Genomic DNA, 57,671 nt, shown 5'->3' on the forward strand with positions numbered 1-57,671 from the left:
TTGATCGGGTGCTACGGGACGAGATCCTCGGGGTGCTGCCCGGCGTGGAGCTCGTCCGGGGAGTCGAGGACGACGTCGTACTCCGGCCGCGGGATGCGGTGGTGGTGGAGGGGGCGGACGATGCCTTCAACGAGGTCCTCGCACCGATCGTGCCAGGCCTGATCCGGTCGCGCCGGGAGGACCGACTGGCCCTGGATGCCTTGCAGGTAAGGCGTCTCGAGCTGTCCGAGGTCATCGACCAGCTCGGGGGAGAGGAGTCGCCAGAGTGGTGGGGCAACCTCTACACGTCCCTCACGACCATGGTCACCGACCCGTTGATCAGAGAATCGCTAGGCACCCTTCCCGTACCGCTCGCCGACGGCCGACTCGTTCGTGGCGCCCGCGGTCTGCTGCTGCCCGGACCGGAGATCCCGCTCGACACCCTCGCCGCCTTCGGTGAGTACGGCGTACGCGTAGTCCACCCCGACGCCGTCCACCCGGTCCTCGAACGACTCGGCGCGATCGCAGCCACCCCGCGATCACTCCTCGAGGACAGCGCGGTCCGCTCCGCTGTCGAGCACTCCGCCGACGCCACCGACCCGGACGCGATCGCCCACGCCGTACTCAGTCTGGTCGCCGCCGACCCCTCCCAGGCCGACGGCCTGTGGTGGCTCTCCGACCTGGTACTCCGCGATGCCGACGGCGACCTCGTGCCTGCAAACGCCTTGGTGGTCGAGGGTTCCGCAGCCCAGACCATCCTCGACGCCGACGAAGTCGCACCGATCGCCAGCGACCTCCTCGACCGCTACGGCCAGCCCGCCCTCGAAGCGGTCGGCGTCCTTGCCTCCCTCGGGGTCGTCACCGCGTCCGACGTCGCCCTGGATCAACTCCCCGAGTCGGTTCAGGACCTCGACGGCATCGAGGACTGGGCGTACGACGTCGCACCCGACGGATCCCGGTACGGCGCCGGCGTCGGAGAACTCGAAGCGATCCGCGACCTCGACTGGATCACCGACGACAGCTGGCCGAAAGCCCTGCACATCATGGGTTCTGAGCCAGATCTACGGCGCGCGCTCGTTACCCAGGTCCGCGTCGTCGGCCCGGACGACCGGCCGCTCGGCGTACCGTCGTACGCCGCCTGGTGGATCCGTGAGCACGTGATGCTCGAGGACGGCGAACCGCTCGCCGGACGCGCGGATCCCGATGCCGAACCGGTGCTCGCGAGCTTCCTCGACGATGCACCCGACTGGACGGCCGGCCTCGATCCCGAGGTCCGGACCGCGGTCGGTCTGGTCCGCGAGGTCGGCGACCTCGATGCCGACGGCATCAGCCTGGTACTCGATCGGCTGGCCGACCCGGAGCGCGAGGTCGATGAGGCAACGATCCTCCGGCTGTGGGCGCGGCTCGGCACGCTCGCGCTGTTCCCCGGTGAAGCGCCGGAACAGGTCCGAGTGCTCGGCACGGACGGCGTGACCCGGGTGACGGACGTGGATCACGCGGTCGTGATCGACGGCCCGATGTGGGTGCAGCGGGAGGACCTCGGCGGGTTCGTGATCGGGTCCGGTGCCGCGGCGGACGGGCTCAGCGACCTGCTCGACGTACCGCTCGCGCAGGATGTTGCCGAAGGCAAGATCGACGGCGAGGGTACGGCGGCCGACGTGCCGCCGATCGTCCGTGAGCTGGTGCCCGAGGTGCCGGCGACGTGGTGGGAGCACGAGGAGCTCACCGTCGACGGGGTCGAGGTGTTCTGGTGGGTGGACGCCGACGGTGCACCCCACGCGGCGACGTTCGACGGGCTCGCGAAGGCGCTCGCCTGGGCCGCGGGCCGCTGGGACCAACGCCATGTGATCCGCGCGGTTCTCAACGAACCGGACCGATCCGTCGAACTTCTGGTCGACGCCGTCTACGACTGACCGGAATCGGCCGCGGGGCCGAATCTGCACGCGGCGTGACCGCCGTTGGAAGCGTTTCCGCCTCCGGGCGTCACGCAGAGCGAGCCAACGTTGTCAAAGGTTGGTATATCGACTGATCAGCGGATATGACATCGCAGTTCCAACGTGGCAGCGAACTCTTGCCAACGTTGTCAACGCTACTTATAGTCCGTCACACCTCTCGGTCGGTGATAAGCCTGTCCGCGCAACGGAAACGGAGGTGACTTTCGTCATGAACGAGGTGTCATCCAATGGGCCGCGCCCCCAGTTCGAAGACGTCCAAGACGTCGTCCGGTATCAGCTGAGTCGGCGAAGCATGCTCGGAGGAGGTGCCGCTGCGGCGATGACGGCCTTCCTGGCGGCCTGCTCCGGTGGCGGCTCGTACTCCGACAAGCCAGCCAACAACAACAAGCCTGCCGCCACCAAGTCGATCCAGATCGGCAAGGCCAACATCCCGGTCCCACGGGACCAGTCGGTGATCGTCGGCCAGGTCGAGTACACGGTCTTCGACAGCTTCAACGGGATGATCCCGAACGGATCGCCGTCCGGCGCCGGCGTGGAGCTGAGCACCGAACCGCTGTTCTACCTGAGCTTCGCCACCGGCGAGATGCGCCCGTGGCTGGCCACCGAGTACAAGTACAACGACGACCACACCGAGGTCACCTTCAAGTTCGACCCGAAGGCGCACTGGAACGACGGACAGCCGCTGGGGGCGGCCGACTTCAAGTTCACCGTCATGCTCCTCAAGGACCGGCCGGACCTGTTCGGCGGCGGCGGCGAGCTGAAGGAGTTCGTCAAGAGCATCGACGTACCGGACGCGCAGACCGCGGTGGTCAAGATGACCAAGCCGGCGCCCCGGTTCCACTACAACTTCATCTCCGCGATCGCCGGACCGCCGCTCGGGATCATGCCCGAGCACATCTGGAAGTCGCAGGACCCGACGAAGTTCAAGGACAACCCGCCGGTGCACAGCGGTCCGTACAAGCTGAAGCAGGCGATCCGGAACCAGAAGATGTTCATCTGGGAGAAGGACCCGAACTACTGGAACAAGGACAAGCTCGACGTCAAGCCGCAGTACGTCGTCTACCAGAGCACGTCGAAGCAGCTCGACCAGGCGTCGCTGGCGTTCGAGCGGGCCGAGTTCGACGTCGGCTCGGTCGACGAGCAGCACGCCAAGCAGCTGCGCAACACCGGCTACCCGGCGCTGCAGACGACCCAGTTCCACGACCCGAACCCACGGGTGATGTGGCTGAACTGCGACCCGTCCCGCGGTGTCATCTCGGAGCCGAAGATGCGCTGGGCGATCAACTACTGCCTGGACCGGGAGAAGATCGGCAAGTCGATCTGGCCGGTCCCGGTGCCGGCGGCGCAGTACCCGTGGGCGGACTACAAGTCCAACGACAAGTGGAAGAACGACGAGCTCGCGAACAAGTACAAGTTCGAGTTCAACCCGGACAAGGCGACCCAGCTGCTCGACGAGATCGCCCCGAAGAACGCCGCCGGCAAGCGGATGTACAAGGGCAAGGAGATCAACCTCGAGATCATCACGCCCTCGCCGGTCGACGGCGGTGAGTACGCGATCGCCAACGTGCTGAAGACCGACCTGGCCAAGGTCGGCGTCCCGGCCACCCTGCGCAGCCTGGCCGGCAACGTGCACGACGAGAAGTTCCAGCGCGGCGAGTACGACATCGACTCCAGCTGGGCCGGGATCGCGATCGACCCCGAGCAGCTGTACTCGGACTGGACCAGCGACAAGTACCAGCCGATCGGCAAGAACGCGGCCGGCAAGAACAAGCTGCGGTACCGGAACCCGAAGTTCGACGCGATCTCGGAGAAGCTCGCCCAGCTCGACCCGGAGAGCGAGGAAGCCAAGCCGCTGCTGAACCAGGCGCTGGAGATCTACTTCCAGGACCTGCCGATGCTGTCGGTGATCCAGACCGGCTACCCGTCGTACTTCAACACCACGTTCTGGAAGGGCTGGCCGACCGACGACGACCTGTACGAGGTGCCGCTGAACTGGTGGCAGCACTTCATCTTCGTCCTCGGCAAGATCGAGCCCACTGGGCAGAAGGGACCGGCGTGACGGCGGACGCCCCGCCCGCTGTAGCCGTCGACAAGAGCCAGGACTCCGCACCCATCTCGGGGGTGCGGGCCTGGCTGTCGCGGCATCCGCTGGCGGCGTACGCGCTCCGCAGGTTCGGGCTCTACCTGATCGAGCTCTGGGGTGCGCTGACCATCGCGTTCTTCTTCTTCCGGCTGATGCCGGGTGACCCGATCCAGACGCTGATCCAGACCCTGCAGCAGAACTACATCTACAACGCGCAGGCGAGCGCGGAGATCATCGCCCGCTACAAGCACGAGTTCGGGCTCGACGGGAACCTGCTGACGCAGTACGTCGTGTACATGCAGAAGCTGGTCCTGCACGGCGATCTCGGGCCGAGCCTGATCAACTACCCGACGCCGGCCCAGACGGTGATCCTGCGAGCGCTGCCGTGGACGATCGGTCTGCTCGGCATCGCGTCCGTACTCTCCTGGGTCCTGGGCGTCGTCATCGGCGCGATCGCCGGCTGGCGGCGCGGCAAGCTCGGCTCCTCGATCGCTACCAACCTGTCGATCGCGCTCTCGCACGTGCCGTACTTCTTCGTCGCGCTGATCCTGGTCTACATCTTCGCGTACTCGATGGGTGTGTTGCCTGCGAGATCGGCGTACGACTCCAACATCAATCCAGGGATCTCGCTGGCGTTCATCGGCAGCGTGCTCAAGTACGGATTGCTGCCTGGTCTGTCGATCGTGATCATCGGCACGTTCAGCTGGATCCTGTCGACCCGAATGCTGATGGTCCCGATTCTCGGCGAGGACTACCTGGTGTACGCCGAGGCGAAGGGACTGAAGAGCTGGCGGATCCTGACCCGGTACGCGCTGCGGAACTGCTACCTGCCGCAGATCACCGCGTTCGGGATCTCGCTGGGGTTCATCTTCAACGGCAACGTGCTCGTCGAGCAGCTGTTCAACTATCCGGGTCTCGGGACCACGCTGGTGACCGCGATCCAGCAGCTCGACTTCAACACGATCCTCGGGGTCACCGACATGGCGATCTTCTCGGTGCTGACCGCCGTACTCCTGCTCGACCTCCTCCTGCCGTTGCTTGACCCGCGCGTCAAGTACTGGAAGTGATGCCGATGAGAATCCTCAGAGCTGTACTGCGGACGATCCGGAACAGTCGGCGGCTGGCGATGGGCCTGGTCATCCTCGGAGTGCTGGTGCTGGTCGCGCTGTTCAGCCCGTTGATCGCGAAGGCCATCGGCGGCGGTCAGGATCCGATCGAGCTGGCGGCGTACGACAAGTGGCAAGTGCCTGGACCCAGCCATCTGCTCGGGACCGACCAGTTCGGCCGGGACGTGTTCGCGATGGTGGTGAAGGCGCTTGCGGTCTCGCTGCAGATCGGCGCGATCGCCGGTGTCATCTCGACGGTCGTCGGCGTGATTGTGGCCTTCGTCGCCGGGTACAAGGGCGGCTGGATCGACAACGTTCTCTCGACGTTCACCGGGATCTTGCTGGTGATCCCGACGTTCCCGTTGCTGATCGCGCTGTCGGCGTACGCGAAGAACGTCAGCCTGTTCCAGGTCGGCGTGATGATCTCGATCTTCGCCTGGCCGTTCGCGGCGAAGACGATCCGCTCGCAAGTGCTGAGTCTGCGGACCCGGCCGTACGTCGATCTGGCCCGGGTGAGCAAGGCCCGCGACCTGGAGATCATCACCACCGAACTGCTGCCGAACCTGCTGCCGTTCATCGGGGTCGGGTTCGCGTCCTCGGCCCTCGGCGCGATCTTCGGCCTGGTCGGCCTGGAGATCATCGGGCTCGGGCCTGGTGGCGTGATCGACCTCGGTCAGATCATCTACAGCGCGATCAGCACCGGTGCGCTGACGCTGGGCGCCTGGCCGATGTTCGTCGTACCGGTCGGGTTGCTGACGCTGCTGTTCGCGGCCTTGAACATGGTGAACATCGGGTTGGAAGAGGTCTACAACCCACGGCTGAGGGGAGTGGCCGGTGAATGACGTTCCTGCCAATGTCCTGGAAATCAAGGGCCTTGACGTCGTCTACTCGACCAACCGCGGCGACGTACAGGCGGTCCGCGGGATCAACCTGGACGTCCGCCGCGGCGAGATCCTCGGGATCGCTGGGGAGTCGGGCAGCGGCAAGAGCACGCTCGCGGTCGCTCTGCTCCGGTTGCTCAAGGCACCGGGCAAGGTGACCGGCGGCTCGGTCATCTTCAACCCGGCCGGCCGTTCGCCGGTGGACCTGCTCAAGGTGCACGGCGAGGAGCTGCGGGTACTGCGGTGGAGCGCGCTCTCGTATCTCCCGCAGGGCTCGATGAGTTCGCTCAACCCGGTCATGCGCGTGCACGACCAGTTCAAGGACGTGATCGTCGAGCACGCGCCGGATCGCAAGGAAGCGGTCGGCGACATGATCCCGCGGCTGCTCACCCAGGTCGGCCTGGAGCCCCGAGTCGCCCGGATGTATCCGCACGAGCTGTCCGGCGGGATGAAGCAGCGGGTGCTGATGGCGATCGCGGTCGCGCTCGAGCCCGACCTGGTGATCGCGGACGAGCCGACCACCGCGATGGACGTGACGATCCAGCGGGTGATCCTGCAGTCGCTGGCCGATCTGCGGACCGACTTCGGCGTCACGCTGATGGTGATCTCGCACGACATGGGCGTCCACGCGCAGCTGGTCGACCGGGTCGCCGTGATGTACGAAGGCCAGCTGGTCGAGGTCGGCGACGTACGCCAGGTGTTCAAGGATCCGCAGGATCCCTACACCCGGCAGCTGATCGAGTCGATCCCGCAGGTAGGACGGAGGGCCTCATGAAGTCGGAGCTCGAACTTCGTGGCGTACAGCAACGATTCCACGCCCGTGGGGTCGCCGACGGGTACATTACCGCGGTCGACGACGTGAGCTTCAAGCTGCTCGCGTCGCCGCCGCAGATCGTCAGCCTGGTCGGCCAGAGCGGTAGCGGGAAGAGCACGATCGCCCGGAACGTGCTCGGCCTGCAGAAGCCGACGGCCGGGTCCGTGCTGTACGGCGGCAAGGACATCTTCAAGCTGAATCGCGCCGAGTACGACGCGTACCGTCGCGACGTACAGCCCGTCTTCCAGGACCCGTACGCGATCTTCAACCCGTTCTACCGGGTGGATCGCGTGCTCTGGAAAGCGGTGAAGAAGTTCAAGTTGGCGTCAACGCGAGCGGCCGGTCTGCAACTGATCGAAGAGTCGCTGAAAGCAGTCCGGCTGGAGCCGGAGAACGTTCTCGGGCGTTACCCGCACCAGCTTTCCGGTGGCCAACGGCAACGAATCATGCTGGCCCGGGTGCACATGCTGCGGCCGTCGTTCATCATCGCGGACGAGCCGGTGTCGATGCTGGACGCCCAGGTCCGCAAGCACTTCCTGGACATCCTGCTCGACTTCCAGCGCGAACACGGGATGACGACACTGTTCATCACCCACGACCTGTCGACGGTGTACTACCTGGGCGGCGAGGTCATGGTCATCACCAAGGGCGAGATCGTCGAACGCGGCTCGGTCGCCACGGTCATGCACGAGCCGTCCCATCCATACACGAAGCTGCTGCTCGACTCGATCCCGCAACCCGACCCGGACAAGCGCTGGACCACCCGCATCCAGGTTGACGAACTCGAGCACCTGGACGACAACACCCTCGGCGACGCGACCAAGCCAGAGGCGCCGATCATCTGACCAGCAGCGGGACCTCCTGTCCGAGGAGGTCCCGCTGCTTGGTGTCAGGCGGTCTTGATCGCCGGGTCGCTGACGCCGGGGGTGCCGGTTTCGACGTGGCCGGCGAAGCGGCGGAGGTACGTCGTGTCCGCGGTGGTCGTGACCGAGACGTCGTACCAGCGGCTGCTGGTGGTGACGGTGTAGTTGGTCTTGCCCTTGCGGACGTCGAGGTTCTTGGTCTTGCCGGTGTAGGCGTTCGTGATCGTCACGCGGCGGGCGGTGTCGGAGGTGAAGGTGAGGACGACGTCGCCGGTGCGGGTGTCGCGAGCCGTGATCTCCAGGCCGGTCGCAGGCTTGCCCTTGAAGGTGCGGAGGAAGCCGTTCGGGCCGTGGACGGTCAGGTCGGTGACGCCGCCCGAGTAGATCGGGTTCCAGCTGTCGGCGACGGTCTTGCCGGCCTCGGCGGTGTACGTCCACGGTCCGTCGGTGCGGTTCGCGGACGTGATCAGGAACTGTGCACCGGTGTGCGGTCCGGAGCTGAAGGTCAGCTTGTACTTGCTGTCGGCAACGATGCCGTCGACAACAGGTGCGTAGGGCAACGGCCGGGTACGACGGCAGCCGTGCTCCTGCACGGGGACCTTGCCGACCGCGGGCGGCGTCGGCACGTAGTCCGGGTGCCGCTTGTTGTCCGGCGGCTGGTACGCGGTCGTGTCCGGCAGCTTGGCCGGCCGGGTGGCCGTCGTACCGAAGTCGAAGGCGGAGCTCAGGTCGCCGCAGATCGCGCGGCGCCACGGCGAGATGTTCGGCTCGTGCACGCCGAACCGGGACTCCATGAACCGGATGATCGACGTGTGGTCGAAGGTCTCCGAGCAGGTGTAGCCGCCGGTGCTCCACGGCGACACGACCAGCATCGGCACCCGCTGGCCGAGACCGTACGCACCGTGCGCGGCCTTGGTGCCGGTGTAGAGATCCGGCCCGGCGTCGACGGTCGACAGACCCTGGTTCGCGTCCAGCGGCGGGAACGGCGGTACGACGTGATCGAAGAAGCCGTCGTTCTCGTCGTACGTGATGAACAGCGCGGTCTTGCTCCACACCTCGGGGTTCGAGGTGAGTGCGTCGAGGACCTGGGAGATGTACCAGGCGCCGTAGTTGGCCGGCCAGTTCGGGTGCTCGGTGAACGCCTCCGGCGCAGCGATCCAGGAGATCTTCGGCAGCCGGTTGTTCTTCACGTCAGCGGCGAGCTGGCCGAACAGGCTCTCGCCGGCCTTCGCGTTCGTACCGGTGCGAGCCTTGTCGTACAAGGGGTTTCCGGCAGCGGCGTTGCGGTAGTTGTTGAAGTACAGCAGCGAGTTGTCGCCGTAGTTCCCGCGGTACGCGTCGTCGATCCAGCCCCAGCCGCCGGCCGCGTCCAGACCGTCGCCGATGTCCTGGTAGATCTTCCAGGACACGCCGGCCTTCTCGAGCCGCTCGGGGTACGTCGACCAGCCGTAGCCGGCCTCGTCGTTGCCGAGGACAGGCCCGCCGCCGGTGCCGTCGTTCCCGGTGTAGCCGGTCCACATGTAGTACCGGTTCGGGTCGGTCGAGCCCATGAACGAGCAGTGGTACGCGTCGCAGAGCGTGAACTTGTCCGCGAGCGCGTAGTGGAACGGGATGTCCTCGCGGGTCAGGTACGCCATCGTGGTCGACGTCTTGGCCGGGATCCACTGGTCGTACTTGCCGCCGTTCACCGCCTGGTGCGCGTCGCCCCAGCTGTGCGCGAGGTCCTGGATGAACTGCAGGCCGAGGTTGTCCGCCTCCGGCCGGAACGGCAGGATCTCCTTGCCGAGGGCATTCTTCTGGTGCCACACCGGCTGACCGCTGGGCATCGTCACCGGCCGCGGGTCACCGAACCCGCGGACACCGTTGAGGGTGCCGAAGTAGTGGTCGAACGACCGGTTCTCCTGCATGAGCACGACGATGTGCTCGACGTCCTCGATGCTGCCGAACCGGCGATGCGCCGGGATCGCGGCGGCCTGCTCGATACTGTTCGTCATCGCGGCAAGCGCGGCCGACGCTCCGGCAAGCTGCAGGAACCGTCGGCGATTGATATCTGGCATGCGAGTCTCCTGTCGGGCGGTGGGGCGGATGGAGTCTGAAACACCAGGAATGCATCGCAGGCACCCTAATCTGAACGATTAACTGACGGAAGATGAACTCTGCTGTCCACCCCAGGTGACTTTCAAACCATTCCGAGCAACCACTTGGTGGCTGACTGCCGAGGTGAAGTGCGCTGGGCGGGTCCGAGCGCCGATCACCTGGCGCAGGCGGACAAGCTCGCGCGCTCGATCTGAACCTCTACAGGCGGAGCTGGTCCCTTCGGGCACGGTCTTGTTCCCGGCGCGTTTGGAGCTGAGGTGGGGTCTGATGGGCAGATGAGCGGTATCTGCTGGGGGCTCGGGCCGGCGGGTGGCCCGGCAGGGGCGGGCGCCGTGGACGACGCCGTTGCTGAGGTGGATGGTCCAGCTACCGGCGTGCAGGTCGCGGTGGCAGCGTTTACAGAGGAGGACGAGGTTGCTGGAACCTTGCAAGCCGGCCGCGTCTAGGCAGCGGTAGTGGTGCGAGGCTCCGCGGAGTCAGGCCACCCGTCGGCAGTACAGGGGTTGAGTTTAGAACCGTCGCCAGGGCTGCACTCGTTGTCGCCGGAGACCGCGGCAAGGTCATCCCACGGGTCGAATGCGACGGTGGTGCTCGGCCTGAGGTCGCTGTGAGGATCGACCTGCGCGATCGAGCTGCCGTCGTCGCCCCAGGGATCGAAGTCAGCGGCAGGTGGGCGCGTTCGAGTACGGGCAGGCAGTTCGTCAGGCGCGTCGCCCCAGGGGTTGAGGCGGGCGGCGTCATCTGCGCTGATCCAGGGTGGGTCGGTGTCACGCGGCCAGACGCGCGAGGGTACGCCGGGCATGCCTGCGCCGGGCGTGGTTGCAGCGGGGGTGGCTGAGCTGGGCGTGGCGGTAGACGTGGTTGCGGCGGTTGGTGGGCGGTATTTGTGGAGGTGAGCCGGATCCGGGGTCGCCCAGGTGGGGCGGGCGACGTGAACGATGCCGTCGGTGATGTGAATGTCCCAGCTGCCGGCGTGCAGGTCGCGGTGGCAGCGTTTACAGAGGAGGACGAGGTTGTCGATCTTGGTCTCGCCGCCGTCGATCCAGCTGATGACGTGGTGGGCGTCGCAGTAGATGGGTGGAGCTCCGCAGCAGACGCAGCCTTTGTCACGGGTGATGAGAGCCTTGCGCATGGGGCCGGTGGCAAGCCGCAGGGTGGTGCCGACGTCCAAGGGCTGGGAATCCGAGCCGAGGACGATCGGCAGGATGTGGGCGTCGCAGGCGAGTCGGCGGATGGTGGCCGCGGACAGGTTGCCGCCGTAGATCAGCTGACCTGTCGCGGTCGCGCTGGCGGCCTTGAGGTCGTTGAAGTCGATGGTGACGGTGATGTGCGGCTTCGCGCCATGCCCGGCACGGGCCGGGCTAGCGCTGCCGGCACGAGTTGCACCGTTGGCACTCGTCGCGCTGTCGTCCGCCGAACCCGTCGCGCTCTCGGCCGTTCCCGCGCCGCCGGCGCCGTCACCTGCGAGGATGCCGGCACTGGCACTGGCACTGGTGCAGGCGACGCCGCCGATGTTGTAGGCATTGGCGCCGCCGAGGACGGTGGTGAGGGCGTCGGCCTGGCGCTTGTCGCGGCTGCGGGGGTCCAGGGCGCCGTCGACGGTTTTGTGGGGTTTCGCGTGAGTGTGGATCAGGGTGCGGAACAGTTCGGCGTTCTCGTTCGCCAGAAACCCGCTGAAGGCGACGCCGTTGTCGGCCGTCTTCAACCGCAGCGTCTCGCGGTCGTAGGCCTTCTGCTCAGCGGGCTCGGGACCATCGGTGTCGAGACGATCGCGGATCTGGGTGGCGGCTTTGCGGAGGTCGAGCGGACCGTGCGTGCGGCCGAGCTCGACCATTTCCCGCTCGGCGACCGCCAGGTCCTCGACCGGCACCGTCGTCGGCAACTTATCCAGCGCGGACACGATCGCCTCAGCCTGCGCCGGATGCAACAGCACCCCACCACCTGCATCGCCCTCGCCACCTGCATCGCCCTCACCACCTGCATCGCCCTCACCACCTGCATCGCCCTCGCTGGTGTCGTTGGCGGTGTCGTTGCCAACGTCGCTGGGAGTGGTCCCGGGAGCATGGTTGGGATTGGGATCGGGGAGCGCGTCCGCGACCGCGGGGTACTTCGGTAGCGCATTGGCCAGGTGGACATCCCGGCGCGCCTTGGCGGCGTCGATGCGGTAGCGGAAGGTCAGGAACCGCGCCGTGGTGCCGGCACCGACATCCTTGGCGTAGCCGATGGTCTCGAGGCCCGCGGTCAGGTGCAGGGCGAGGGTTTCGAGGCGGGCGATCTCGGCGTACGTGGCGTCCAGGTTCGACACCATCTCGCCGCCACTCATCGACCACACCGGTCGCTCCCCGAGAATCTCCATACACACACCGTAGACAGCCCCTCCGACACTTTTCAAACCCAAAAGCCCTTATTTTCAAGGGATTTCGGCAATCGAAGTTATCCACAGCGCCGCAAGTCTGTGCATAAGATGCGAGGATAGCTCGTAGATGTGGTAGCAATTGTTGCTACCAGCAACTAGTACGGTGGCTCGGCGGAGGAGCAAGGAGATCTGTGGAAAGCATTTGGTACGTCGCCTATGGATCGAACCTCGCTCTCGAACGCTTCACGTGCTACATCTCAGGCGGCCGTCCACTCGGTGGCGCGCGGGTGTACCCGGGGTGCCGCAACCAGGACCCACCGCAGAAGACCACCGCCGTCACGGTCTCCGGCGGCCTGGTCTTCGCCGGCGCCTCCAAGGTCTGGGGCGGCGGCTCGGCCTTCTACAACCCGGACGCGCCCACGCAGCTGGCCGGCCGCGCGTACCTCCTCACCCCGGACCAGCTGGGCGATGTCGCAGCCCAAGAGATGTGGCGCGACCCCGGCGGCCCCTTCGCCCTTGAGGTGACCGCCCTCCTCCCGAACCTGGACGCGATCCACACCATCGGCCCGGGCCGCTACGAGACCCTGATCCGACTAGGCGAACTCCACGGCCTCCCGATGTTCACAGTCACCCACGGAACGGTCGCCGACCTAGATCCAGTCGCTCCAACCGCGGCGTACCTGCACTGGATAGCTACGGGTCTAGCCGAGTCCCACGGCTGGGGGATCGAGCAGATCGTGGAGTACCTGTACGCGGCGCCGGGCGTCCGGTCCGGTTGGACGCCCGGCGCGTTGCGGTCAGTGCTTGACGGCGATGCAGGTGGCGGTGGATGACTTGGTGGGGTCGCTTTCGGAGGTGGCGGTGAGGGTGATCTTGGCGAGGGGGCCGGTGCCGGGCTTGGTGTAGACGGGGACGGTGGTTTGCTGGCCGGCGTTCGCGGTGGCGAGGGCGTTGGGGAGGGCGATGGGCCAGCCGTTGGACTTCGCGGACAGGCGGTAGACGTCGCCCTTCAGGTACGGCCCAGTACCGGCCTTGCCTGTGTTAGTCAGGCGGAAGTTGCAGGTCTGGACGCCGCTGCGGTCCGGCTTCGCGACCGTCGGCAGGAGGCGTACTCCGCGTTTCTGCGGACCCGAGCCGTCGAGGGAGCGGACCGCGACCGTGTAGGACAGCTGACCCTTGGCGTCGCGGTGCACATTGGTGATGTAGAAGTGCAGCCGGTTCGCGGTGTCGGTGTACTCGTACTCGCTGCCCGAATTCGTCCCCGCGTGGAATAGAGCGTCGGACAACTGACGGTAGTCGCCGATCGTGATCGGAACCTTCGTCCCGTCGGGCAGGACGTAGTCGGTCAGGTTGATGTCCTGCGGGTTGGCGTCGATGACCCACTCGAACGGCGCCCGGTCCTCGTTCTTCGTCTTCGCCAGCAGTACGCCGGAATCGGGCGTGAACGAGTCGGTGCCCATCCGGTCCACCACCTCGACCGTGTAGTTCTGGTACCCACGGCCGTCGCAGAGCGGATCCTTGTTCACGTCGCAGGGCGCATCGAGATCACCGGCGCTGCCGAGTTCGATGTTGATGCCGGAGAGGTCCTTAGCGCCCGGGTTCACGCTGCGCGCGGTGACGTTCGCGATCACGACACCCGACGACGCGAGCGCTTCGCGGGACAACCGCAGTACGTTCTGGTCGTCGACCATCTGCAGCTTGATCTTGTTGCGCAGCATGTGTTGCGCGCCCATCGACGCGCCACCGGTCGCGGGGATCATCCACCGGCTGTGTGGTCCACCCGGACCGTTGAAGCTGCCTCGGGACAGCATCTCCCAGATGCCCGTGTACGCACGTCTTGCTGGGACGCCGTACGGGTTGTTGTAGTTGTCGCCGATCCCGAGGATGTGGCTGAACTCGTGCGCGAAGACCGCCATCCCCGAGCTCTCCGCCTGGGTCGACGAGCCGCCGCCCGCGTTCGGCCAGATCGACGATCCGGCCGCCCATGACGTCCAGTCGACGTACCGGGTGTCCGACCAGTTCTTTTGCGCGGGATCCGGCGGGCCGAAGGCCTCGGACACGTCCTCCTTGGTCGGGAACTTCATCATCCCGAACTCCTGCCAGGTGGACGATTCGTCCTGCCCGGCGCTGAGGAAGAACACGAAGTCGAAGCCGGCGGGTACTTCGGGACCCTGGTCGGCGACCCAGGCCGCTTTGCCGTCGGTGCGGATGTCGCGCGAGCAGTCGTCGCCGGCCGGGCAGTCCGCGTCGCTCTGGAACTCCATGCCGTACTCGTGCGACTTGCCCGGCATCCGGTACGGGCCGAACGCGGTGAGGTCGACACCGTACCGGCCGCCGGAGTCCTCCATCCAGTACTCGTGCAGCGTGTGACCGTGGTTCAGCGGTTCAGGTGTGTTGAGGAAGTTCTTGTAGAACTGCGCCGTCTGGTCCCGCGGTACGCCGTTCGCCGCGGCACTCGGGTTGCCGAAGACGGTCGAGCCCTTGGGCTTGGTGATGACGAAGTCCTGGTTCGGGTAGTCGAGCAGCACGAGCGCACCCTTGAAGGTCCGCTGCGATCCCTTCACAGCCGGGTCGGCCCAGTTCGTCCCCGGCGGCTTGACGTAGTCGTCCCACGTCATGTGGTCCGGGTTCTCCCAGTTCTGCGGATCGATCGGCCCGGGCAGACCTTTGGAGACGGTGGTCGCGACCCGCTTGTCCTGACCCGACTCCTGCCACGGCTGCTTCTGCGGCCAGTGCGGGTACTGCCAGGCGTTGACCGGGTCCGGGGGAGCACCTGGCGATGCGAGTGCCATCGAAGGCACGGAGATGGCGGCGAGCACGGCAACCAGCCGCAACACACGACGAACTTTCCGTTGCTCAGACACGGGCGGGCATCCGATCGACGAAGGGGCGGGACATCGAAGTCATGAGCATGCCTGGTGACACGCCTGACCACAACCGACCAGGCTCGGGGGGATGGAATCTGCGCGGGGGAGGCGCACAATCTCACCATCGGGAAGAGGGGACCGGAGATGGCCGACGACGTGATCATCGTGGGAGTCGACGCCGCGTGGCAACGCAGCCATGCACTCGCCTGGGGGGTGAACGAGGCACTGCTCCGGGAGCGACCACTGCGCGCGATCCACGTCGTCGAGGAGCCGAAGCGCTACAGCGACACCTACGCTCCGGTCCGGGCCGACGGGGTCTCGATCGTCCCGGTGCGGATCGAGAAGGCCGCTACACGGGTGGTCGACGAGGTGCGTCCGTACCTGGCCGGAATCGACACCAAACTGGACTTCGGCGTCGACCTGCGCGTCGGCAAGCCGGACGACGTGCTGGTCGAGCTCACCGAGACCGCGACGATGCTGGTGCTCGGCCGGCGCGGGCACGGCGTCTTCTCCGAGCTGCTGATCGGCTCCACCTCTGACGCGCTCGGCAACCGCGGCCGCGGCCCGGTCGTCGTCGTACCGAGCGGCTGGCAGGAGCAGGATCAGGAGCATCGCGCCGGCCCGGTCCTGGTCGGCGTCGACTGGCTCGAGCCCGAGTCCAGCGAACCGGCCGTCGAGTTCGCCGCGGACCACGCCGGCGCGCACGGCGTACAGCTCACTTTCGTCCTGGTCTGGGACTTCCCGTGGGCCGTCGCCAGCGACCAGCCGGTCTCCACCGAAGAGATCGACCAGTGGCACGACATGGCCGATGCCCGCGGCGCCGAACTCGTCGAGGACTGGCGTAGCAAACGCCCCGGCGTCGAGATCGACCACCTCGTCCGCCAGGGCCAGGCCGTCGAAGGTCTCCTCGCCGCCGCCGAAGACCTGAACCCCCAACTGCTCGCGGTCGGCGGCCGACTCCGCTCCCGGGTCGGTGAGCTCCTCCTGGGCTCTGTCGCCCGAGGCGTCCTGCACCACACCACCCACCCGATCGCGATCGTCCACCAACACCCGTAGTCCTCGTCGCCGACCGATCGGTGAGAGATGGCTGTATACAGTATGTCAGCGCGCAGCTAGTCTGTCTCCCATGTACTCAGTCACCAACCCGGCAAGTGGGCAGCTGATCGAGGAAGTAGCCAACTCGACCGAGGAGGAGGTGCGGGCCGCGATCGGGCAGGTGTACGACGCCTATCCGGAATGGCGGCAGCGGTCGGTAGGGGAGCGGGCCGCGATCGTGGCGCGGGCCGCGGACCTGTTCGACCAGCGGGCGCACGAGCTGGCGCAGATCATGACGCTGGAGATGGGGAAGCGGGTCAACGAAGGCCTCGGCGAGGTCGGCATCGTGGTCGACATCTTCCGGTACTACGCGGAGCACGGGCCGGCGTTGCTGGCGGACGAGCCGCTGGACATCAAGGGCGGCCAGGCCGTCATCACCAAGGGTCCGATCGGTGCGCTGCTCGGGATCATGCCGTGGAACTTCCCGTGCTACCAGGTGGCCCGATTCGTCGCGCCCAATCTCGTGCTCGGGAACACGATCCTGCTCAAGCACGCCTCGATCTGCCCGCGATCGGCCCGTGCGATCGAGGAGATCCTGCACACGGCCGGCGTACCCGAAGACGTCTACGTGAACACGTTCGCGTCGAGCCGGCAGATCCCGGGGATCCTCGCCGACCCGCGGATCGCAGGCGTCTCGCTGACCGGCAGTGAGCAGGCCGGGATCTCGGTCGCCGCCGAGGCTGGCAAGAACCTCAAGAAGACCGTGCTCGAGCTCGGCGGTTCCGACCCGCTGGTCATCCTCGACACCGACGACCTGGACGAGACCGTCAACGCCACCGCGACCGCACGGATGCGGAACTGCGGCCAGTCCTGCAACGCCCCGAAACGGATGATCGTCCTCGCCGACCTCTACGACGAGTACGTCGACCGCCTCACCAAACGCATCACGGAGTACTACGTCCCCGGCGATCCCGCCGATCCCGCGACGAAGCTCCCGCCGCTCGCCTCGACCGCCGCGGCAGACGAGGTCGCGGGCCAGGTCGCGAAGGCGATCGAGCAAGGAGCGACCCTCCGTGCGGGCGGCCGCCGGATCACGCCCGGCGCGTACCTCGAGGCGACCGTCCTCACCGACGTCACCCCCGAGATGGACGCGTACTACGAGGAGATCTTCGGACCGGTCGTGATCGTCTTCAAAGCCTCGGGCGAGGACGACGCGATCCGGCTGGCCAACGACACCCCGTTCGGCCTCGGCGCGTCGGTCTGGGGCACCGACCCCGACCGCAACCGTCGCGTCGCCGATCGCATCGACGCCGGGATGGTCTATCTCAACCGCGCCGGCGGCTCGCAGGCCGACCTTCCGTTCGGCGGCATCAAACGCTCCGGCCTCGGCCGCGAACTCGGCCCGGCCGGCATCGAGGAATTCATGAACAAGAAGTCCATCCGGCTCAGCTGACAGGAACCGGTCACGGAGGTCCGGGCGCGGGCGGATCACGGCACGCTGGGGGCGATGATCCGTGATCGAAAGCGATGCCGATGACCTATCAGCAGATGCCCCCGCCGCAAGGTACGCCGTACCCCGGACCGACACCGAAGCGGCTCAGGCAGTACGACCCGCTGGCCGTTGCCGTGGGCAACGCTTCGTTGCTCGGCCTGGGCTACTTCCTGATCCGCCGCTCGCTCTTCGGGATCGTCGGCCTCGCGGGTACGGCGGTGCTCGTCGTGCTCCTGTATCGGCACAAGAGCGTCTGGTGCGAGCTCGGCCTGCTCGCCTGGTGGATCCTGCAGATCGCCCACGGCTGGTTCCTCGCCCGTCGGCAGCCGAATCGGACCGCGAGCCTCCCCAAGCGACTGGTTGCCCTGGGCATCACGATCCCGGTGCTGGCTGCGGTCGGCTTCGTCCGGTACGACGCCAGCCGCGTCGCCGGCCAGGTCGCGGACGCACGCGAGGCAGGCGACTGCGCCAAGGTAAGGACGGCGCAGGACCAGGTCTGGCTCGGTGACCGGGTGGTCGCCGGCCGGCAGATGGACCGCGGCGACGGTGACGTAGCGACCTGCGCCACGCTGGAGGTGGCAAAGGGGAATCTGACCGCGGCCGTGGGACTGGGTGACGTGGTGTCTCTCAAACTGGGTTACGGCGTCCTCGGCCCGATCGCGGCCGACGCGCGGCAGCAGGCGACCGCGGGCGTCGTCATGGATCGGTTCGTCAAGGACCTGCAGGCGATGGAGCCGTGCGAGCTGACCACGCTGACCACCTGGCTGCAGGCCCGCAAGCTGTCCGGCGACTTGCTCGATCGCGCCAATGCCGTCGTACCCCGGATCGAGCCGAACGCCTTGCTGGCTTGCGCTGACGACCACGCGTCCCGCGAGGAATGGCCGACCGCGCGGGCGGCGTACCAGCGGCTCGTCACGACGTACCCCAAGGCCAAGCAGGCGGTGCGGGCGCGCGCCGGACTCGTGCGGGCGACGCTGGCGATCGAGCTGGACAACGTCCGGAGCCTGCTGCTGGACGCGGAGTACTGCTCGAGGCCCGCGAAGTACAGCGGCGCGAAGCCGTACCACCGCGGCTTCAACCCGGCGATCTTCCTCGGCGACGGCTCCCAGTACGCCGACCAGTTGCCGGCCGCGTGGTCGATCGACGACCCGTACCGGGCGAATATCGTCGTGTGCACCGAGACGCCGGGAATGGGCGCGGCAGTGCGGACCTGCCCGTACGTGCCGGAGTCGGATCCGTACGGGGGCGCGATCACGCAGGTGACGTTCCACAAGGTCACAGTCCCGACCAAGGTGTACGAGCTGCGAACCGGCCGGCTGGTGGCGAGCGCCACCGTGCAGATCGCGGGCGATGCCTGCCCGTACCACCTGGACCCCGGCAGCACGGAGGACGAGAGCGTGACCCCGAGCGACGCGCAGGTCCAGGCGGCGTTCCGACCCCTCGTCGTCCGGCCGTGAACCGCGCATACTGCGAGTAGTCGAGTTCGCGGCGAGGGGGCCGAGGATGACCGTTCCCGGTGAATACTCCATCAAGACCTATCGGTACCTGCGGATGGCGATGGTGGCGATGATCGTGCTGCTCGGCGCCGCGGTGGTGATCGAGTGGACCAAGACCGATCCGCGCTGCCTGCAGACCTCGATCAGCGCGTACTACTACACGCCGGTCCGCGCGATCTTCGTTGGTGCGCTGATCACCATCGGCGTGTGCATGGTGGTGCTGAAGGGCAACACCGAGCCGGAGGACATCCTGCTCAACGTGTCCGGCATCCTCGCGCCGGCAGTCGCGCTCGTGCCGACACCGGGGCAGGGCACGTGCCACTCGGTGCAGGTCGGGCTCGGCGACGCGGCCGCGAACGTCTCGAACAACATGCTCGCGCTGTTCGTGGTCGGCGTACCGTGCCTGCTGCTGACCGCGGTCTTCATCATCCGGGACCGGATCAGGCAGCCGGCCGGCTGGACGCCGATGTACGTGGTGGGTCTGGTGGTCGCGGTGCTGATCTTCGGCGGCGGACTGGCCTGGTTCCTCGTCGACCGGACCGGGTTCATCGGGCACGCGCACTACGCGGCGGCGATCGTGATGTTCCTGTGCATCGTCGCGGTGGTGGTGGTGAACGCGGTGGAGTTCCAGCGCAAGCAACGCAAGCACGCGGTCCCGCATTCACCCGCGAACCGGTACTCCGTGATTGCGGTGGCGATGGTGGTCGTGCCGTTGGTGATGTTCGTGTGCAAGAAGATCTTCGGCTGGGATCACGCGGTGCTCTGGATCGAGGGGTCGCTGATCGTGCTGTTCGCGGCCTTCTGGATCAGCCAGACGCAGGAGCTGTGGTACGACGGGATCCGTCAGGAGTTGCCGCGTTCGCAGGCCACGCCGTCGCCGTTGGGATCCAACGCGCGGGAGTAGCCGGGGTGGCCCCGGTGCAGCGGAGCCTTGCCGGCGGCGCGGACTTCCGCGCAGTTCCGATAGACCACGATTGTGGGTGCTGGTGTCGGTGCGGTTGGCGGGTACGGCGTACCGCTCGTGCTACTGAACGGGTTCAGCAGCACCAATACCATCAACGCCGCCGGTATGACCACCATCGCCACGGCCGCCAGTCGGCGCGGTCCGCCATACCTCCCGATCGGTCCACGAACCGGTCGGCCGTACGAATCCACCCAGAACGCCCACCTCGCCGGCGCGGCCGGCCAAGACCCGGGCGGTTGCCACCGCCGGGGCGGTCGCCAGTCCGGAGTCGGCGGCGCGGGCCACTCCGGCGGCGTGTTGAACTGCCTCACTTCCATCCTCCCGGCAGCAGCCTAGCCACCACACCGCGAGAAGAAACCTCCGGCCGCCGAATCCCTTTATTTCATGCGTTTGTACGACGCCGAGCAAGCTGCTGTCAGCCCACTGAGCCCTAAGTCTCATTGACAGACTCAGGGCCACATGTGAGGCTCACCCCATGACGGACACTCAGCAAACGCCTGCGACCAACGTTCGGAGCCGGACGTTTACCTGGACCGACCCGGCGGCGACGGCGGCGTGGGTCGGGACCTCGTCGGGGCTGGAGATGCTGCAGGCGATGCGGGACGGGCGGCTCCCGGCGCCGCCGATCCTGCAGCTGGTCGGGGCGACCGGGTTCGATGCCGAGGAGGGCAAGGTCACGGTGTACTTGCCCGCGGCCGAGTTCCACTACAACCCGCTCGGCTCGGTACACGGCGGCGTCATCGCCACCCTGCTCGACACCGCGGCCGGCTGCACCGTCCACTCGACCCTGCCCGCGGGCGTCGGCTACACCTCGCTGGACCTGATGACCCGCTTCATCAAACCGGTCACAGTCAACTCAGGCACCCTCCGCTGCGAGGGCGCCATCATCAGCCGAGGTCGTCGTACGGCGGTCGCCGAGTCCCGCCTGTACGACGAACGCGGCAAACTCCTCGCCCACGCAACGTCGACCTGCCTGCTCTTCGAGCTACCGCCTCAGGCTCAGGCCTGATCAGCGAGGAGCTTCTCGCCGGCGACCAGACGGACGCAGGTGGCCAGGCCGGTGATGGCGGCTTCCACCTCGGGGAGTTCGGGGTACGTCGGGGCGATCCGGATGATCTGGTCCGTCGGGTCGTCGCCGTACGGGTGGGTGGCGCCGGCCGGAGTGATGGCGATCCCGGCTGCCTTGGCCTTGGCGACCACCTCGCGGGCGCAACCTTCGGGGACCTGGAGGCTGACGAAGTAGCCGCCGGCCGGAGCAGTCCAGGAGGCTAGACCGGTGCCGCCGAGTTCGGCGGTGAGGATCTTGTCGACGGCGTCGAACTTCGGTCGGATCAGCGCGGCCAGCGTCCGCATGTGCTCCCGCAGCCCGTCGGCGTCGCGGAGGAACTGGACGTGCCGGAGCTGGTTGATCTTGTCCGGTCCGATGCTGCGCTTGACCGTGTGGCTCAGCCACCACTCGACGTTCGCCGGCGACGACCCGAAGAACGCCACGCCGGCCCCGGCGAAGGTGATCTTCGAGCTCGAGCCGAACACGAACGCCCGGTCCGGGTGCCCGTTCTCCGCGCACAGCGCCAGTACGTCCGCGAGCGACGCGGGGGAGTCGGTCAGGTGGTGTACGGCGTACGCGTTGTCCCAGAAGATCCGGAAGTCCGGCGCAGCGGTGTCCATCGCGGCCAGTCGCCGTACCGTCTCGTCGGAGTACACCGTGCCGTCGGGGTTGCTGTACTTCGGCACGCACCAGATGCCCTTGATCGCGGCATCCTCGGCGACCAGCCGCTCGACGACGTCCATGTCCGGACCCTCAGGCGTCATCGGCACCGGGATCATCTTGATCCCGTACCGCTCGCAGATCCCGAAGTGCCGGTCGTACCCCGGGACCGGGCACAGGAACGCCAGTCCCTCCACGTCGGCCCAGCGCTGCTCGGCGCCCGGCACCTTCCCGAGCAGCGCGAACACGACCGCGTCGTGCATCAGCTCGAGGCTCGAGTTGCCCGCGGCGAGGAGCTGGTCCACCGGCACCTGCAGGTCCTCGGCGAAGATCGCCCGTACCTCCGGCAGCCCGTGCAGGCCGCCGTAGTTCCGCAGGTCCGACCCGTCCGCGGCGACCGGCTCGCCGCTCAGCTCGAGCACTCCGTTGGCGGCGTCCAACTGCTTCGGCGACGGCTTGCCCCGGGTCAGATCCAGCTTGAGCCCCTTGGCTACCAGCGCCTCGTAATCCTGGCGCGCACGCTCAGCCTGGGCAGTCAGCTCATCGACACTCACGGGGGGAGTCCTTTCACAAGTACTAGGTGTTGGACCCCAGCCTAGTGATCACCCGACGGCGCGCAGAAACAGGGATCGCCCCGGGTCGGTTCGGGAGGCGTCGACGCCGTTGGACTGGGTGAAGTTGTCTTGTTCGTGGCCGGCCCAGTCGGAGATCGGTTTGCCGTTCTGGGACAGGGGTTGGTACGTCGTACCGTTCCAGCCGAACTGGTAGACGGTGTGGGTATTGGGCAGGTACGGCTGGTACGGCCCGGCGGGCTTGAGTTGTTTCGTCAGGGTGTTGTTGAAGAAGACGTTCTGCGGGCCGGTCGCGCCGGACCACTTGACCGCTTTCTGGCCGGCGCCCCACCAGATCGGGAACCAGGTCGAGTCGTCCTTCTCCTCGCCGCCTTCGCCGCCGCAGTTGGACTTGCAGTTCGCCGAGCGGTGCTCGTACGGGACGTGGACGGTGTTCAGTTCGAACAGGTTGCGGCGTTCCCAGCCGCCGTGCAGGTTCAGGTCCGAGTCGAGGTCGTTGCCGATGACAACGTTGCCGGAGGAGGACCACTGCAGGGTGAAGTGGCGCAGGCCGCGGGAGATGTTGCCGGCGTAGACCGAGTCCCAGACCCGGGAGCCGCGCAGGTAGCCGTTGCCGCCCTTGCCCTTGTTCCAGGCGCCGTCGAAGACGTTGCCCTCGATCTGCAGGTTCTTGGCCTCTTCGGTGACGATCGCGTGCGAGCCGGTCATCGTGGTCCGGATGCCGCGGACCCACGAGTTCACCGCCCACTTCAGGACGATGCCGTTCATCGCCTCGGCGGGCGCGAGGTTGCCGTAATTGTGGACGGCATCCGAGGCCTTTGCGTCCACCGGCTGGGTGAGCGAGAAGTCCTCCAGCCCGACGCCGAGCACGGGATCGACCAGCGGCGACACCTTCGACGGGTAGACCTTCTTCAGGATCTTGTCCGACCCGTCCGACGTCGAGTCGACCGGTACGTCGTACTCCAGCGGCTTGTCGATCGTCACGGTGTGCTGCGCCGTGTCGACCGCCTTGACCGTGAAGATCTGCTCTCGCATGTGCAGGTTCTGCAGGTCGTAGTCGGTCGGCAGCGCCTGTTGCTGCTGGTAGAACTTCATCGTGTTCGCAGCCCGCACGTTCACGTACCCGCCCGGCTTGACGGAGTCCATCGAAGCCTTCGGATCCAGGTAGATCACCGTGTCACCGGTCTTCGCCGCGAACCCGGCGCCACCGGGCTTCTCACGCAGCTTCAGGCCGGCCTTCCAGTGCACGTTGACGGTGCCCTCGAAGATGTCCTTGCGGTTCGCCGGCGCTTTCTCGTACGCCGCCTGGTAGTCCGGATGTACTGCGCGACTCTGGACCCGGAACAGCCCGCGACCAGGCCATAGCCAGCCGCCGTTGCCGTCCTCGAACTTCATCCCGTCCTCGTCCCAGTCGCCGCCGTCCTTGGTCAGCGCGTCGTACCGGGTGTTCTCGTCCGGCCGGAACACGAACCGGGTCTTGTCCGCGCCGGCGCCCCGGATGACCAGGTAGTCGGCGTCGACCGCGATCTGCTTGGAGACGTCGAGCTCGCCCACGGGCAGCTGGATGATCGAGAGATTGTCGTACGACGACCGCAAGGAGCAGTCGGCCTTGATGGTGTCGATCGCCTTCTGCAGACCGTCCGAGTCGTCCTTCGAGTCGTCCGGCCGTACGCCGAAGTCGTCGGCCAGATCGCCCGCGTCGAGCGAGCACTTGGGGTACGAGTCGAACTTCAGGCTGTCGGGCAGCCTGGCGCCTTCGCGGTACCCGGCCTTGCTCCAGTCCGGCAACCCGGGGATCGGCTTACGGCGGTTGGCCGCGGTCAGGTCCAGTTTCGGCACCTTCGCCGTGATCGGAGTCGCGACCGGCACCGGCGCCGTACTCGAAGGCTTGTCGGCCTTCCGCGCGGTGGCGTCCGCGGGGGAGTCGTCCCGGGTCACCAGGACGACGATGACGGTGGCGATCAGCGCCCCGAGCACGAACCCGATCAGACCAGTGACCGCGAGCTTGCGACGCCGCACACCTTCACCCCGTTCGCCTGTGAGTTCCGACAGGCTAGGTGCGGGCTGGGGTCAGCCGCCTCGTCGGGGGTGGCACTTGGGGTCCCAGGGCATGCAGCTCGGGATCCCGGGAGGCGGCTTGATCGTCCCCGGCGGCACCGGTGGCGTGACCGGCGGTGTCGGTGGCTGCGCCTTGCTGCCGTTCGAGATGTACAGCAGGATCGTCGCGCCGGCCGGAGCGCCGTCCTCCTGCCGCGGGTTCGTCCAGGCGACCGTCCCGGCAGGGGCATCCGAGTCGACCTGGGGACCGTGGTCCATCTGGACCTTGAAGCCCATCGACAGCAGCTTCACGGCTGCGGCCGCGGGAGTCATGCCCTTCAGGTACGGCAGGTCCTTCACGTTACCGCGAATGATCTTGTCGTCAGCCTTGACGAACTTGCTCGTCGGCAAGCCCTCCAACGCCGCCTGCATCGCGGTCTCCCAGATCGGACCGGCGGTCCCGGAGCCAGAAGCGTCCTTCAGCTTCTTGCCGTTGAAGACCTGCTTGATCAGGTTCGAAGCCGGCGGATCGGCATCCCCGACCACGGCCGCGGCGGCGAGCTTGGACGAGTAGCCGGAGAACCAGACCGCTTGGTTCTCGTCGATCGTTCCGGTCTTGCCGGCCAGATCGCTGTTGCCGAACCTCAGCTTGGCGCCGGTGCCGCCGCTCTGCATCACCTGGTTCAGGACGTAGTTGACGCCGTCCGCCACCCCCGGCGAGAGCACCCGGTGACAGTTCGGGCCTGGGGTGGGGATCGTTTTCTTGGACTTGATCGAAGTGATCGAGGTGATGATCTGCGGGCTGCAGTACATCCCACGCGCCGCGAAGGTCGCGTACGCGTTGGACAGCATCAGCGGCGTGATCAGACCGGCCGAACCGAGAGTGAACGACACCACCTGCTTCAGTGGCTTCAGGGTCTGGGCGTCGTACATGCCGAGGTTCGTTGCGATCGTGGCGATCGGACACAGGCCGATCTGCTCGGACAGCTGCAGGAAGTACGTGTTGGTGGACGCGCGGGCCGCGTCGACCATCGACGGGTCAGGGATCGTCTTCGTCGAGTTCTTCGGGTTGTAGCTGTCGACCGAGGTCGGGCCGTTGCAGGTGCTGAACTCCTTGCCGCCCAGGCTGATCACCTGCGGGGAGTTGATCCGGTACGTCGTCGGCACGCCCTTGCCGATCGCGGCGGCGATCGTGAAGGCCTTCATCGTCGACCCGTTCTGGAACCCGCCGAACCCGCCGGCGTACGACTTCTCGACGTTGTAGTTGTAGGCGGTCTGGCCCTTCTTGCTGCCGTACGAACGGCTCTGCGCCATCGCCTTCACCAGGCCGGTGCCCGGCTCGACCATCGTGATCGCGGCGACCGCTTGGTCACCGGCCTTGGAGTGCTGATTGATCGAGGTCTGGGCGGCCGCCTGGATCTTCTGGTCGAGCGAGGTCTTGATCACCAGGCCGGCGGTCTCGATGTAGTTCTCCCGCTCCTCCGGAGTCTTGCCGAACGCGTTGTTCGCCTTGAGCTTGGAGACGACGTACTCGCAGAAGAAGGGGTACTTCGAGTTCGCGCAGCCGCTCGGTACGACGCGGACCTTGGCGGGGTTGATCACCGGGGTCTTGAGCGCGTCGTTCGCCTGCTTCGCGCTGATCACGTTCAGCTCCAGCATCCGGCGCAGTACGACGTCGCGGCGCTCCTTGGCGCGGACCGGGTTGTCGATCGGGTCGTAGCCGGTGGGGTTCTTCACCAGGCCGGCCAGCATCGCGGCCTGCGGCAGCGTGAGCTTGGCGGCGTGTACGCCGAAGTAGTGCATGGAGGCGGCCTCGACGCCGTACGAGCGGTCGCCGAAGAAGGCCAGGTTGAGGTAGCCGTTGAGGATCTGGTCCTTGGTCAGTTCCTTCTCGACCGCGATCGCGTAGCGCAGTTCGGCGATCTTCCGCTCGTACGTCTCGGCGGTGGCTTCCTTGACCTCTTCCGGCGTGCGGGCCTTGTTGATCAGGTTCAGCTTCACGTACTGCTGGGTGATGCTCGAGCCGCCCTGCTGGACCCCGCCGGACGACTGGTTGCGGAGCAGCGCGCGCAGAGTGCCCTTGGCGTCGATCGCGCCGTGCACGTAGAACCGGTCGTCCTCGATCGCGACGATCGCCTTGAGCATCAGCGGGCTGATCTGCTTCAGCGTGACCGGGGTCCGGTTCTGCTGGTACAGCGTCGCGATGGTCCGGCCGTCCGCGTCCTGGATGATCGTCTTCTCGGCCAGTGGCGCCGTCTTCAGGTCCTGGGGCAGGTACTGCACCGTGTCGTGTGCCGTCGCGGTGGTCACCCCGGCCAGACCGGCGAAGGGGAGGGCCAATCCGGCGCTCAGCGCTCCGGCGAGAACACTGACCAGCAGGAACACGAACACCGACATCACGACGTTGGGCCGCTTGGCCCGCCGCTCGCCTCTGTGCATGGTTGGGCAGATTACGTCAGGACGAGGACCTCCGGCACGTTCCCCGTTACAGAATTTACACATTTGCCCACCGATCTCACCACCAGTGACCAAAACATCACTGCCAGCCGATCACCGCGACCCCGGCGCCCCGCCCGGCTGACCCGGTCAGCGGTAGCCACGGCCCTGGAGTTCGTACAGGTTGGCGTAGTGCCCTTGGTTGGCGAGGAGTTCGGCGTGGGGGCCGACCTCGATCACTCGGCCTTGGTCGAGTACGACGACCAGGTCGGCTGCGGCGACGGTTGAGAAGCGGTGGGTTACGAGGAGGGTCACTCGGCCCGGTCGGCGGGCCTCGGCGTACCGCTCGAACAGGGAGTGCTCTGTGGCCGCGTCAAGGGCGGCGGTCGGCTCGTCTAGGACCATTAGCAGGGGTGACTGGCGCATCATGCCGCGGGCGATGGCGAGGCGCTGCCACTGGCCGCCGGACAGATCGACCCCGCCAGGCCAGGTGGTGCCGAGCCGGGTGCCGAGGCCGGCCGGAAGTGCATTCACGACATCCTCGGCCGCGGCGTCGTGGAGGGCTCGGAGTACGCGTTCCGGATCGTCCAGTACGGCGAGATCGCCCGCTCCGACGGATCTCTGGGCAGTGAGTTCGAACCGCGCGTGGTCCTGGAACGCGCCGGACATCCGGGAACGCCAGCCGATCAGATCCAGGTCGGCAAGATCCACACCGTCGACGAGGACGCGACCTCCTGTTGGTCGATAGAGCCCGGCGAGCAGCTTCACGAGCGTGGACTTGCCGGCTCCGTTCTCGCCGACGAGCGCGACGACGGAGCCGGCTGGTAGGTCCAGGCTGATGTCCGTCAGGGAGTCCCGCGCGGAATCGCCGTACCGGAAGCTGAGTCGCTCGATCCGGATCCCGTCGCGCAGCCGGTCTGGTGGTTGCCTTCGGCCGGTGTGTACGGCGGCCACCTCGTCGGCGTAGTCACGAAGCCAAAGGAATCTGGCGCAGTTACGGCCGACCTTGGTGAGGCTGCCGACGGCACTGACGAATGACGAGCTCACGCTCTGGAGGCCTTGCAGTACGCCGACTGCGACCACGAGGGACTGCACGGACACTGTCCCGGCCATCGCGTCACGGGTCATCCAGCCCAGCAGTACGACGGCCGTGGCGAAGAACAGGACCGAGTTGGCGCCGGCCAGCGCGGAATTGCGGTCGGTGGAGCGGACGGTCGGTCGACGCCAGCCCACTACAGCGAGTCTGATCCGCCGACGCAGCTCACTCTGATGCCCGAAGACCCGGGTCTCCGCACCAGCGGCCGGTGAGACGGTGAGATCGATCAGATGACGGGTCAGACGGCCGGGTGCGGCGGCGGCTTCCTCGGCGGCCTTCTCCCACCGCATCGACCAGCGGGCCGTGAGCAGTCTCGCGGCTCCGAGTGCGATCAGGATCAGCAAGCGCCAGTCCGCGGTCACCGCGACGAGGAGGACGCTGACGGCGTAGGCAAGGGTGTTGATCGTGTTGATCAAGGTGTTGAGTGCTCCACCGAGGGCGTTCTCGTTGTCGCGCAGGATCTGCAGCTTGTCGAGGTAGCTCGCGTTCTCCAGATGGTCGAGGGTCGGAATCCGCGCAGTGAGCTCGGCGATCTGGGCATCGAAGGTGTGGCCGACCAGCTCCATCTGCCGAACCCTCGCGTTGACTCCGACGGCCTGCAGCGCCGTGTTGGCCGCGGTCGAGCCGACCAGCGCCGCGGCCGCGCACAGCATCTGGCGAAGATCCTGTTTGAGCGCGCCGGCAGCGAAGACTCCGATGAACAACGGCGACAGCGCCGCGAGCACCTTGCCGAGCGTCTCGAACAGACACAGCAGCGATTGCCACGGACTGACCCGCACGGCTGTGGCGAGCACCCGCGCCATCCCACGAAGAACCTGCCTCATTGCGCGAACCGACGGGCTTGCAGGCCGAACATCTCGGCGTACCGTCCATCGAGCCGCATCAACTCGTCATGGCTGCCGTCCTCGACGATTCCCTCACCACCAGAGGCCAGTACGACGATGCGGTCGGCGTGCCGGACGCTGGACAGCCGGTGACTGACCAAGATCGTCGTCACGCCTCGGGTGACTTCGAGGAATCGTTCGAACAAAGCGGCTTCGGCGCGAACATCCAAGGCCGCCGTGGGTTCGTCCAAGACCAGCACGCCCGCGCCGCCGGCCACTGCGGCGAGTGCACGGGCCAGAGCGACCCGCTGCCACTGACCGCCGGACAGATCCGTCCCGCCGTCGTACTCAGTGGACAAAACCGTGTCCCAGCCGTGGCGTTCCAGCAGCGCCAGCCCACCCGCATCGGTCAACGACTGCTGCAGTACGTCGTCAGTGGCGGTGCCGAGTACGACGTTGTCGCGCAGCGGGAGGTGGTAGCGGACGAAGTCCTGGAAGATCACCGCCACTCGGCGACGCGCAGCCTCGTCGACGGCAGGGTCAGCCCCGTCCACTCGAACGGTTCCTTGATCAGGTTCGTACAGCCCGCACAGGAGCTTGATCAGCGTGGACTTGCCCGCGCCGTTGACGCCGACGATCGCGATCGACTGGCCGGCCGGGATCTGGAGAGTCAGATTGCTCAAAGCCTGTGTAGCGCGGCTCGGGTAGCCGAAACTCACCCCGTCGAGCCGGACTTCTGCCGCTGCGTGAGTCGACCGGCTGGACTCGGCTTGCGCGGCGGCGGGTCCGATCGCCGGCAGCCCGAGCTCCTGACGGACGTTCGCCAGTGCACGAAGAGTCGACGTGCTGCGGGCTAGCGCCGTACCGGCATCACCGAGGACGCCGAAGTTCTGCAACCGCAGGATCGCCTGAGCCATCGTGACCGCGCCCGCCAGCGACACCGTCCCGGCCGTGACATCGAGCCCGATCAGGGCAAACGCGCCACCAACGGTCAGCGCCATCACCGAACAGGCCAGCAGAACCGGCCCGAGCCCGCTGCGTCGCTCCCGCCAGAGCTCCGTCATCGCTTCGTACCAGGTGGAGCGATAGACGTCGGACAACCAGTCGGTCAGACCGAACAGCCGGACTTCTTTCGCGGACTCGGTCCGGGTCAGGAGGCTGCGCAGGTAGCTGGCCCGTCGGCGAGCATCTCCGGTCGTCTCCAGCAGCTTGTCGAACGCGAGGCTGATCCAGCTCATGAACACCCGCGAGACCAGCAGGAACGACGCCGCGACGGCCAGCGGAACCCACCACCGCCACGGCAGCAGTACGGCGATCGCTCCGAGGCCGGCGAGACGGGGGCCGATGATCAACCAGATGGCACCGGCCCCCGTCACGAAGGACCAGTCCCGAGTCGCGTCCACGACGGCCCGGATCCGGCTGGCGGAATCCGGCGTGTCCAGATGCCCGATTCCGCGCGGATGAACGCCCACCTCGGCCACCAGATCGAACACATGAACCAGGTACGCCGTCGTACACCTGGCAGTCACCGCGGCCAGCGACGACTGCAGGATCGGGCCGGCGAGCAACAGCACCGCTACCACCAGAAACCAACGCCAGGTCCGTGCGGACGCAGACGCGGGGAGCGATCCCACGAACTGCCCGATCCCAACCATCAGCAGCGTCCGGACGGCTGCCTCCGTCACGGTCAATGCCAGCGCCACCGCCGACCAGACCGGAGACGCGCGCCACAGCACACGCAGCTGGTTCACGAGGCGCGTTTGAGGATGGTTAGGCGTTTGGTGGCTCGGGTTATGGCTACGTAGAGGTCTGAGAGGCCTTGGGTGGAGTCGGTCATGATGGTGTCGGGGTCGGCGATGAGGACTGCGTCGAACTCGAGGCCTTTGGATTGGGCTACGTCGAGGAGGCCGACGGGGGCGTCGAGGACTGAGGGGTCGTGGGTGTGGGCGACGTCCGGGAGGGCGGCGGCGTAGTCGTCGTAGCGGGAGGTTGGGACGATGACTGCCAGGCGGCCGTCGCCGATGGTCTCGCGTTCTGACTTGATCGCGGTGGTCAACGCATGCGTTAGGTCCTCGGCCGGGACGGTCTGGATGAGTGGCTCGGTGCCGGTTTCGCGGACCGAGGTCGGTGGGCTCAGCGCCGGGTCGATCTGGGCCAGGACGTCCGCGGCGATTGTCATGATCTCTGTCGGGGTGCGGTAGTTGACGGTTAGTTCGGTACTGCGCCAACGGCGGGGCGCGTAGCGGTCGAGGAGCTCCGCCCAGGAGCGGACGCCGGCTGCTGAGCCGGTTTGGGCGATGTCGCCGACCAGCGTCATCGAACGGCGTGGGCAGCGGCGCATGAGCATTCGCCAGTCCATCGCGGACAGCTCCTGCGCCTCGTCGACGATGACGTGGCCGAAGACCCAGGTCCGGTCCGAGGCCGCGCGTTCGGCCAGGGTGACCGGGTTGTCGATCAGGCGGGTCCGTTGGGCGATCAGGTCCCTGAACTGCTCGATCTCCCAGGGCATGATCTCGATCCGTTCGGCGGTCAGCTCGATATCGACCACACCGCTCGCGTACTCGCGGTTGGCCTCCTCGGCGGCCGCTTCGTCGGCGGCCTGACGCTTGCGTCCGGCAACGATCCCGCTGGTGTCGCCGAGCAGCTCGGCCGCCTCGTCGAGCAGCGCGACATCGGACTGGGTCCAGTCCGCGGTGAGTGGACGCAGTACCGCGGCTCGTTGGCTGGACGTGAGCCCGGCAGCCGTAAGTCGCTCGGCTGAGGAGAACAGCACCGAGATCAGGAGCTGCGGAGTGAGCTCGGGCCAGAGTTGGTCAAGCACCTCCAGAACGCGGTCCTCGTCGAACAGCTCCTGCTGGATGTCCTCGACGTCCTCGGCGCCGACGTACTGCCGGCCGATCCGCTCGACGACCTGGTTGGTCAGCGTCTTGATGATCCGTCGGACGAAGATCGGGCGTGCTCGGTTGTGCTGCTCCTGCGCGGCCAGCGCGCCCTTCTGCGCCTTGCGGATCGCGTCCGGCCGCAGCACCAGCTCCTGCTGACCGACCTTCAGCCGGATCGGAGCCGCCGGTACCACCCGGAAGCTGCTGATCGCCTGCGCCAGTGCGTCGGCCATCGCAAGATCGCCCTTGATCCGCGCGGCCTCCGGCGAGTCCGATGCGTTGGCCACGACGCCGGGGAACAGCTCGCTGATTGTCGCCAGCACGACGTCGGTCTCGCCGAGCGAGGGGAGCACCTGGTCGATGTAGCGGATGAACGTGCTGTTCGGCCCGACGACCAGTACGCCGCTGCGCCCGAGCTGCTCGCGATACGTGTAGAGCAGGTACGCCGCTCGATGCAGAGCGACCACGGTCTTGCCGGTGCCTGGACCGCCCTGTACGACGAGGACGCCGGGCAGCCCGGATCGGATGATCTCGTCCTGCTCGGACTGGATCGTCGCAACGATCTCGTTCATCCGGCCGGTCCGGTTCGCGCCGAGCGACGAGAGCAGCGCGGCCTCGCCGATCAGCGTGCCGCGGTCGGCGTCGCCCAGCGCGTCCAGGTCGAGGATGTCGTCGTCGATACCGACCACGGTCCGGTCTTTCAGCCGGAGGTGGCGCCGGCGCTTGACGCCGAGCGGGTCGGCCGCGGTGGCCCGGTAGAAAACCTGCGCGACTGGGGTCCGCCAGTCGATCAGCAATGGGTTGTAGTCGTCGTCGAACAATCCGATCCGGCCGATGTGGAACCGGTCGCCGCCGGTTTCGTCGATCCGGCCGAAACACAATCCGCGTTCGACTGACGACAACTGCGAGAACCGCCCGGAATACAGATCGGTGAACGACTCCCTTTCGGTTCGGGCCTGATCGGTCCCGGTGGTTTCCTCGCTTTGCACCCGGCCCAGTTCGCCCTGCGCCTTGCGGCGGAGCACGTCCAGCCGTTCGTACATCGCGGTCACATCGCCTTGCTCTGCTGCGATTTCCTGTTCCAGCACGCTGCCCCCGCTATCCTCTTGCACAAACCCGGAAAGGTTTGTTAAGCTGATCCCAGAAGCCCGAAGAGGGCTTCTTTTTTGTTGCCCGACATAAACACCCAACGGTAGCTGTTTCCGGGGTCTCGGCGCAAGGGAGCGTTCAAACATCACCGCCCCATTCCCGAGCGGGAATGGGGCGGTGGGCAACGAAATGACGGGCTAGCGGCTGAAGCCGGCGGTTAGGCCACTGAGGAGTTGCTTGCGGCTGACGGCGTACAGGATGACGATCGGCAGGGTGGTGAGGACGACCGAGGCGAGGACCGCCGGGACGTTCACGCTGTACTGCCCCTGGAAGGTCCACAGCGCCAGCGGCAGCGTCCGCTTGTCGGGGCTCTGGGTCAGGATCAGCGGCAGCAGGAACCCGTTCCAGACCGCGAGACCGTTGTAGATGCTGACGGTTACGAGCGCGGGCCGGGTCAGCGGGAACGCGAGCGTGCGGAGCATTCCCCACTCGGTCGCCCCGTCGACGCGCATCGACTCGAACAGTTCCTTCGGTACGTCGCGGATGAAGTTCGACAGCACCAGCACCGACAGCGGGATCGAGAACGCCACCGACGGCAGGATCAGCGCCAGTAGGCTGTCGTACAGGTGCATCTTGATGATCAGCAGGTAGACCGGGATGATCGTCGCCTGCAAGGGGATCGCGAGCCCCATCAGGAACAACCCGTTGACCCCGGCAAGGAACCGGCTGCCGGCGCCCCGGATGATCGCATACGCCGCCATGAACGAGATCCCGACCGCCGGGATGATCGTGCCCGCGGTGACGATCACGCTGTTCAGGAAGTACCGCGGGAAGTCGGACTGGATCACCAACTTGTAGTTGTCGGCCGTCGGAGCGGACGGCAGTGCGAACGGGTTCTGGGTGAAGTACGCGCTCTGGTCCTTGAAGCTGGTGACGACGATCCAGTACAGCGGGATCAGTACGATCGCCAGCCAGATCCAGCCGGCCAGCCCGCCGAACCAGTTCAGTTGGAGCAGCTTGTAGGCGCGCGACGGACGGGTCGTCGTACCAGTGGTAGCCCCAGTGGCAGCTACAGCCATGTCACGCACCTTCCTGCTGGCTGGCGGTCGTACTGCCTCCGAGTCGTCGCAGCAGCAGGGCCAGGGCCAGGCCGAGCAGGACCAGGATGACGGCGATCACGCTGGCCGGTCCCATCTGGTTGGACATGAAGCCGCGCTTGTACATGTCGAGGGCCAGGACCCGGGTCGCGTCGCCCGGACCGCCCGCGGTGAGTACGAAGATCAGGTCGAAGAAGGTCAGCGAACCGACCACCATCAGGGTCGACGACGTGATGATCGTGTACTTCAGTTGCGGCACGGTGATGCTGAAGAACTGCCGGACCCGGCCGGCGCCGTCGATCGACGCGGCCTCGTACATCGTGGTCGGGATCTGCCGTACGCCGCCTTGGTAGATCAGCGAGTGGAACGGGATGAACTGCCAGGACACGATGAAGATCACCACGCCGATGGCGAGGTTGCTCTTGCCGAGCCAGTCCTGGGTGAGGAAGCCGATGTGCAGACCCGGGCCGAGACCGAAGTTCGGGTCGAGCAGGGCCTTGTAGGTGATCGCGATCGCGGCCGAGCTGAGCAGCAACGGGATGAAGTACAGCACCGCCAGGAACGCGCGGTACCGCTGGCGGCCGGCCAGGAACGTCCCGAGCAGCAGGCTCATCGGAGTCTGCACCGCCCAGGACAGGATCATGATCTCGAACGTCACGAGGATGCTGTGTGGCAACTGCGGGTCGGAAAGTACGGACCGCCAGTTGGCGAGTCCGTTCGGGTGGATCGCGCCGAGGCCGTCCCACTGGGTGAAGCTGAGCACGAGTACGCCGACCAGCGGGACGACACCGAACACGAAGAACATCACCAGTGCCGGCAACACCATCCACGCGACCGAGCCGCTCCGCCCGACCCGCGCCGAGCCGGTGCCCGAAGAAACTGTACGGCCGGTCGTGGGTGCGACAGGCGGAGCGGCCACGGTCATGGGGCCTCCCGGCCTGGACTGAGGAGCGGAGGGAGCGAAGCGACCGGAGCGACGAGGGAAGGCCGGGAGTTACAGCCCCATGACCCGCCGCGCCGGAGGCGTGGCATCAGCAGAGTCACTGGCCGATCACCGCGTTCATGTTGTCGGCGAACTTCTGCGGCGAGATGGACAGCTGGAACAGTTTGGCGATGTTGTCGAGGAGTGTCTCGGCCTGGGTCGGGCTGAGGGCCTGGTCCCAGGACTGGGCGAAGTTCTTCGCGTTCGCCGCGGTGTCGTAGACGAAGTTCAGCCACTCGGAGTCGTTCTTGTCGCTGATCGACGCGAGCTTGTCCTTCGCACTCTTCACGACCGGGATGTTGCCGGACTTCACCCAGGCATCCACCGTGGCGTCGTCGAGGGTGTAGCCGGAGATGAACTTCTTCGCGTTGTCCTTGTCGGCCTGGGCGGCCTTGGAGGAGATCGACATGTACTGGCCCGGGTTGCCGACGGTGTCGGTCGGGTCGCCCTTGCCGCCGTCGACCGGCGGGAAGTTCATGTAGCCGAGGTGTCCGCCGGTGACGAAGTCCTTGCCGGACGACTTCATGTTGCCGTAGGTCCAGGCGCCGTGCAGCATCATCGCGGCCTTGCCGGTGTAGAGCAGCGCCTGGTCGGCGTTGGAGTCGGCGGTGATGGACGAGAAGCCCTTGATGAAGCCGTTCGCCTTGATCAGCTTCTGCATCTCGTCGAGCGCCTTGAGTGCGGACGGGTCGGACCAGCCGTTCGCCTTGCCGTCGTAGATGCTCTGGAAGACCTCGCTGCCGCCGATCCGGTCGAACAGGAACTCCAGCCACATCATGTTGGTCCAGCGCGACTGGCCGCCGAGCGAGAACGGCGCGATGCCCTTGTCGTTGAACTTCGGCACCAGGTCCATGATGTCGCCCCAGGACTGCGGGGGCTCGGCGCCGATCTTCTCGAACGCGCGCTTGTCGTAGAACAGCACGATCGGCGTGACGGTCTCTCCCGGCACGGCGTAGAGCTTGCCGTTGACGGTCGCCGCCGTGAACGCGGACGGGAAGATCGAGTTCTTCAGGTCGGTCTGCCCGTTGAACCAGTCGGTCAGGTCCTCGACCTGGCCGGCTTCGACGTACGCCTTCAGGCCGCCGCCGCCCCAGCCCCAGATCAGCGTCGGGCCTTGCCCGGCTCCGATCGCGGTCTTGATCTTCGCCTTGAATGCGTCGTTCTGGAACTCGGTGGTCTTGATCTTCGACCCTGAGTTCGCGTCGTTGAACCGCTTGACCTGGGCCTCCCGGATGGCCTGCTGCGGCTGTCCGGTGAGGAACCAGTACGTCGTGCCGCTGCCGGCCGCCGCTCCGGCGGTCGAACCGGGCGTGCTGCTCGGGCCGGAGCTGCCGCAGGCCGCGAGGCCGGCCGCCAGCGCGCCGCCGCCGACCAGACCGAGGAAGTTACGACGGGATGTCGCCATGGGATCCACTGTGATCTCCGTACTCCATGCTGCCCCGCAGGTTGCGGAAGCACCTGCCGATAATGACTTGTTTTCGAAACATAGGTTTCGGAGATACTGCTGTCAAGACTTGAACTAAGGGCACTTCGGGGTCACAGTGAGGTCACGCGATCGTCTGCTGTCACAGGCGATTCACAGACCGTCGGGAGTTGACCGAGGTCGACCGGAGAGTTTCGAAAACTTTTCGATAATTGCTCACCGAAATGAATGATCATCAAGGGAGAATTTTCTTGTCCACCTCGACTGACCGGCCCTGGAGCGACCCGGCGCTGCCCGCCGCCGAGCGGGCCGGCCTGCTGCTGCGGGCGATGACGCTCGAGGAGAAGGTCGCGCAGCTGGGCAGTCGCTGGGCCGGCAACGACATGGCCGACGCCGAGCTCCCCAAGGACGAGACGATCAACGTCGCGCCGATGGAGGACGTGTTCTCGGTCGGAGGCAAGTTGTCGCTGGAGGAAGCGAGCCGCGACGGCCTCGGTCATCTCACCCGGGTCTGGGGCAGCTACCCGCAGTCGGTCGAGCAGGGCATCGCCGAGGTGGTCCGGCAACACGAGGTGGTGCTGAAGAATTCGAGGCTCGGCGTGCCGGCGCTGGTGCACGAGGAGTGCCTGACCGGATTCACGACGTACGGCGCGACTGTCTATCCAGCCTCGATCGCCTGGGGTGCGACGTTCGACGCTGAGCTGGTCGAGCGGATGGCTGCCGCGATCGGGCGGGACATGGCCGCGGCCGGCGTGCACCAAGGTTTGTCGCCGGTGCTCGACGTCGTGCGGGACTATCGCTGGGGTCGCGTCGAGGAGACGATCGGCGAAGACCCTTACCTGGTTGCGATCCTGGGCTCGGCGTACGTGCGTGGCCTGCAGAGCGCGGGCGTGATCGCCACCCTCAAACACTTCGCCGGGTACTCCGCCTCGCGCGCCGGGCGCAACCACGGTCCGGTGTCGATGGGCAAGCGCGAGCTGCTGGACATCATCCTGCCGACGTTCGAGACTGCGATCGCGACGGCCGCCGCCGGGTCGGTCATGAGTTCGTACGCCGACATTGACGGACTGCCCGCGAGTGCGGACTCGTGGCTGTTCACCGACGTACTGCGGGACGAATGGGGCTTCGAGGGGACGGTCGTCTCGGACTACTGGGCGGTGCCGTTCCTGGCGTCGATGCATCGAGTTGCCGAGGACAACAACGACGCCGGAGTCGTCGCGTTGACTGCCGGGACCGACGTCGAGCTGCCGGACACGGTCAGCTTCGGTGGCCTTCTGGACAAGGTGAAGGCGGGAGAAGTATCCGAGGAACTGATCGATCGCGCGGCGCTGCGATTGCTGCAGCAGAAGGCCGAGCTCGGTCTGCTCGACGAGGACTGGACAGCGGAGGGTTCAGTGCGGGCCGACGTCGACCTGGATTCGGCGGACAACCGGGCGATCGCCCGTGAGCTCGCCGAGAAGTCCGTCGTACTACTGGATGCGGGCTCGGCCCTGCCGCTCGCAAACCCTCGTAAGGTCGCGGTGGTCGGTCCGTGTGCGGACGACCCGCGGACGTTGATGGGCTGCTATGCCTTCCCGAACCATGTCCTGCCGCGCTACCCCGAGCGCGGCATGGGCATCGAGATCACCTCGCCGGTAGATGCCTTGCACAACGAGCTGCCGGACGCGGTTCTCTCATATGTAAAGGGCTGTGAGGTCATCGGCGACGACCGGTCCGGGTTCACAGCCGCTGTCTCGGCGGCGCAGGACTCCGATCTGTGCGTCGCGTTCGTCGGCGACTTGTCTGGGCTCTTCGGTCACGGGACGTCGGGGGAGGGGTGTGACGCGGAGGACCTGCGGCTGCCCGGTGTCCAGGGCGACCTGCTCGACGCGCTGCTCGAGACCGGGAAGCCGGTTGTCGTCGTGGTCATGTCGGGTCGGCCGTACGCCCTCGGCGGCATCGCGGACCGGGTGGCCGGGCTGGTGCAGGCATTCATCCCGGGCCAGGAAGGAGCCGCTGCGATTGCCGGCGTACTGAGCGGGCGGATCGTGCCGAGCGGCAAGCTGCCGGTGCAGATCCCGCGGCACGTCGGTGGGCAGCCCGGTACGTACCTGCAGCCGGCGCTCGGAAGTGTCGAGAGTGCCGGGATCAGCGGGCTCGAGGTCCGGCCGTTGTTCCCGTTCGGGTACGGAGCGTCGTACACGGACTTCACGATCGCCGATCTCCGGTTGAGCGCGCCGGAGATCGGCAATGACGGCGAGTTCACCGCGACGGTGCGGGTGTCGAACACCGGCGACCGGGCCGGCGACGAGGTCGTGCAGCTGTACCTGCGCGACGTCGTCGCCCAGGTCGCGCGCCCGTTGAAGCTGCTGACCGGGTTCGCGCGGGTCTCGCTCGAGCCCGGCCAGGCGGCCGACGTCACGTTCCGGGTGCACGCGGACCGGACGGCCTACACCGGCCCGGACCTGCGCCGGATCGTCGAGCCCGGCGAGTTCGAAGTGATGCTCGGCACGTCGTCGATGGACCTGCCGTGTCGCGCCATCGTCCGGATCACCGGGGATGTGAGGGTGGTCGGGCACGACCGGGTCCTGACGACGCCGGTGACAATTCAGGATCCCGGCGGAGGCTGACGAGATGACTCGGTTGAAGGGTCGCGTCACCCTGGCCACGGTGGCCGGGTCGGCCGGCGTCTCGGTCGCCACCGTCTCCAAGGTGCTGAACGGGCGCAGCGACGTCTCGCCGGCCACTCGCGCACGGGTCCAGGAGATCCTCGAGAAGCACGGGTACGTCGGCCGCCGTCCGGAGCCCGCGCGCCGGGAGACCATCGAGCTGTTCTACCAAGGTGTCCTGAACGCGTACTCGGTCCAGGTCATCCAGGGCGTCGTCGAGGCCGGTCAGGCGGCGGGCGTCGACGTCGTACTGAACGCGCACCCACCGCACCCGCAGGCGTCGAGCAGCGGGCGGGCCGCGCCCTGGATCCGCGACATCATCGGCAACAGCCGCCAGGCCGCGATCGGGATCACCAGCCAGCTGGCCGACGCCGACCTGGCCGCTTTGGCGCGCGCCCGGCTGCCGCTGGTGGTGGTCGATCCGGCGAACATCCCGCAGCCGGACGTGACGAGTGTGGGCTCGACGAACTTTGCCGGCGGAATGGCCGCGGCCCAGCACCTGCTCTCCCTCGGGCACCGCCGGATCGGGTACATCGGCGGCCAGCCGACCTCCGCATGCAACCAGGCCCGGATGAGCGGCTTCCGCAGTGCGATGGACTCGGTCGGCGTGGAGGTGCCGTCGGAGTACATCTGGCTGAGCGACTTCCTGTACGACGACGGTGTGGCCGGCGGATCGGCGATGCTCGACCTGCGGAACCGGCCGACCGCGATCTTCGCCGGCAGCGATGAGGTCGCACTGGGGATCCTGGAGGCGGCGCGGGCGCGCGGTCTGCGGGTGCCCGAGGACCTCAGCCTGGTCGGCTTCGACGACACCGAGGTGGCCCGGTTGGCGTCGCCGCCGCTGACCACCGTGCGGCAGCCGCTGCGTGAGATGGGCGCGGTCGCGCTCCGGACGGCGTTGCAGTTGGCGGCGGGGGAGCAGGTCTCCTCGCACCACGTCGAGCTCGCGACGACCCTGATCGTCCGCGGCTCGGCCGCTCCGCACGAGCTGTCGTCGGTCGCGGCCTCCTGATCATTCCTTCCGGTCTGCAAGGGCTTTCGTCGCGAAGACGGCGGCGATCAGAAACACCACGGACAGCGCCGCCAGGAGAGTGAGCGGTACGGCGTTGGCCCCGGCCGTCTTCTCGTTGGACAGCACGGTCATGATCGGACGGATCGGGGAGATCCACTGCAGCAGCAGGGCGAGCAGGATCGCGGCGGCCGCGGTAAGCATCGCGATCCCGATCCGCCGGATCACGAGCCGCGAACACAACAGCCCGATCGCCGCTCCGACCAGCGCGGCCCCGAGCTGCGCGGCCGCACCGACCGCGAGGTCGCTGGCGGTGACGACGTGCTTCCCGGTGACGATCGGGTAGACGAGGCCGATGACCAGCAGCGGCACGCACCAGGTGACGACGACGGCAACCGTGATCACGAGTACGCGGAGCGAACTCCCAACCATCACCACCGTGATCTGTCGCTGCGTCGGATCCTCGTGATTCAGGATGCTCACGGTCAACCAGGTCGTGCACACCAGCATCGCGAGGACGCAGAACGAGTACGACGACTGCAGCGGACCGTTGTCGGAGGTCGTCCCGACGGCCATCGCCGCGAGGAAGATCAACGTCGGCGGCAGATACCGCTGCGATAGCAGGACGCTCATCAGCAGGTACCGGTAGAGGGCGCTCACTGGGCTTTCACCTGCCGGACGGTGGTGACTGACCAGCCGTGGTTGAGTGCGGTCAGCAAGGCCGCATCGTGGCGGCCGGTCGGCAGCGTCAACGTGACGTTCCCGGCATCGCGGCGTACGTCGAGAACGTCGGGGTGCTGTGCCCAGTCGATCTCGGAGCCTGGCACCAAAGAAACCTCGGTCAGGTTGAGCTGCTGTCCGAGCGTCGTGAGGATGCCGTGCTCGATCTCGCAGACTCGGGTCGCGGTCGAGCGGACGACATCGGCGGAGTGCTCGGTGAACGCGACCGCGGCACCTTGCTCGGCGGTCTCGGTGAGGAGCTCGCGCAGGGTCGCGTGCGCGGTCGCGTCGAGGCCCGCCCACGGCTCGTCGAGGACGAGCAGTTGCGGCGGATCGAGCAGCGCCTGCGCCAGCGCGACCTTCTGTGCGTTGCCTTTCGACAGCATGCGCATCGGCGTGTCCGCCCCGCCCGAGAGCGCGAGCCGATCCAGCAACCCGAGCGCGCGCTGTCTCGCCGTACTCGCATCGAGCCCGCGGATCCGGCCCATGTGCCGCAGGTACGCCGACGCCGAGAGCCGATCGTGGGACGCGAAGACGTCCGGGACGTAGCTGACCGCGCGGGCGTTCCGCTCCACCGATCCCGAGGACGGCCGGGACAGACCGACCATCAGCCTCAGGACCGTGGACTTGCCGGAGCCGTTGGCACCGATGAGTGCCAGCAACTCACCCGCGTTCACCTGCAGGTCGACGTCGGCCAGGATCTCCCGCCGCCCGTACCGTTTGGAGACCTTCCGCAGCCGGACCACTTCCATGCGGCGAGCTTATCCACCGGGCGGGGCTCATCACCCGGGACAGCGGGCGGGTCAGGACGACGGACACCAGCAGCGAGGCGGCAGCGAACACAGTCATCGCCGGAGCTGCCGCGGTCAGATCGGCCAGCGCACCGGCCAGGATCGCGACGACGCCGAACGTCGTCATCCGCAGCGCGCTCTCCAGTCCGAGGACCTGACCGCGCAGCTCCGCCGGAGTGAGGTCGACGAGAACCTCCTGCTGGGCAAGCGAAGCTGAGTAGCCGCTGCTGCCGAGCGCGACGAGCACACAGAGGACGGCGATCGGCGGCTGGAATGCGAAGGCCAGGAACGGTACGGCGAGCACGAACCGGAGCCACTGTCCCGCGATCCGTCGGCCGTTGCGGGTGAGGTAGCGGCCGACGACGAGATCGCCGGTCATCATCCCGGCGGCTCCCGCGGCCAGCAGCCAGCCGGCGCGAGCTCCGGCGTACGGGACGAAGAGGGCCTCGCAGCCGACGATCAGCCCGTTCGGCAGTGTCAGCGCGAGGAGGAGCGGGCGGGTGCGAGCCTGGGCCAGCAACTGGCGGTTGCCGCGCCAGGTCTCGGCGAGGCCGGTCCGCGCGACCCGGCGCGGAGAGCGGTCCCTGAGGCCGAACCGGATGACCGGTACGGCGAGGGCCGCGAAGCCGGTCGCGATCCAGAGAACGGTCGACGGGCTGACCGCCTGTAGCAGGATGCCGGCGATGCCGAAGCCGGCGATCTGCATCGCTCCGACCGACAGGTTCATCGCGGACCGGCCGAGGATGAACAGGTCGTTGTGGACCACTTCGCCGAGCAGTCCCCAGCGGACGCCGGCGCCGATCGAGAGACCGTACGCGATCGCGAGCGAGAGCAGCAGCCGCAGACCGGCGGACAGATCGAGGGCGGCTTGGATGCCGACCGCAACGGTCGAGGCGATGGAGAGCAGGGTGAGGATCTGCCGGGGCCGGGCCGTGTCGGCCGCCGACATCAGCGTGGACACGCCGAGGACCTGGGCGAGTGACGGGCCGAACATGATCATCGCCGCGAGCAGCGCTGACCCGGTGGTCGCGTCGACCACGATCGCCAGCGTCAGGCTGGTCATCGTCGAGGACGCGTTGCCCAGCGCGCTGCCGATCCACAGGCTGCGGAACTCCCGGTTGGCGAAGATCGCTCGATACGTTCCCATGCCGAGCAGCATCGACCGCGGGCCGGATCCCGCCTACAGTTTCGGGTGGAGGCGAAACGTTGTCCGAGTTCCTGGTCGATGCCGACACCCTGGTGACCGCCCGGTTCGGTACGTCGCAACTCACCGAGACCGTGTCGGCGCTGAAGCTGCTGCGCGTCCCGGTCGAGCCGTGGTTCCGGCCGTGGAAGGACGCACACGGCCGCGCTTTCCAGAGCCAGCTGAAGCAGCACCCGGTCTGGGCGGCGATCGTCGAGAGCGCGTTCGGGACGAGTTGGGCGGCCGACTTCTTCACCGTCCCACCGCTCGAACCCGATCTCGCGCTGGAGGACGAGCTCGGGCCACTGCTCGCACTCTCCGACGACCACATTCGCGCGGACCTGAGCGTCGTACGCACGCCGTTGCCGCGGATCCTGCTCGACACGAGCGGACTGGCTGCCGAGGCGGCCGGGTTGTTGCGGTGGATCTGGACGACGACCATCGAGCCGGAGTGGCCGCGCCGGTTCCGGGTACTGCAGGCGGACATCGTGTCGCGGACGTCGCGGCTCAGCGAGCAAGGGTGGTCCGGGGTACTCCGCGGGCTCGGGCCGGACGTGCGGTGGCTGGGCGACGGACGCATCCAGGTCAACAGGTGGGACTATCCGGTGACGGACGTCCGTGGGCACGATCTGATGTTCATCGCGGCGCACACCCAGCGGGTCAACGTGAGCTGGCGGTTGCCGGATCGCTTCGCGCTGGCCTACCCAGTGACCGGCATCTTCGCGACCACAGCGACGCCGGACGAGCCGTTGGTGCAGCTGCTCGGACGCAACCGCGCTCGCATCCTGGCGGAGGCCGTATCGCCGGTCAGCACAACGTTGCTGGTAGCAACCACCGGTCTCTCGCTGGCGACGGTCTCGGATCACCTACGGGTCTTGACCGACGCTGGGTTGCTGGAGCGCCGGCGGTCCGGGCGGTCAGTGCTGTACTGGCAGTCCGACACCGGCCGTCGCGTCGTGCGACGACCGGCGTCGAACCGCCCCGAGCCCCGATAAAGCTCGCGCAGCCGGGCAGCTAACGAACCTGAAGCTCTGTCGAGAGCGGCAGGTCCGAAACCGACGAGCCGGCTCGGATTGTGAAAGCACCAGGCTCGGTCGTCCAACCGTTCTGCCAGTGCTCGAAGGTGTGTTTGTGGAGGTGGACCGTGATCTCGCGGGCCTGGCCGGCGTCGAGACGGACGACGGCGAAGCCGGCCAGCCAGCGGACCGGGCGATCCACGGTGCTGTCCGGGCGTTCGACGTACACCTGGACGACGTGCTTGCCGGCGCGGGCGCCGGTGTTGCGGACGGTCAGCGCGACCGACGTCGGGTCGTTCGCGCGGAGGTCGGAGAGTTCCCAGGTGGTGTAGCCGAGGCCGTGGCCGAACTCGTACGCCGGCTCGGTGCCCGCCTTCAACCAGGCGCGGTAGCCGATGTGGATGCCCTCGTCGTACCGGACGACGCCGTCCTTCGGGGTGACGTCGATGACTGGGACGTCCTCCTGCTCGCGCGGCCAGGTGGTCGGGAGGCGACCGCCGGGCTCGGTCCGGCCGAGGAGAACGTCGGCGAGCGCGTTCCCGTATTCCTGACCACCGAAGTACGTCGCCAGCACCGCGGCGGCCTCGTCCCGCCAGGGGAGGAGGACGGGTGAGCCCGCGTTGACCACGACGACCGTGCGGGGATTGGCGGCCGCGACCGCGCGGACCAGGTCGTCCTGCCGGCCGGGCAGCGCGAGCGAGGTCCGGTCGTAGCCCTCGGACTCGACCTTCGAATTGGTGCCCACGACAACGAGCGCCACGTCGGCATCCCGCGCCGCCGCGACGGCCTCGTCGATCAGGGCCTGCGGATCGTCGTTGCTCGGCTCGACACCGATGGTGATGCTGAAGGCGTTGCCGATGCCGCCCTCCACCTTGGGCAGCTCGAGCTCGACGCGGACGTCGATCGGCCGGCCGGCGGTCACCTCGAGCGGTGTGGAGATCGAGGGCGGCGAAAGCAGAGCGGCGCCGAGGTCGGTGCCGACCGGGACCGCGGTGTCCTCGCGGAGGAGCTTGCCGTCGGCAAAGATCCGGCCGCGGCCGACCGAGGCGAAGCCGAGCTGGATCGCGCCGGACTCGGCCGGGGTCCAGGTGGTGCGGAACTCGAAGACCGCGGTCTCGGCGATCGGTGCGTCACCGCCCAGGTAGACGAGTGCGCTGGTGAACCGGTCCTCGGCGTACAGCTCGGATCCGTCGGCCGCCAGGAAGCGCACGCGGGAGCCACGCTCGCCGGTCTGCGGGTTGGTCATCGTGGCGAGCGGCAGCTCGGCGACGCCTTCCTGTACGACGGCGCCGATCGAGTACGTGACCTCAGCGTTCGGGAGGGCTACGCGGAGTCCGTCGAGCGGTGAGACCACCGACTCCGGGATCACGGTCGCGCTGCCGCCGCCCTGAGTACGGGCGTCACGGGCGTTGTGGCCGATGACCGCGACCTTGGTCAGCTCCTCGGATCGCCAGGGGAGCGCGCTCTGGTTGCTGAGCAGGACGGTTCCCTCGGCAGCCGCCGTACGAGCGAAGCCGACAGTGTCGAGCTGAGGCACGTCGGCCGGCTTCTCGTAGCCTTCGAGCGCGCCGACGCGGGCGGCGAGTGCGAGGAGCCGACGGACCTTGCGGTCGATCGCGTCCTCTTTGACCTCGCCGGAGCGGACGGCCTCGACGAGCGCGTCACCCCAGGCGCCGACCGGGCCGGGCATGGCCAGGTCCTGGGAGTGCTTGGCGCTCTCGACGCTGCGGATGGCGGTCCAGTCACTGACGACAACGCCGTCGAAGCCCCAGTCGGTGTTGAGCGGGGTCTCGAGCAGATCGTTCTCGGACGCGGTGGCGCCGTTGATCGAGTTGTAGGCGCTCATCACCAGCCAAGCCTTCGAGTCGGTGACCGCCTTCTCGAAGGCGAGCAGATACAGCTCGCGCAGCGCGCGCTCGCTGACCACGACGTTCGCGGTGAAGCGCTCGGTCTCGAAGTCGTTCGCGACGTAGTGCTTCGGGGTGGCGCCGACGCCGAGCTCCTGGACGCCGGCGACGTACGCCGCGGCGAGCTCGGCCGTCAGGACCGGGTCCTCGCTGAACGCCTCGAAGTGCCGGCCGCCGAGCGGCGAACGGTGCAGGTTGATGGTCGGGCCGAGGACGACGTCGACGTTCTTCCGACGGGCCTCGAGTGCCGACACCACGCCGTACCGATGGGCGATGTCGAGGTCCCACGACGACGACAGCGCGGTTGCCGACGGGAGGTTCAGCGACGGGTCGCGCTCGTCCCAGACCGGACCGCGGACGCCGCTCGGGCCGTCCGACAGCACCATCGAGCGCAGGCCGATCCCGGGCAGCGGGTGCGTCGACCAGAAGTCCTGGCCGGTCAGCAGCCGGACCTTCTCCTCGAGGGTGAGGCGCGCGAGCAGGTCGTCGAAGTTCATGGCGAAGACTGTACGTCCGAAAACCGAGTGATGCTAGGTTTTGACTATGGCGACGTCCCGGGGTCCGTACGCGAAGGGCGTGGCGAAGCGCGCCGAGATCCTGCGGACCGCGCTCGAGGTGATCGCGCGGCACGGGTACCGGAAGACGTCCACGCGGGAGCTGGCGGCCGCGGCCGGGCTGAGCGAGGCCGGGCTGCTGCACTACTTCGGCTCGAAGGAGAAGCTGTTCGAGGCGGTACTACGAGCGCGCGACGAGGCCGACGGGGCGCGGTTCGATCCGGCTGCCGACGCTGTCGGGAACCTCGCGGCGATCGTCCGTCACAACGGGTCGGTGCCGGGGCTGGTCGAGCTCTACTCGACGTTCTCCGCCGAGGCGGGGGATCCGGAGCACAGTTCCCATGAGTACTTCGTCGAGCGGTACGGCGGGATCCGTACGGCGCTCGCGGACGCGGTTCGTGCCCGTCAGGCCGCCGGTACGCTCAACCCGTCGGCCGACCCGGAGACCATCGCGAGCCTGCTGATCGCGCTCTCCGACGGCCTCCAGGTCCAGTCGCAGTACGACCTGGACGCCGACCCAGGCGATCTCTTCACCCACCTCGTCGACCTACTGACCGGCCCCACGCGCGATAGTTGAACCATGACGAGCCCCGCCGAAGACCCCACCACCCCGGCAGAGCTCGCCACCCCACCCACCACACCTCCTGCGGGTGCAGCGGCCACCCCCGCCACCTCCGGCACCCCCGCCGGCGTTAGCCGGCGGGTGCTGAGCCGGGAGATTTGGCTGGTGCTGGCGTTGTCTTTGGGTGCGTCGGGTGTGGCGGCGATCATTTCCTTCGCCGGCGTGCTGACCTCATCGAAGCCGATCAGTGGGCAGACGGCGGTGATCGTCGGTTCGCGTGCGCCGGGCCGGCCGTGGCTGGATCTGAGTTGGCAGGTGTTCGCGATCGTGACCGCGCTCGTGCCGGTCGCGCTGGTCGGGCATTTCCTCGCCCGCGGCGGCGAAACGCTCCGAACCATCGGCTTCGACCTGCGCGACCGCCTCCGCGACCTCGGCCGCGGCACGGCCATCGCGGCAGTCATCGGCGGCGCCGGTCTGCTGTTCTACATCGCTGCACACGCGACCGGCGCCAACCTGACCGTCGACCCGTCCCAGCTGCCCGACTACTGGTGGCGGATCCCGATCCTGGTCGCGGTCTCCGCGCAGAACGCCGTACTCGAGGAAGTCATCGTGCTCGGGTACCTGAACCACCGGCTGGACCAACTCGGCTGGTCCGTCCGCCGCGCGACCGTGACCAGTTCGCTGCTGCGCGGCTCGTACCACCTCTACCAGGGCCTCGGCGGATTCGCCGGCAACGTGATCATGGGCGTGATCTTCACCTGGCTGTACCGGCGGTGGGGCCGGATCATGCCGCTCGTGGTCGCGCACACCCTGATCGACACGACCGCGCTGATCGGTGCGACGTACCTGCTCGGCAAGGTCTCCTGGCTGCCCAGCTGACCGAGCGCTGCGTGTCTTGTTCCGGCAGACAACGCAGTATGACTGTTAGGTCAATCAGACGACTGACACGTAACCGATCAGGGCCCGAACGGGTTGAGCTTGTCGTGACAGTCAACGGGGAAATCACTAGTCCGCCAGAAATCGATTCCGGTCTGGCCGCAGCGGCGCTGGCCGTGTTCGCGCACCGGCACGAAGTCGTCCACCTGCTGTACGCCGCTACCGACGAGCCGGACGCACTCGCCCGGATCGCCGGACTGCTGCGGCTCGACGAAGCCACGATCGCGCGCGTTCTGGACCAGCCACTGCGCTGGCTGCTGCCGCAGTTCCGCAGCGAGCTCGAGTCGATCGCGGCCATGCCGGAGTCTGTGGTCGCCGCCGCACCGGTGGTGGAGGCAGCAGCCGGTCTGGAGCCGACGGCCGGTCTGGACGCAGCGGCTGGTCTGGAGCCGGCGGCGACGTCGAACAGCTGAAGTAGGTCGTGCCGGACACCGCTCCACGGTTAGGTTGGAGCGGTGCAGACGTATGGGCGGGACGTGCTGGAGATCGCGGACGAACTGACAACGGCGTACGTCGAGGTGTTCACGGCACCGCCGTTCGAGCATCGGGACCCTGAGGAGACCCGGATCGCGTTCCGGAAGCGGCTCGAGGGAGACGTGGAACGGGCCGGGTTCCAGGCTCGGATCGAGCGGTCGGAGGACGGGCGGATCGCCGGATTCGTGACCGGGTGGACGACGCCGGCGCCGTTCCGGACCGATCGCTCGTACGGGAGCGTCCTGGATCGGATCGGCGCTGAGCAGGTCGAGGACCTGCTGATCGGCGCGTTCGAGGTGGACGAGCTCGGCGTACTGCAGCACGCCCGCGGCACGGGCCTCGCCCGGCGCCTGCTGATGGCGGCCGCCGAGGCGAACCCGCGGGCCTGGCTGCTCGCCTGGAACCAGAACCACGACGCGATCGCGTTCTACCGCCACCTCGGCTGGACCGAACCCGAGGTCCGCGGCCGCGAACACGACATCCTCGTCTTCGTCAGCCCCGGCAACTGAGGTTTCCGGAAGTAAATCGTCGCCAAGTGACGAATTGCTTCCGGAAAGGCGTTAGAGGGCGAAGAGTTCGGTCGCGTTCTGGTGGGTGATGGCGTCGTGTTCGGCCTGGGTGAGGTCGGCGGCCTCGAAGGCGCCGATGGCTACCGACGGGTCGATCAGGGTGGCGTCGGTGCCGAACATCAGGCGGCTGGGGTCGATCCGGTCCAGGACCCAGCGGATCCGGTTCGCCTCCGGGGCGGACCAGCAGGGCTCGAACCAGATCCGGTCGGACCGGTCAGCGGCCTCCGGGACCCGGGGCCAGCCGCCCGCGCCCATGTGACCGGCGAGTACGCGCGCGCCGGGGACCCGGGCGGCGACGTCGGCCAGATCGACGACGGTGTCGCCCCAGGTGTGGACGAGGGTCGGCAGGCCGTACTCCGTGGTCAGCTCGATCGCGGCCCGCATCGCCGGTGAGCTGATCGGCGTACGGCTGTACTCGCTGTGGATCTTCGCGCCGACCCACCGCGTCCGCCCGTCCCCGGCGAGCAGCTCGTCGAGGTCGGTCCGAGCCTCGTCCAGCCGTCGCGGATCGACCACGATCATCCCGCGCAGCCGCGGGTCGGCGGGGAGTTGCTCGGCGAGAGAGCGGTTGCCGAGCGGAGCGTCGTAGACGATGCCCTCGATCGATGAGACCAGCTGGAGGTCGATGCCGAACCGGTCGATCAGGTCGATGTTGACGTCGATGCTCGCGGTGTCCATCGAGAAGAACCACGGACCCCAGTGGGCGTGTACGTCGATCAGCATGACGGCTCCAGGAGGGTCTTGAGACTCGTGCTTCCGGCCTGCGCGATCTCGTCCGGGCTGAGCTTGGAGGTCAACAGCCGGCGTACCACCGAGCGGGTCTCGTGGAACGGCGTCCGGCACCCGAGCACCAGGCGCTCCGCACCGACCTCCGCGGCGATGATCTCCAGCGAATCGGGCCCGGTCAGCATCCGGGTCGAGGTGTGGAACCCAGGCTCCGACCGGGCCATGATCACGAAATCGCCCAGGTAGTAGAAGTGCGTGTCAAGGAAGACCACCCGCGCCCCGAGCCCGCGCAACGCCGGCCCGAACTTGCGTACGTCGCCCTCGGTGAAGATCGTCAGCCCGGCGTCGACCAGCAGCTGCACGACATGCCCGAACGACGGGTACCCCGGCTCCACGCTCTGCGCGGTCGGCGCCAACCGGACCGCCCGCGGCGGTGCATCACTCGACAGCTGCCGCTCCAGTTCCTTCTCGGCGCCGAGCGGATCGCGCAGGTCCAGCACCGGGCACGCCGACCACCCGTTGCCATCAGCAACCTTGCGCGCCTCGTCGTTCCCCGACGGTACGTCGAAGTGCACCGCGCGCAACGCGGACACGACACCGCCGGAGATGTGAGCCGCCTTGAACACGTCCTGCACCGCCTCGGCGCGCCCCCAGCGACCGGTCGTCACGTCGTGCCCGACCAGGATGTCGCAATCGAGCAGCAGGGGAGTGCCGGTCATCAGGCCTCCTGGGCCAGCGCTTGGTGGACCTTGCGGATGGCGCTGACGATGTCGTCGACGTCGGAGTCGGTGTAGTTCTCGTTCCAGGGCAGGACGAGGAGCCGGTTGTTGATGAGTTCCTCCGCGTTCGGGCACAGGCCGACCGGGTACGAGACGTCCTGGAGGGGGAACCCGGAGCTGCCGTAGGTAACGCGCTCGCGGACCGCAGGTGCGGCGTACAGCGGGCTGGTCAAGTAGCCGCCGTTCGCCGGAATGCCCTCGGCGGTCAAGGCCGCGGCCCACTCGTGCATGTCACCGGCCGCCTCGGAGATGATCAGCGGGTACTGCCAGTACACGTGGTCGTGCCCGTCCGGTGGAGCCGTGATCCCGGCCAGCTCCGCGATCCCGGCCGACGCTCGCAAGGCCGCCGTACGACGATCTGCCACGACGCCTCGGAGCCGGTTAAGCTGAGCGCGGGTCACCGAGGCGACCAGCTCGGTCATCCGGTAGTTGAGCGCGAGGAACAGGTAGGTCCGCTCGTCGGTGTCGCGCGGCCAGCCCTTGTCCGCGAACAGCCGCATCCGGCGGGCCTTCTGCGCGTCATCGGTGACCGTGAGCCCGCCGTCACCGGCGCTGATGTGCTTGGTCTGCTGCAGGCTGAAGCAGCCGATGTGCCCGATCCGGCCGACGAACGTGTCGCCGACCGGCGCGAGGTACGCCTGCGCGCAGTCCTCGATCAGCAGGATCCCGTGCTGATCGCATAGCTCCCGCAACTCCCGCACCGGCGCCGGCTTGCCGAACAGATGCACCACGATCACGGCCTTGGTGCGCGGCGTGATCACGGCCGCGACCGAGTCGGGCGTCAGGTTTCCGGTGATCGGGTCGACGTCAGCGAACACGGGTACGGCGTTCTGCATCATGATCGGGAACACGGTGCCCATGTCGCTGATCGGTGTGGTGATGATCTCGTCACCCGGATCCGGGTTCACTGCCGCGACCGCCAGGTGGAGAGCCGCCGTACCCGAGCTGCATGCGACCGCGTGCCCGGCACCGAGGAGGGACGCGAACTCCAGCTCGAGCGCGGGCACCTCGGTGCCCCAGGTGGCCGAGAGCATGCCGCTGCGGAGCACCCGCTCGACCGCCTTGACCTCGTCATCGCCGAAGCGCCGGCCACTCGCGTTCATCACCGAGGGCAGCGGATCCGTGCGCACCGGCGTACCGCCGTCCCGGGCGAGCTGACTGTTCTCCATCGCGGCAATCCCTCACATCAGTCCGATATTTGCTCAGAGCAACGGTGACTCGCACTGAATTACGGTCATGGCTGAAATTATCCGGACGCGCGGGAGTGAGTCAACCATTCGGCAAGCAATCAGAGATGCACGCGGTAGACGACCAGCGGGCGGCCGCTGCCGGTGCCGAGTTGGGTGCCGGTCGCGTCGGCCAGGCCGGCGCGCTCGAGGCGGTTCAGGACGCGGCGGGCGGTGCGCGGCTGGATGCCGAGGTAGTCGGCTACCGAGCGTGTGGTCAGCCCGTCTTCCGGGGTCGAGTGGACGAGCTCCTGCAGCCGCTCAAGGGTCGCCTTCGACAGGCCCGCTCGCTGCGCGAGCAGCTGCAATTTCGACCGCTGCTGAGCCCGTGGCGTCGCACCGCCGACCAGCACGAGATCGATGTCGTTACGCAGTGACACCACAGCCGCGGTCCGACCTGCGGTCCTGGCTCGCCCGAGCGCGCGACGAGCGAGCCCTTCGGTCTCGGTGCCGGACCCGCCGATCCCGAACCCGATCCGCACCGGCCCGAACTGCTCCTTGAGCCGGGTCAGCATGCCGAGCTCGGTGAACGACGCGGTCGCCTGATCGAGCGGTCCGCGGGTCGCGATCACGAGCCAGCGCTTCTCGTCGTACCGGATGACACTGCCGCCGAGCGAACCAGCCTCGCGCCGGAGAGCACTCTCTGCGTCCGGGGAGATCTCGACCAGGCCGAGCGCGATCTGCGCATCGTCACTGCGCAGAGCGTCGTGGACGAGCAGCAGACTGTTCACGGCGCTGCGGACCGAGTGGACCGACGGCGCCAGCCGCAGCGTGGTCTGCTCGGTCCGGAGCTTCTCGTACGCCGACCGCAGACAGGTAATCGCGACCGTTGCGTGGGCCTCGTGGTGAAAGGCCAGGATCTCGTCCAGGGTCAGCCCCGGCCGGTACGGCAGGACGCGGACGCCTCGCGTCGGCAGCCCGACCTCGCCGAACGTCTCCCCGACCTCGGCCTCATCGAGTACGTCGATGCTGAGAGAGGTCACGTCGCGACCCTCACGGAGCAGCTGGACCAGAGCGCGCATCAGCGTCGCCCCGGTGTACTCGACGTGGGCGGCGGGCCGATCGAGCAGGTCTTGCGCGGCGGCGATCTGGTACGGAACGACGCCGGTGAACAGCCACGCGTCGACGCTCCCCGGCGCGTCGGCCATCACCTTGGGTGTGTCGGTCTCACGCCGGTACCGCAGCGGGACGACCTCGACCCCGCGCAGCCCCTTGAGGATCCGGCTGGTGGAGGTGACCAGGTCCGACGGTCCCACCACCCCGATCGTCGTCACCATCAGCGGGCCCCCTCCTTCATCGGGTCAGTCTCATCACAACGACCCTCCGCTGCAAGGACCCGCGCCGTCGTCGGCTACGTTCCACTCATGGCACGGGTTCACGAGTGGATCGACGAGGGTACGACGTTGTGCCGGACGGCACTGGTCGACCTGGCGGCGCCGTCGTCGCTGCCGGGCTGGACACGGCGGCACGTGGCGGCCCATCTGTCGCTGAATGCGGAGGGTTTGGGCAACCTGGTGCACTGGGCACGGACCGGCGAGGAACGGCCGATGTACCCGTCCGCCGACGCCCGGAACGCCGGCATCGAAGCCGGCGCGCTCCGGCCCGAGGACGAGCTGCGGACCTGGTTCGACGAGTCGGCAGGGGTCCTGGCCGGCGCTTTCGCCGAGCTGACCGACGATCAGTGGCAGGCCTCGGTACGCACCACCCAAGGCGCCACGATCCCGGCGACCCGGATCCCGTGGATGCGATCCTGCGAGGTCTTCATCCACGCCGTCGATCTCGGCACCGGGATCACGTTCGCCGATCTCCCGGACGACTACCTGCAAGCCTTGTGCGAAGAGATCCGCACCCAGCGTGGCGACGTACCCGAAGTCCGCGGTCCTCTTGCCGAGGTAGCCGCCTACCTGTCCGGCCGCCCGTACTCCGACGTACTGACCACCGACGGTCAGCCCGCAGCCCCACTGACACCCTGGCTCTGACCAACTCAGGGTTCCGTGAGGGAGGCTCGCGAGGCGGGCGCGGGGAAGGGGTCGGCGAAGTACTGGGTCTCGTGGATGACCTCGTTGCCTGCGAACTCCATCACGGAGACCGAGTACGTCGGTACGCCGTCGTACGTGATCGTGCATTCGCTGACCCAGAGGTCGCCGCTGCCGACGATCCGCCGCACGGTGAAGTGGCGCTCGGCCGGGTGTCCACCGCGCTGTGCCGCGATCGTCGAGCGGCCGCGGAAGCGCTCACCGGACTGCGGATACTCGAGCTCGGCCTCCTCCGCGTAGATCGCGTGCTCGGCTTCGACATCCCCACTCTCGGACGCCCGCCAGTGCTCCTCGATGGCAGTCTTCTTCTGGATCGTCATGTTGGACTACCTCACAACGCGGTAGTGGAGGTGGGTGACGTCGCGGGCGGGCAGCTGGCGGACCTGTTCCAGCTCGATGTAGGCGGCGGGGAGGTTGTCGAAGAGGCGGCGGCCTTGGCCGAGCAGGACGTTGACCACGTGGAGTTCCAGCTCGTCGAGGAGGCCGGCCCGGAGCAGGGCCTGGGCAGCGCCGGCGCCGTGGACCAGCACGTTGCGGTCGCCCGCGGCGGCCTTGGCCAGAGCGGCGCACTCGGCGACGTCGGTGACGAAGCGCGCGCTGCCGGGTGGGATGTCACCCTCGTCGATGTGGTGGGTGAGGACGAAGATCGGTACGCCGTCGTGGTGGTCGCCGTTCCAGCGGCCGGAGAACTCGAAGGTACGCCGACCCGCGATCACCGCGCCCGTCTCGAGCCCCTCGCGGTAGACCTGTCCGCTCGGGCCGTCGGACTCGCGATCGTCCAGCCAGTTGAACAGCCGGAACCCACCGATCCCCATCGGATTCTCGGGACTGTCGTCAGGCCCGACCACGAAGCCGTCGAGCGACATGCTCATGTACAGCACGATCATCGGTCAGCTCCAATGCCTTGCGGGAAATGGAAAACGCCGTCGGGGTCGTACTTGTCCTTGATGCTGACCAGGCGGGGATAGTTCGGCCCATGGTAGGGCGTTTGCCAGTCGGTCAGGTCCGGGTCGGGGAAGTTGGGGTAGACGCGGCCTGACGCGTGCGGGTGGGCTGTGGACCATGAGCGGCGTACGGCGGCTTGGTCGGGGGAGGCGTGTTCGAGGAGGAAGCGCTCGGTGCGGTGGGGGAAGGCGGTGGCGTCGACGGGGACGCGGTTGTAGGCGCCGCCCATCGGGGTGAAGTTGAGTTCGCAGCCGCTGTCCAGGAGGTCGGTAATGACATCGGCCGGCAAAGGGGAGCGGAAGAACTCGGACTTGCTGAAGATGGTGCGGTCATCCGGAGGGCCTTCGGAGAGGCTGCGTTTGAGGTCGGGCCAGCTGAGGTCGTCCCGCAAGTGGACATCGCCTCTGAGTGGGCCTGGGTCGAAGGGCGCGAGGGTCGCGCCGAAGACTCGCACCTCGTCGAGAGTCACAGTGAGGCTGGCGGTGAGCTCGTCCGGCGCGTCCGGAGCCCAGGTTTGCCAGGCGGCGATCACTTCCGCGGCCCGGGTTCGCGGCCAAGTAAGGCTGAACAGGGTTGCGGCGGGAGACGGTACGGCGGCGAAGACCAGCGACGTGACCACCCCGAACTGACCGCCACCGGACCCACGGAGCGCCCAGAACAGATCAGACTCGCGGTCTTCGTCGCACGTCACGACCGTGCCGTCGGCAAGTACGACGGTCGCGGCGACGAGCCGATCGCAGGTCAGACCGTACCGCCGTCCGAGCAGGCCAAGCCCGCCGCCGAGCGTCAGCCCGGCGATCCCGACCGTCGGCCCGCACCCCGCCGGAATCGTCAGCGCGTACTCGTGCAACCCGCGATACACCTCGGCCAACCGAGCCCCGGCCCCGATCGTCGCCAGCCCGTCCTGCACCGAGATCGCGTTCAGACCGGACAGCTCGAGCAGCAGGCCGGTGGTGGAGGAGCGACCCGCGAAACAGTGACCTCCGCCCCGCGGCGCCACAGGCAGACCGTTGGACCGTGCATACGCCAGTGCTTCGACTACGTCCTCGATCGAGGCACAGCGAGCGATCGCCAACGGGCGGATGTCGCGGTACTGCGGTAGCGCCGGCCTCCGCAGTACGTCGTACAACTCGTCATCAGGCCCGATCATGGGCCGACGCTAATGCCGCCACCCGGGACTGTGCTTGAACGAAACGGTCGTACCACCCGGCCAGGAACGGTGCGTACGATGCCGAGTGGTCATGACCGCAATCGCACCGATCAGCCTTGTCGCCGAGCAGGTCCCGCGGAGTCACCCCGGTCAGCCGGACGCACTCCCGGGTCAGATGCGCATGATCGGCGTACCCCGTCTCGGCCGCGAGATCGGCGAGCCCGCCACCGAACCCGGCCTGCGCCAACGCGAGGTACCCCTGGAACCGCAGCGTCCGTTGCAACGCCTTCGGCCCCACCCCGACCGCCGTCAGACACCGCCGCCGCAGCTGACTCTCCGACAACGCCAGATCGTCCGCCAGCGTCGCGATCCCGGTTCGCTCCCACGGCATCAGCCGCCGTACCATCTCCGCCACCACCGGATCCGGCCGAAGCTGTTGAGCAGCCAGATACCGCTGCACCCCGAGCAACGCCGCCTCCGGAGTCGCCGCATCAGCTACGGTCGACCCGATCGCCATCGCCGCAGGGCCCCACAGGTCCACGACACAGTCGACCAGTTCGTCAGCCGGTACGCCGAGCAAGGCCGTCCCCGCGCCCGGCATGAACCGCACTCCGACGATCGTGGTCCGCGCCGGAATCACCTGCAGCTGGGCCACGGTCAGCGGCCCGATCAGCCGCGGTACGCCGCCGACCGGGCAGTGCAGCTCGACACCGCCGGTCGGCAGATCGCGTTGCGGATAGGGCTGTGATCCTGTCCGCTGGATCCAGACCGTACGAACGAGTCCCGTCAGCAGCCCGATCGGGTGACGCTCGTCGTACGTCTGGTCCATGGGTTACAACTCGATGTGTGAGCCGATGATAACGGTGCGGTCTTGGGGGAGGCTGAAGTATTCGGCGGCGTCGGCGGTGATCAGCGACGTGGCGAGGAACAGCTGTTTGCGCCAGCCGGCCATCGTTTTTGCCTTGCCGCGGCGGAGTTCGATCTTGGACAGGAAGTACGACGCCTTGTCGAGGTCGAGCTGGCCTTCGGAGTCGGACGGGTCGAGCAGCGCCAAGGCCTCGGGCACGTTCTGCGGCTCCATGTACCCGAACCTCACTGTGACGTGGGTGATCCCGTCGTCGCCGTACCCGAGGTCGTTGACCGTCACCCGCTTGTCCTCGGAGACCCGCGGGACCGGCTCGGTCTCGATCGCGACGATCACGACATGCTCATGCCGGACCTGGTTGTGCTCGACGTTCGCCCGCAACGCGAGCGGTGCGGTGGTGCCGCCGCGGTTCAGGAAGATCGCCGTACCCGGGACCGTTCGGACCGGCATCTTGCCGGACTGGAGCTCGTCGATGAACTCCTGCAGCGATCCTTCGGCGCGCTCCCGCTCGGCCGTGACGACCTGACGGCCACGCTGCCAGGTCGTCATGATCGTGAACGCGGTGAGCGCGATCAGCAGCGGCAGCCAGGCGCCGTGCGCGATCTTGGTCAGGTTGGCCGCGACGAAGAGCAGGTCGATGGACACCAGCACGGTCGCGCCGATGCCGATCAGCCACTTCGAGATGTTCCAGCGGTAGCGGGCGACGTAGAAGAACAGCGTCGTGGTGATCGTGATCGTGCCGGTGACCGCCATGCCGTACGCGTACGCCAGCGCGGCCGAACTGCGGAACGCGAAGACCAGGGTCAGCACCGAGACCAGCAGCAGCCAGTTGATCCACGGGACGTAGATCTGGCCCATCGTGGTCGGTGAGGTGTGCGCGATCCGCAGGCGCGGCAGATAACCGAGCTTCGCGGCCTGCGAGGCGACCGAGTAGGCGCCGGTGATCACCGCCTGCGACGCGATCACGGTCGCAGCCGTCGCGAGCAGGACCAGTGGCGCCCGGGCCCAGTCCGGGACCAGCAGGAAGAACGGACTGCTGATATTGGACTCGTCCTTCAGGACCAGCGCGCCTTGGCCGAAGTAGCTGAGTACCAGGGCCGGCAGTACGAGGAACAGCCAGCCGCGGGTGATCGCCTTCCGGCCGAAGTGGCCCATGTCGGCGTACAGCGCCTCGGCGCCGGTGACCGACAGCACGACCGCGGCCAGCGCGAAGAACGCGATGTGGAAGTGCCCGGCGAGGAACCCGACCGCGTACGTCGGCGACAGTGCCTTCAGGATGCTGGGGTGCTGGGTGATCCCGCTGATCCCGGCCGCCCCGATGACCACGAACCACGCGATCATCACCGGCCCGAAGACCCGGCCGACCGCCTCGGTACCGCGGCGCTGGAAGAAGAACAGGATGACGATGATCACCGCGGTGATCGGTACGACGTAGTCGCCG

Annotated in this window: 47 protein-coding genes (2 of these 47 cut by a window edge); 21 read left to right on the forward strand and 26 right to left on the reverse strand. The window is 67.6% G+C overall.

Annotation, left to right across the window (positions count from 1 at the left end):
• The 6 genes from EV650_RS02470 to EV650_RS02495 form a co-directional block, all read left to right on the forward strand.
• Positions 1–1,892, forward strand: the 3' portion of a protein-coding gene (locus EV650_RS02470) for a hypothetical protein (protein ID WP_134114885.1). Its footprint begins 1,141 nt before the window's first position; the window shows 1,892 of its 3,033 coding nt (coding positions 1,142–3,033); the start codon falls outside the window, past its left edge; the stop codon is at positions 1,890–1,892.
• Positions 1,893–2,253: 361 nt separating this feature from the next.
• Positions 2,254–3,993, forward strand: coding sequence for an ABC transporter substrate-binding protein (locus EV650_RS02475; protein WP_238173986.1), 1,740 nt, complete (start codon positions 2,254–2,256; stop codon positions 3,991–3,993).
• On the forward strand, positions 3,990–5,084 hold the full coding sequence (locus EV650_RS02480) for an ABC transporter permease (protein ID WP_134114889.1): 1,095 nt from the start codon (positions 3,990–3,992) through the stop codon (positions 5,082–5,084). The genes EV650_RS02475 and EV650_RS02480 overlap by 4 nt, the downstream gene beginning before the upstream one ends.
• Before the next feature lie 5 nt (positions 5,085–5,089).
• Positions 5,090–5,965, forward strand: a complete 876-nt coding sequence (locus EV650_RS02485) for an ABC transporter permease (protein ID WP_238173987.1) — start codon at positions 5,090–5,092, stop codon at positions 5,963–5,965.
• Complete coding sequence (locus EV650_RS02490) at positions 5,958–6,779, forward strand: ABC transporter ATP-binding protein (protein ID WP_134114893.1); 822 nt, start codon at positions 5,958–5,960, stop codon at positions 6,777–6,779. Before EV650_RS02485 ends, EV650_RS02490 begins: the two co-directional genes overlap by 8 nt.
• On the forward strand, positions 6,776–7,663 hold the full coding sequence (locus tag EV650_RS02495) for an ABC transporter ATP-binding protein (RefSeq protein WP_134114895.1): 888 nt from the start codon (positions 6,776–6,778) through the stop codon (positions 7,661–7,663). Before EV650_RS02490 ends, EV650_RS02495 begins: the two co-directional genes overlap by 4 nt.
• Before the next feature lie 44 nt (positions 7,664–7,707).
• Here the strand turns inward: EV650_RS02495 and EV650_RS02500 are convergent, their stop codons facing one another.
• On the reverse strand, positions 7,708–9,738 hold the full coding sequence (locus tag EV650_RS02500; RefSeq protein ID WP_134114897.1) for a phosphocholine-specific phospholipase C: 2,031 nt from the start codon (positions 9,736–9,738) through the stop codon (positions 7,708–7,710).
• Positions 9,739–10,220: 482 nt separating this feature from the next.
• A complete protein-coding gene (locus EV650_RS40625; protein WP_202874331.1) occupies positions 10,221–12,134 on the reverse strand; it encodes an HNH endonuclease signature motif containing protein in 1,914 nt (637 codons plus the stop codon).
• Positions 12,135–12,325: 191 nt separating this feature from the next.
• On the opposite strand from EV650_RS40625, the gene EV650_RS02510 reads away from it, so the two are divergent.
• Entirely contained in the window at positions 12,326–12,967 is a 642-nt protein-coding gene (locus EV650_RS02510; protein WP_134114899.1) for a histone deacetylase, read from the forward strand.
• On the opposite strand, the gene EV650_RS02515 is transcribed toward EV650_RS02510, so the two are convergent.
• Complete coding sequence (locus EV650_RS02515) at positions 12,932–14,971, reverse strand: M6 family metalloprotease domain-containing protein (RefSeq protein ID WP_238173988.1); 2,040 nt, start codon at positions 14,969–14,971, stop codon at positions 12,932–12,934. The two genes, EV650_RS02510 and EV650_RS02515, sit on opposite strands and share 36 nt — an antisense overlap.
• A 174-nt stretch (positions 14,972–15,145) precedes the next feature.
• Between EV650_RS02515 and EV650_RS02520 the strand changes: the two genes are divergently transcribed.
• The 4 genes from EV650_RS02520 (at position 15,146) to EV650_RS02545 (ending at position 19,928) form a co-directional block, all read left to right on the forward strand.
• Positions 15,146–16,057: a universal stress protein gene (locus EV650_RS02520; RefSeq protein ID WP_134114902.1), complete on the forward strand. Its 912-nt coding sequence runs from the start codon at positions 15,146–15,148 to the stop codon at positions 16,055–16,057.
• A 70-nt stretch (positions 16,058–16,127) separates the two neighbouring features.
• The gene (locus EV650_RS02525) at positions 16,128–17,489 is read left to right on the forward strand and encodes an NAD-dependent succinate-semialdehyde dehydrogenase (RefSeq protein WP_134114904.1); all 1,362 of its coding nucleotides are present in this window, start codon (positions 16,128–16,130) and stop codon (positions 17,487–17,489) included.
• 80 nt (positions 17,490–17,569) lie between these two features.
• Positions 17,570–18,985 carry a tetratricopeptide repeat protein gene (locus EV650_RS40220; protein WP_166677992.1) on the forward strand — a complete coding sequence of 472 codons (1,416 nt, stop codon included), beginning with the start codon at positions 17,570–17,572 and terminating at the stop codon, positions 18,983–18,985.
• 46 nt (positions 18,986–19,031) lie between these two features.
• Positions 19,032–19,928, forward strand: coding sequence for a hypothetical protein (locus EV650_RS02545; protein WP_134114912.1), 897 nt, complete (start codon positions 19,032–19,034; stop codon positions 19,926–19,928).
• Here EV650_RS02545 and EV650_RS40870 read toward each other — a convergent pair.
• Positions 19,868–20,104 (reverse strand): excalibur calcium-binding domain-containing protein, encoded by a 237-nt coding sequence (locus EV650_RS40870; protein WP_166678175.1) that lies wholly within the window; start codon positions 20,102–20,104, stop codon positions 19,868–19,870. The two genes, EV650_RS02545 and EV650_RS40870, sit on opposite strands and share 61 nt — an antisense overlap.
• Between EV650_RS40870 and EV650_RS40875 the strand changes: the two genes are divergently transcribed.
• Both EV650_RS40875 and EV650_RS02555 read left to right on the forward strand, forming a co-directional pair.
• Positions 20,001–20,324, forward strand: coding sequence for a hypothetical protein (locus EV650_RS40875; protein WP_166677958.1), 324 nt, complete (start codon positions 20,001–20,003; stop codon positions 20,322–20,324). The genes EV650_RS40870 and EV650_RS40875 overlap by 104 nt on opposite strands.
• Positions 20,325–20,463: 139 nt before the next feature.
• Positions 20,464–20,997, forward strand: a complete 534-nt coding sequence (locus EV650_RS02555) for a PaaI family thioesterase (protein WP_134114916.1) — start codon at positions 20,464–20,466, stop codon at positions 20,995–20,997.
• On the opposite strand, the gene EV650_RS02560 is transcribed toward EV650_RS02555, so the two are convergent.
• The 9 genes from EV650_RS02560 to EV650_RS02600 form a co-directional block, all read right to left on the reverse strand.
• Positions 20,988–22,250: an aspartate aminotransferase type Ic gene (locus EV650_RS02560; RefSeq protein ID WP_134114918.1), complete on the reverse strand. Its 1,263-nt coding sequence runs from the start codon at positions 22,248–22,250 to the stop codon at positions 20,988–20,990. The genes EV650_RS02555 and EV650_RS02560 overlap by 10 nt on opposite strands.
• Before the next feature lie 48 nt (positions 22,251–22,298).
• A complete protein-coding gene (locus EV650_RS02565) occupies positions 22,299–24,287 on the reverse strand; it encodes a right-handed parallel beta-helix repeat-containing protein (RefSeq protein WP_134114920.1) in 1,989 nt (662 codons plus the stop codon).
• A gap of 51 nt (positions 24,288–24,338) precedes the next feature.
• Positions 24,339–26,744, reverse strand: coding sequence for a transglycosylase domain-containing protein (locus EV650_RS02570; protein ID WP_134114922.1), 2,406 nt, complete (start codon positions 26,742–26,744; stop codon positions 24,339–24,341).
• Between the two features lie 147 nt (positions 26,745–26,891).
• Positions 26,892–28,661 (reverse strand): ABC transporter ATP-binding protein, encoded by a 1,770-nt coding sequence (locus tag EV650_RS02575; RefSeq protein ID WP_134114924.1) that lies wholly within the window; start codon positions 28,659–28,661, stop codon positions 26,892–26,894.
• Positions 28,658–30,412 (reverse strand): ATP-binding cassette domain-containing protein, encoded by a 1,755-nt coding sequence (locus tag EV650_RS02580; RefSeq protein WP_238173989.1) that lies wholly within the window; start codon positions 30,410–30,412, stop codon positions 28,658–28,660. Before EV650_RS02580 ends, EV650_RS02575 begins: the two co-directional genes overlap by 4 nt.
• Positions 30,409–32,631, reverse strand: coding sequence for a HelD family protein (locus tag EV650_RS02585; protein ID WP_166677993.1), 2,223 nt, complete (start codon positions 32,629–32,631; stop codon positions 30,409–30,411). Before EV650_RS02585 ends, EV650_RS02580 begins: the two co-directional genes overlap by 4 nt.
• A gap of 198 nt (positions 32,632–32,829) precedes the next feature.
• Positions 32,830–33,711, reverse strand: coding sequence for a carbohydrate ABC transporter permease (locus EV650_RS02590; protein WP_134114926.1), 882 nt, complete (start codon positions 33,709–33,711; stop codon positions 32,830–32,832).
• A 1-nt stretch (position 33,712) separates the two neighbouring features.
• Positions 33,713–34,654 (reverse strand): carbohydrate ABC transporter permease, encoded by a 942-nt coding sequence (locus EV650_RS02595; RefSeq protein ID WP_134114928.1) that lies wholly within the window; start codon positions 34,652–34,654, stop codon positions 33,713–33,715.
• 115 nt (positions 34,655–34,769) lie between these two features.
• Positions 34,770–36,116, reverse strand: coding sequence for an extracellular solute-binding protein (locus EV650_RS02600; protein WP_134114930.1), 1,347 nt, complete (start codon positions 36,114–36,116; stop codon positions 34,770–34,772).
• Between the two features lie 269 nt (positions 36,117–36,385).
• Here EV650_RS02600 and EV650_RS02605 point away from each other — a divergent pair, with 269 nt between their 5' ends.
• Together EV650_RS02605 and EV650_RS02610 are read left to right on the forward strand one after the other, a co-directional pair.
• On the forward strand, positions 36,386–38,743 hold the full coding sequence (locus tag EV650_RS02605; RefSeq protein ID WP_238173990.1) for a glycoside hydrolase family 3 N-terminal domain-containing protein: 2,358 nt from the start codon (positions 36,386–36,388) through the stop codon (positions 38,741–38,743).
• A 4-nt stretch (positions 38,744–38,747) separates the two neighbouring features.
• Positions 38,748–39,794, forward strand: a complete 1,047-nt coding sequence (locus EV650_RS02610; protein ID WP_134114932.1) for a LacI family DNA-binding transcriptional regulator — start codon at positions 38,748–38,750, stop codon at positions 39,792–39,794.
• On the opposite strand, the gene EV650_RS02615 is transcribed toward EV650_RS02610, so the two are convergent.
• Genes EV650_RS02615 through EV650_RS02625 form a run of 3 tightly spaced genes read right to left on the reverse strand, consistent with a single transcriptional unit; the run spans position 39,795 to position 42,449 of the window.
• The gene (locus tag EV650_RS02615; RefSeq protein ID WP_134114934.1) at positions 39,795–40,451 is read right to left on the reverse strand and encodes a hypothetical protein; all 657 of its coding nucleotides are present in this window, start codon (positions 40,449–40,451) and stop codon (positions 39,795–39,797) included.
• On the reverse strand, positions 40,448–41,263 hold the full coding sequence (locus EV650_RS02620; RefSeq protein WP_134114936.1) for an ABC transporter ATP-binding protein: 816 nt from the start codon (positions 41,261–41,263) through the stop codon (positions 40,448–40,450). The genes EV650_RS02615 and EV650_RS02620 overlap by 4 nt, the downstream gene beginning before the upstream one ends.
• The gene (locus EV650_RS02625; RefSeq protein WP_166677994.1) at positions 41,175–42,449 is read right to left on the reverse strand and encodes an MFS transporter; all 1,275 of its coding nucleotides are present in this window, start codon (positions 42,447–42,449) and stop codon (positions 41,175–41,177) included. The genes EV650_RS02620 and EV650_RS02625 overlap by 89 nt, the downstream gene beginning before the upstream one ends.
• Before the next feature lie 59 nt (positions 42,450–42,508).
• On the opposite strand from EV650_RS02625, the gene EV650_RS02630 reads away from it, so the two are divergent.
• Positions 42,509–43,480 (forward strand): ArsR/SmtB family transcription factor, encoded by a 972-nt coding sequence (locus EV650_RS02630; protein ID WP_134114940.1) that lies wholly within the window; start codon positions 42,509–42,511, stop codon positions 43,478–43,480.
• Positions 43,481–43,499: 19 nt separating this feature from the next.
• On the opposite strand, the gene EV650_RS02635 is transcribed toward EV650_RS02630, so the two are convergent.
• On the reverse strand, positions 43,500–45,905 hold the full coding sequence (locus EV650_RS02635; protein WP_134114942.1) for a glycoside hydrolase family 3 protein: 2,406 nt from the start codon (positions 45,903–45,905) through the stop codon (positions 43,500–43,502).
• 46 nt (positions 45,906–45,951) lie between these two features.
• On the opposite strand from EV650_RS02635, the gene EV650_RS02640 reads away from it, so the two are divergent.
• The 4 genes from EV650_RS02640 (at position 45,952) to EV650_RS02655 (ending at position 48,443) form a co-directional block, all read left to right on the forward strand.
• On the forward strand, positions 45,952–46,539 hold the full coding sequence (locus EV650_RS02640; protein ID WP_134114944.1) for a TetR/AcrR family transcriptional regulator: 588 nt from the start codon (positions 45,952–45,954) through the stop codon (positions 46,537–46,539).
• 3 nt (positions 46,540–46,542) lie between these two features.
• Complete coding sequence (locus tag EV650_RS02645; RefSeq protein ID WP_134114945.1) at positions 46,543–47,403, forward strand: CPBP family intramembrane glutamic endopeptidase; 861 nt, start codon at positions 46,543–46,545, stop codon at positions 47,401–47,403.
• 104 nt (positions 47,404–47,507) lie between these two features.
• Complete coding sequence (locus EV650_RS02650) at positions 47,508–47,873, forward strand: hypothetical protein (protein WP_134114947.1); 366 nt, start codon at positions 47,508–47,510, stop codon at positions 47,871–47,873.
• 42 nt (positions 47,874–47,915) lie between these two features.
• Positions 47,916–48,443 (forward strand): GNAT family N-acetyltransferase, encoded by a 528-nt coding sequence (locus EV650_RS02655; protein WP_134114949.1) that lies wholly within the window; start codon positions 47,916–47,918, stop codon positions 48,441–48,443.
• Positions 48,444–48,494: 51 nt separating this feature from the next.
• Here EV650_RS02655 and EV650_RS02660 read toward each other — a convergent pair whose 3' ends face one another.
• From EV650_RS02660 to EV650_RS02675, 4 genes are all read right to left on the reverse strand, one after another.
• A complete protein-coding gene (locus EV650_RS02660; protein ID WP_134114951.1) occupies positions 48,495–49,226 on the reverse strand; it encodes an amidohydrolase family protein in 732 nt (243 codons plus the stop codon).
• Entirely contained in the window at positions 49,220–49,948 is a 729-nt protein-coding gene (locus tag EV650_RS02665) for an amidohydrolase family protein (protein WP_134114953.1), read from the reverse strand. Before EV650_RS02665 ends, EV650_RS02660 begins: the two co-directional genes overlap by 7 nt.
• Positions 49,948–51,177 (reverse strand): DegT/DnrJ/EryC1/StrS family aminotransferase, encoded by a 1,230-nt coding sequence (locus tag EV650_RS02670; RefSeq protein ID WP_134114955.1) that lies wholly within the window; start codon positions 51,175–51,177, stop codon positions 49,948–49,950. The genes EV650_RS02665 and EV650_RS02670 overlap by 1 nt, the downstream gene beginning before the upstream one ends.
• Before the next feature lie 119 nt (positions 51,178–51,296).
• Positions 51,297–52,511 carry a helix-turn-helix domain-containing protein gene (locus EV650_RS02675; RefSeq protein WP_134114957.1) on the reverse strand — a complete coding sequence of 405 codons (1,215 nt, stop codon included), beginning with the start codon at positions 52,509–52,511 and terminating at the stop codon, positions 51,297–51,299.
• 87 nt (positions 52,512–52,598) lie between these two features.
• On the opposite strand from EV650_RS02675, the gene EV650_RS02680 reads away from it, so the two are divergent.
• Positions 52,599–53,213 carry a maleylpyruvate isomerase family mycothiol-dependent enzyme gene (locus EV650_RS02680; protein ID WP_134114959.1) on the forward strand — a complete coding sequence of 205 codons (615 nt, stop codon included), beginning with the start codon at positions 52,599–52,601 and terminating at the stop codon, positions 53,211–53,213.
• Between the two features lie 5 nt (positions 53,214–53,218).
• Here the strand turns inward: EV650_RS02680 and EV650_RS02685 are convergent, their stop codons facing one another.
• The 5 genes in view from EV650_RS02685 to EV650_RS02705 are tightly spaced (at most 6 nt apart) and all read right to left on the reverse strand, a layout consistent with a single transcriptional unit that may run on beyond the window.
• Positions 53,219–53,590 carry a nuclear transport factor 2 family protein gene (locus EV650_RS02685; protein ID WP_134114961.1) on the reverse strand — a complete coding sequence of 124 codons (372 nt, stop codon included), beginning with the start codon at positions 53,588–53,590 and terminating at the stop codon, positions 53,219–53,221.
• Positions 53,591–53,596: 6 nt separating this feature from the next.
• Complete coding sequence (locus EV650_RS02690) at positions 53,597–54,157, reverse strand: dihydrofolate reductase family protein (protein ID WP_134114963.1); 561 nt, start codon at positions 54,155–54,157, stop codon at positions 53,597–53,599.
• The gene (locus tag EV650_RS02695; RefSeq protein WP_134114965.1) at positions 54,154–55,365 is read right to left on the reverse strand and encodes an FAD-binding oxidoreductase; all 1,212 of its coding nucleotides are present in this window, start codon (positions 55,363–55,365) and stop codon (positions 54,154–54,156) included. The genes EV650_RS02690 and EV650_RS02695 overlap by 4 nt, the downstream gene beginning before the upstream one ends.
• Positions 55,352–56,194 (reverse strand): helix-turn-helix domain-containing protein, encoded by an 843-nt coding sequence (locus tag EV650_RS02700; protein ID WP_134114968.1) that lies wholly within the window; start codon positions 56,192–56,194, stop codon positions 55,352–55,354. Before EV650_RS02700 ends, EV650_RS02695 begins: the two co-directional genes overlap by 14 nt.
• 3 nt (positions 56,195–56,197) lie before the next feature.
• Positions 56,198–57,671, reverse strand: partial view of a potassium transporter Kup gene (locus EV650_RS02705; RefSeq protein WP_134114970.1) — the 3' portion only. Its footprint extends 542 nt past the window's final position; the window shows 1,474 of its 2,016 coding nt (coding positions 543–2,016); its start codon lies beyond the right edge, outside the window; the stop codon is at positions 56,198–56,200.

The organism is Kribbella kalugense, assembly GCF_004365875.1.
Classification (GTDB): Bacteria; Actinomycetota; Actinomycetes; order Propionibacteriales; family Kribbellaceae; genus Kribbella; species Kribbella kalugense.

Coding starts and splice junctions, on each gene's coding strand:
- EV650_RS02620 (WP_134114936.1), bottom strand. CDS start 41,263: ATGGAAGTGGTCCGGCTGCGGAAGGTCTCCAAACGGTACGGGCGGCGG.
- EV650_RS02590 (WP_134114926.1), bottom strand. CDS start 33,711: ATGGCTGTAGCTGCCACTGGGGCTACCACTGGTACGACGACCCGTCCG.
- EV650_RS02525 (WP_134114904.1), top strand. CDS start 16,128: ATGTACTCAGTCACCAACCCGGCAAGTGGGCAGCTGATCGAGGAAGTA.
- EV650_RS02640 (WP_134114944.1), top strand. CDS start 45,952: ATGGCGACGTCCCGGGGTCCGTACGCGAAGGGCGTGGCGAAGCGCGCC.
- EV650_RS02685 (WP_134114961.1), bottom strand. CDS start 53,590: ATGACGATCCAGAAGAAGACTGCCATCGAGGAGCACTGGCGGGCGTCC.
- EV650_RS02695 (WP_134114965.1), bottom strand. CDS start 55,365: ATGATCGGGCCTGATGACGAGTTGTACGACGTACTGCGGAGGCCGGCG.
- EV650_RS02495 (WP_134114895.1), top strand. CDS start 6,776: ATGAAGTCGGAGCTCGAACTTCGTGGCGTACAGCAACGATTCCACGCC.
- EV650_RS02575 (WP_134114924.1), bottom strand. CDS start 28,661: ATGAGGCAGGTTCTTCGTGGGATGGCGCGGGTGCTCGCCACAGCCGTG.
- EV650_RS02610 (WP_134114932.1), top strand. CDS start 38,748: ATGACTCGGTTGAAGGGTCGCGTCACCCTGGCCACGGTGGCCGGGTCG.
- EV650_RS02555 (WP_134114916.1), top strand. CDS start 20,464: ATGACGGACACTCAGCAAACGCCTGCGACCAACGTTCGGAGCCGGACG.
- EV650_RS02635 (WP_134114942.1), bottom strand. CDS start 45,905: ATGAACTTCGACGACCTGCTCGCGCGCCTCACCCTCGAGGAGAAGGTC.
- EV650_RS40625 (WP_202874331.1), bottom strand. CDS start 12,134: ATGGAGATTCTCGGGGAGCGACCGGTGTGGTCGATGAGTGGCGGCGAG.
- EV650_RS02595 (WP_134114928.1), bottom strand. CDS start 34,654: ATGACCGTGGCCGCTCCGCCTGTCGCACCCACGACCGGCCGTACAGTT.
- EV650_RS02690 (WP_134114963.1), bottom strand. CDS start 54,157: ATGATCGTGCTGTACATGAGCATGTCGCTCGACGGCTTCGTGGTCGGG.
- EV650_RS02545 (WP_134114912.1), top strand. CDS start 19,032: ATGACCGTTCCCGGTGAATACTCCATCAAGACCTATCGGTACCTGCGG.
- EV650_RS02680 (WP_134114959.1), top strand. CDS start 52,599: ATGGCACGGGTTCACGAGTGGATCGACGAGGGTACGACGTTGTGCCGG.
- EV650_RS02625 (WP_166677994.1), bottom strand. CDS start 42,449: ATGGGAACGTATCGAGCGATCTTCGCCAACCGGGAGTTCCGCAGCCTG.
- EV650_RS02700 (WP_134114968.1), bottom strand. CDS start 56,194: ATGGACCAGACGTACGACGAGCGTCACCCGATCGGGCTGCTGACGGGA.
- EV650_RS02660 (WP_134114951.1), bottom strand. CDS start 49,226: ATGCTGATCGACGTACACGCCCACTGGGGTCCGTGGTTCTTCTCGATG.
- EV650_RS02500 (WP_134114897.1), bottom strand. CDS start 9,738: ATGCCAGATATCAATCGCCGACGGTTCCTGCAGCTTGCCGGAGCGTCG.
- EV650_RS02645 (WP_134114945.1), top strand. CDS start 46,543: ATGACGAGCCCCGCCGAAGACCCCACCACCCCGGCAGAGCTCGCCACC.
- EV650_RS02485 (WP_238173987.1), top strand. CDS start 5,090: ATGAGAATCCTCAGAGCTGTACTGCGGACGATCCGGAACAGTCGGCGG.
- EV650_RS02670 (WP_134114955.1), bottom strand. CDS start 51,177: ATGGAGAACAGTCAGCTCGCCCGGGACGGCGGTACGCCGGTGCGCACG.
- EV650_RS02570 (WP_134114922.1), bottom strand. CDS start 26,744: ATGCACAGAGGCGAGCGGCGGGCCAAGCGGCCCAACGTCGTGATGTCG.
- EV650_RS02475 (WP_238173986.1), top strand. CDS start 2,254: ATGACGGCCTTCCTGGCGGCCTGCTCCGGTGGCGGCTCGTACTCCGAC.
- EV650_RS02520 (WP_134114902.1), top strand. CDS start 15,146: ATGGCCGACGACGTGATCATCGTGGGAGTCGACGCCGCGTGGCAACGC.
- EV650_RS40220 (WP_166677992.1), top strand. CDS start 17,570: ATGACCTATCAGCAGATGCCCCCGCCGCAAGGTACGCCGTACCCCGGA.
- EV650_RS02675 (WP_134114957.1), bottom strand. CDS start 52,511: ATGGTGACGACGATCGGGGTGGTGGGACCGTCGGACCTGGTCACCTCC.
- EV650_RS40870 (WP_166678175.1), bottom strand. CDS start 20,104: ATGGTGGTCATACCGGCGGCGTTGATGGTATTGGTGCTGCTGAACCCG.
- EV650_RS02600 (WP_134114930.1), bottom strand. CDS start 36,116: ATGGCGACATCCCGTCGTAACTTCCTCGGTCTGGTCGGCGGCGGCGCG.
- EV650_RS02665 (WP_134114953.1), bottom strand. CDS start 49,948: ATGACCGGCACTCCCCTGCTGCTCGATTGCGACATCCTGGTCGGGCAC.